The following is a 56746-nucleotide window of genomic DNA, read 5'->3' as shown; positions in this document are numbered from 1 at the left end:
AGAGCTGCGTTCGCATTTCCGGTCGTTTCTTTCGCGCGAGGTCGCACCGCACCTCGGCGAATGGGAACGGCAGCGCCGCACGCCGCGTTCGTTCTGGCAGGCGATGGGCCGCTCCGGGTTTCTGTGCCCGTGGCTGCCCGAAGCGTTCGGCGGCAGCGCGGCAGGATTCGGCATCTCGGCGGTCATCTGCGAGGAGCTCGGCCGCACCGGCTTCATGGGGCTGCAGACCGGCGTCTCCGTACATGCCGACATCGTCGTGCCGTATCTCGAACAGCTTGCGGGAGAGGAACAGAAGCGGCGTTGGCTGCCGGGGTGCGCAAGCGGCGAGATCCTGACGGCGATCGGAATGACCGAGCCGTCGGTCGGCTCGGACCTCGCCAATCTCAAGATGACGGCGGTGCGCGACGGCGACAGCTGGGTCATCAACGGCCAGAAGACGTTCATCTCGAACGGCGTCGACTGCGACCTGATCATCCTTGCATGCCGCACCGATCCGGCGGCGCCGGCTTCGCAGGGCGTCAGCCTGATCGTCGTCGAGACCGGGACGCCCGGATTCCTCAAGGCCCGGCCGCTCGAAAAGATGGGCCAGCACATCCAGGACACCGCCGAGCTGTTCTTCGAGGACTGCCGCGTGCCGGTTGCGAACCTGCTCGGGGCCGAAGGTCACGGTTTTCGCTATCTGATGGAAAACCTCCAGAGGGAGCGCCTGATGATCTCGATCGCCGCGCAGGTGGCTGCCGAGCAGATCCTGGCGAAGACGCTTCCGTATGTGAAAGAGCGCAAAGCCTTCGGAACGCCGATCGGCTCCTTCCAGCACAATGCATTCAAGCTCGTCGAGCTGGCGACTGAGGTCGAGATCGGACGCACGTTCCTCGATGCCGTCATCGACGAGTTCGAGGAGGGCACCGACATCACCCGGCGCGTATCGATGGCCAAATGGTGGATGAGCGACCTTGCCAACCGTGTCGCTTACGAAGCGGTCCAGCTCCACGGCGGCTACGGCTACATGGCCGAGTATCCGGTCGCGCGCGATTTCGTCGATGTGCGCGCGATGCCGATCTACGCCGGTTCCAACGAGGTCATGAAGCTGATCCTCGCGCGCATGATGGGCCTCGACTCGCGGATGCCCGATTGACTCAGCTTGAGGCTGCTTGTTAGCTTCCCGGTCCATCCACCACTTGTTGCCCGGACTGGCTCTCCTCGGCCGGTTTCGGGTCGCGATCCCTGGGGACGGGGTGCGTTTTGCGGCCGGGAGAAGGCGAAAGGCGGGATATTGACCGGGACGAGCGCAGGGCCGTCGAACGGGCTCTGCGTGCGACAGGCGACGTGCGCTCGATTCTCGACGTGGGCTGCGGCAACGGACGCTGGATGACGACGCTGGCGGCCAAAAAGCCCGCCTTCCTCGTCGCTCTCGACTGCTCGCAAGCCGAACTCGTCACCGCGAGGGCTTCCGGCGGAGGGCCGGATGCGCCCGGGTTTTCGGTCCTTTGTGCAGATGCCGGCGCGCTGCCGCTGCGGCCGCAGTCTTTCGACCTGGTGCTGTGTCTCGGAGTCATGCCGCACGTCCGGCGGACGGGCAGGCTGCGGGCCCTGCGCGAGATGCGCCGGGTAACTACCCGCTGGGTCATCGTCGAGTACTGCCACACCGAGGGCATGAGCTTCCTGTGGCAAAGGCTCCGGCAGCGGCTCGGTCTTCCGGCGCGGTTTCCGCGCAATCACCTGTCGAGCCGGGAAATCGAAGGCGAATTCCGGCGCGCCGGGCTCGGCATTCGCGGGTTTGCCCGCGTCGGCGGAATGTTCAGCCGCACCTGGGTCGTGCTGGCCGAAGCGCCTTCGCCGGACTGGATGAAGCACTGACGGTCAGCCGGCCGGCGGCGAGGTGATCTCGGCTATCCTTCGCTGGAGAAACGCACCGATGTCTTCGAGTGCGGGCGCCACCAGAAAACCGATCCGGTCCGAGAGCGCCGCAAGGATGTTCGTGTGCGTGACGAAGTCGTAGAAGATCACGCGAGCCTCGCCGCCGTTCTCGCGAATTGCGCTGGCGAGCATCGCGCTGCTGCGCGGGCGAACGGTGCGATCGCGGCGTCCGTGCAGGAGCAGCATCGGCGGCAGCCCGCGCCGTACGAAGCGCAGCGGTTGCGTCTCGGCATGGTTTTCAGCGGGGCCGAAGATGTCGCGAAGCTCTTCGCCCTTGATCGGAAAGAAATCGAACGGCCCCGACATCAGCACGAGGCCGGCCACGTCATCGGGCTCGATTCCGTGCACCGCGCTGTAGCGCCGGTCCATCGTCGCCAGGGCTGCGATATGGGCGCCCGCCGAATGCCCCATCAGGAAGATCAGCCTCGGGTCGACGCCGTGACCGGAGCGGCCGGGACCATCCGCGGGACCATTCGGAAGATGACGCATCGCCCACGCAATTGCCGCCGCGCCATCCTCGACAAAGGACGGAAACCGTACCGCGGGATACTTTCGGTAGTCGCAGACCGCCACGGCGTGGCCGCGGGCGACGAGCGCATGGGCGACGAAGCGGTATTCGTCCTTGCGGCCGTAACTCCAGCGCCCCCCATGAAAGAAGACCACTGCGGAAGCGGGCGAGGGACCGTTCCTGGGAAAGTACAGGTCCAGTCGCTGTCCACCGTGCTGTCCGTATTCGATGTCGGCGATGCAGCGGACGCCATCGGATGGAGTCAGCACGTCGAGCGCGCCCAGAGGATCGCGCCTGACGACCGGCCAGTGCCGGGCAATTTCGCCGATTGCCTTCAGTACGCGGGAAGCCATGGCCCATGATGTCGGATTCCGTTGCGAAACGTCACACGGCGGGTACACTCGGTCGCTGTGAAGGCGGGGCCAGCCGGGGTGGTCTCGGGGGTAGTAGAGGGATGAACGCAAAATCGAGCATGATCGCGGCGGCTCTGGTACTGGCGATGAGCCCGGCCGCACCTGCACTGGCCGACGCCAAGCGGCCGCTCCCTGCAGGCCAGGGCGAGCAACTCGCAAGCAGGCAGTCGAGCGCCGGCCCGCTGGCACTCGAATCCGCCCGACCGCGCGAAGCAGAAACCAAGAAGGAACAGCTCGCCCGCATCTTCACGCACGACGTCGTCGAGCGCCTGTGGATGGAAGACTACGATGCGCTCGATGCGGCCTGCGCGCGCGGCTGGCTGGTCGACGTGCCCGACGATCCGATCGGTCTCGGCATCTCGATCCGCAAGGAAGGAAACTCGCCGGTCGGCGAGAAGGAGCACGACCTTACCCGTCGCGCGAAGCTCTACCGGCTTGCCAAGCCGGCAGCCGGGCTCCTCTACAGGATCGCGGCACACCTGCGCGACACCGAAGGCAACGCGTTCACGCCGCTGCAGGTGACCAGCCTGGTGCGTCCGTGGACGTACCAGAAGAAGCTGATGGCGAGCAACGCCAACGCGAACACGATTCGTGCGGGCGTTCCGCCTACGCACGTATTCGGACTCGCCTTCGACATCCCGCGCGCCGACATGCCGAACGAACGCGAACGCCGGCTCCAGCGCTATCTCGACACGCTCGCCGACGACGGCACGATCGTCTACTTCAAGGAAGGCAAGGCCCAGGCCACGTATCACGTGATCGCCATGCCGGCCGCGCAGGACGAGCTCGAAGCGGATTTCTACGAGCTCACCGCGCGTGCGAGCAAGACCTCGCAGACGAGCGCCGACGGCACGATGCTGACGTGCATCGGCAGCACGAATCCCGATTTCGTTCGCGACGAAGTCTGGTGGTAGTCCGCTTCGGCATCCAGACTGCTCAACAGAACATGACGTGGAGAGAGCTCCACGACACCTGGGTCGCTGCGGATTCGTGGGGCTACGATTCGCTGTGGCTCTTCGATCACTTTTATCCGATTTTCTCCGATCCGGACGGGCCCTGTCATGAAGGCTGGACGTTGCTCGCTGCGCTCGCACACGCGACGCGGCTCGCGCGCATCGGGCATCTCGTCACCGGCAACACGTACCGTAACCCGTGCGTGCTCGCGAAGATGGCGGTTTCGGTCGATCACATCTCCGCAGGCCGTTTGAACCTCGGCCTGGGAGCGGGCTGGTACGAGCTCGAGCACGACAGTTTCGGTATCGAATATCCGCCGATCCCGCGGCGGCTCGGCGCGCTCGACGAATCGTGCAGGATTCTCAAAGGCATGCTGCGCGGCGAGAGGATTTCGCTCGACGGCAATCATTATCGGGTTCGCGACGCGCACGCGGAGCCGGGTCCGGTACAGGCCGGCGGTCCGCCGCTGATGATCGGCGGCGCCGGCCGCAAAGTGCTGCTCCGCATCGTCGCCGAGCATGCGGACATGTGGAATTCCTTCGGAACGCCGGCGCAGATGAAGGAGCTCATCGACGTGATCCGAGATCACGGCGACAGGCTGGGGCGCGATACGGACGCCATCGAGAAGAGCGTTGCGCTGCCGCTCTGCTACAGCACCAACTCCGACCGTCAGACCTCGGCGTGCAGCACGCTCGCACGCGCCTACGGGCTTTCACCCGAACAGGCACGCGAGCGCATCATGATCGGAAGCAAGGACGAGTGTCTCGAACAGGTACGCAGCTACCTTGCGGTCGGAGTTACGCATTTCATTTTCCTCAGCTTCGGTCCGGTTCTTCTCGATGAGCTGCAGGCCTTCTCGGAAGAAGTGGCACCTGCGGCGCGTCGCCTCTGAGGACCCTCGCGGAATTCGCATCGCCTTTCGGGGGTGTTCCGACCGCCATTTCATTGCGCGCTTTTTCAGCGGTGAATATAGTGCGTCGAGCGGGCCAGGCGGCTTGCGACTGCGGCGGATGCAGGGCGTGTTTCGCGAACCAGTCTCCGATCCGGACCGAAAACGACCACTGGAGGAATCGCACATGTCGTGGACCCGTATTGCAGCACTCTTATCGGCCGTCGCACTTGTGGCTTCAGCCACTACGGCCCGCGCGGCGGATCAGGAGTATGGACGCTCCGGACCGTTCGTCGGGGCCGGCGGCGCCTATGCTTTCGAGAATTTCGACGTAAGCGGCGTCAAATTCGACGACAGCTGGGGCTACTACGTCAAGGGCGGTTACCGCTTCAACGAATGGTTCGCGCTCGAGCTGGACTGGGAACACTATCTCGCCTTCGACGATAACGCCGGGTCCGGCGACACCAACATCTGGATGATCGGCCTGAACGGCAAATTCTATCCGTTTCACGGGATCGTCCAGCCGTACGCCCTGTTTGGCGCGGATTACGCCAAGGTCGATCCGTCGAACGCCGCCAGGGACAACGGCGGCGACAAGGGCGATTCGAACGTCGCATTCCGTTTTGCCGGCGGACTCGAGGTCTACGCGACCCGCAACTGGGCGTTTTCGGCCGACGTCGGCTACTTTCTGCCGACCGGGAAAAGCTCGGACTACGGCATCGTCCCGATCACGTTCGGTGTGCTCTACCGGTTCTACTAATCGAGGGCTGCACATTTTTGTTCAGAAGACCTCGCCCCCCATTGCGTCGTACGGGCGCGGTGACCGAGGTCTCACCACCGTGAACATGGTTTCATGCAATTCTCTGCCCGGGATGCGGTGGTGTTCGCATAAAACTGCTACCATCGTCTGACGAACGAAGGGGAGCTCGAGGGGTCAGTTGACTGTCGCGGCCGGAATGCGAAATTCGGCACAATCAAAAACGGGAAGCTCTCAGGAGGCATTTCGATGAAGAAAGGACTTTTTTCTGTGGTGTTCGCGTCCGCAATGCTGGGCGCAACGACGTTCGCATTCGCAGGCGCATACGGTGAAGCCGAGCAGGCCGAAGAAATCCCGGCCCCGTTGCCGGCAGCCGTACCGACACCGGAGCCACCCACTCCGCGCGCGATGCACAAGTTCGCGGGCTTCCTGACAGACGCCGAGACGACGCATGGCCTGTGGGTCGAGCTCGATTCGATGTACGGGATTCATTACTACGACCATTCCGGAGACTTCGAGGCGGTCAATACCGATCTCCATATCTCGTACGGAAAGGACCTGTTCGAGGTCGGCGCGCTGATGCCGTACCTCTACGTTCAGCAGGACCACGTCTCGGGCGATGGTGCCAGTGCATTCGGCGACCTTCGGCTGTGGGGCAAGGTCATGCCGGTCCGTACCGACATCTTTACGTTCGGTGCGGGACTGGTCGCGACGTTCCCGACTGCCGGGCATGACAACGGAACGCACTTCGGTACCAATGCGTATGGCTTCGAGCCTTTCCTGACCGTCGGCGTGATGGCCGGTCCGGCCAGCATCCGTTACCACGCCGGCTACTACGTGACGACGGATCCCGACACGCATCGGTTCGACAATCTGCCGAACAGCGACGCCGATGACGTGTTCGACCGCTTCGACAACAACCTGGGCGTGCTCGTCCCAATCGGCGACATGGTGGTCGCACGGGCTGAAATCCAGCATGAGCACTTCACCAGCGAAGCGGTAGGCAGCGGCGACAACGATCCGGTCAGCATCATTCCCGGCGCGGACATCTACATCGGGGTTGGCGGCGACAACGAGCTCGTCATCCGCCCGACGGTCGGTGTCGGCCTGTGCGACAACGCGCCGAACTGGCAGGCAGGACTCGGCATCGCGTTCAGCGCGAACGGGATCTGACGAGCGAACCGTTCCGTCGAGGAACGAAAAAGAGGGCTGGATCGTCATGATCCAGCCCTCTTTCTTTTTGAACCGCGGAACGGCCCGGAACCGTTCTGCTGCTGCGGACGAACGCGTCAGATGTTCGGATCGTAGTCCACGCGGATCACCTTGAGGCCGCCGCTGTAGCGGTTACGCGTCAGCGTGATGCGGCCGAGACCCTTGTAGATGTATTCGGTGCGCCCGGTATCCGGACCGTAGTAGTACGGAATGAACTGCTTGCCGGTCATGTAGCTCTTCGAGCTGTCCGGTTCGCCGAGGATTCGCCGCACGTCGGTATCGGCCATTCCGTCCTGGATCTTGGCCAGCGGTGAGCCTGCCGGAGCGGGCCGGCCGGGATTGCCCTTCTCCTTGGCGGGCGCCTCGGCTTTCGCGGTCTCGTGCGAGCCTTCGGCGTGCGACGCCGACTGTTTGTTGGCCGAGCATGCAGCCAGCAGCATGACGCCAAGCGATGTTGCAACGATGTAACGTGACTTCATACCAGTAGAGCTCCCCATGGATTCAAGGGCCGGTCCGCGCGTGCGCGCCGGCGAATTGTTTCGGCCAGGCGCAGATTAGGTCCGACGCGGGCGGTGACGTCAACTCTCGCTGCGCGCACGTGATGTGCGCCAACAGAGGGTGCTGCCGACAAAAGAAAAGGCCGCGGAAACGTCGCTCCGCGGCCTTTGCCTTGTGCGGCGAACCGCTGCCGACGATGTGCAGCCGTCCCCGCAGATCGCTGATGTCCAGCTACTCGACGACCACGCCACCCAGGTCGTCGCTGCCGCCCGCTCTGCCCTGGCCGAACACATCCCAGAACCCGAAGACCACGCTTGCCGTGACCATGTCGACGCCCTGGTCGAGCACCGAGAAGAAGTGCTGATACTCCGTGCGGAGCAGAATGTTGTCGGTCACGCGGAACTGAAGCCCGGCGCTGATCGTGAGTGCCTGGCCGCTGTCCTCCTTCGGATCGAGCGCCTTCGGCGCCTGGTCGAAGTGGCCCACACCCTTGTTGCACGGGTCGGAAACTCCGGCGACACGGCCGCTGCACTGCTTGTTACCGTGCGACTGGAATACGAAGACGCCGATTCCGCCGATGCCGGCGACGCGGTCGGTTCCGAGCGGGACCCAGGCCCGCAGGCGTGCTTCCAGTCCGTTGACCGACGGGCTGATCTTGGTGTCGCGGTCGTTCGTGTAGGCCGGGTTCGCGTCGTGCGACGCCTTGAATCCGCCGATATCGGTCCAGCCGACCTCGACGCCGAGCCAGTCGGCCATCCGGTAGCCGAAGAACGCGGTCCACATGAAGTTGTTCTCGTTGCTGATGTGGTCGGCGTCGAACGCATCGGGCACGCCGTCCCCGTTGTCGTCGTCGCTGCTGCGGTTGTAGATCCGCGAGTGCCTCCCGCCGCCCTCGAAGAAGCTTCCTCCGATCGAGCCGCCTCCATAGAAGCCGCGCAGCTTGACGGTCTCGTCCTTCGGCGCGGCAGCTGCGGCGTCTGACGCCGCGATGGCTGCCGAGTTGCTGGCCGGAGCTTCGACGACCACGTCATCGGCGGCCTCGGCAATGGCGGCGGCCGTCAGCGCGGCGGCGCACAACGAGCCCACAAGGAACATCCTCTTCATCTTCATCGATCCCTCCATGGAACGTGCTGGTCAGACATCAGGGCCGGACTTGGCAGCTGCGCGCGGTGCGGCCATCCGCTCCCACTCCTCCGTCGGTCTTAGCATTCAGTCCACCTGTCGGCAATTCGGCGGGCTTGAACGCCCGCACATCCCTCACATCCCGATCGTGCGGATCAGGCCCGGTTGGACTTCGGCCGTGCGATCGAGATCATGGCCCGGACAAGCTGCTCGCGAAGGATTTCATCCGACCTCGCGTTCCAGCCTCGCGTCTGCACGAGCAGCGGCCGCAGCAGGTTGAATCCGAGCACCGCGCTGGTCAGCAGCGTCGTCAGTGCAGCCGCGTCGATGCGGCTTGCCCCGGGCATCCCTTCGCGAAGTCGATCGACCATCATGTCGAGGGCCTCACGGTCGCGCTGGACCTCGAGCGAGACTTCCTCGGCGACGAGCAGATCCTTGAGCAGGCCCCACGCCATCAGCCGGGCAAAGCCGGGTTTGCGAAGGTAGGTGTCGAACACGACGACCACGGCAGGCGCCTTGGTGTCCCAGAACGCTCCGGTCTCCTGGATACGACGGATCTCTCGTCCCATCTGCCGCAGCGTGCGCCGCAGGACTTCGCGCAGCAGTCCTTCCTTGCCGCCGAAGTAATGATGGATCAGGCCGAACGAAACTCCGGCGGCGCGGCCGAGCTCGGCCAGGCCGAAACCGTCGGGACCCTTCTGATCGAGAAGCCGCTCGGCCGCATCGAGGATGTCGTTGATGGTCTGCTCTCTGTTGCGGCGACGCGCCGGACGCGCGTCGTCGGCCGCCACGTCGGCGATTCGTTTTCGGACCGGCCGCGGCGAAGTCTTGGCGGCCGGCGCCGGGCGCGGCTTCGCCGCCGGGGCCTTCGAGCTCGTCGAAAGTCCGGCGGCCGAACGCTTGCGAGCCGGACCGGGCGGCTTGCGTGATGCGACCTTCGGCACGCGCCTGCGGCTCCGTCAGCGAAGCGTGACCCGCGCGTTCTTGACGACCGCGAGCTGCCGCTCCTTGACCGACGCCTCGCACAGGATGTCGGTCGCGGATTCCTTCCACATCTTCACGACGATGGTCTCGCCGGGCATCACAGGGGCCGAGAAACGCACCTTGATCGAGCGGAATTTCGTGGGGTCGCCGTCGGTGTATTCGTCGATCACGGCGCGCGCGACGTTGCCGTACGTGCACAGGCCGTGAAGGATCGGCCGGTCGAATCCGCCGAACGCGGCGAACTGCGGATCGATGTGCAGCGGATTGTAGTCGCCGGACAGGCGGTAGAGCACGGCCTGGTGCGGCATCGTCGGATACTCGCGGACGGCGTCCGGTTCACGGGCGGGCGCTTCGTTGCCGGGCGCCGGACCCGAGGGCCCGCCGAATCCGCCTTCGCCGCGCACGAAGATTCCGAACTCGTTGCGGAACAGGTCTTCGCCGCCCTTCACCTTCGTGATTGCTTCGAGCGTAACGAGCGCGCCCTTGCCCTTGTCGAAGATGCCGGTGACTTTCGCGCTGGTCAGCGTGTCGGCGCGGGTCGGAACTTCCTTGCACAGCACTTCGGTCGTCTGCTCGCCGTGCAGGATCATCATCGGATTGATCTCGAAACCCGGAACCGACAGCACGCCGGTCAGCGCGGGGAACGCCGGCACGACGCCATACGTGGGAATGGCCTTGAGCTGGTTCTCGTACGTGTAGCGCAGCACGTTCTCGCTGGTCGGGACTTCACCGACGCCGACTCCGAGACCGAGCGCATACAGAATGATGTCGCGCTCCTTCCACTCGAAAGGCATCTCCGCGAGCTCCTGCCCGAGGACTTTCTGAACGTCGATCGACATGGGCTTCTCTCCTGTAATTCCGGTGCGTGGCGTTGGCGTCGCCGGGGCGGGGGCATGCGCGTACGCTTCGATTCGCTGCGCTCATAGGCGCGTCCGCGCACGCCCCCGCCCCGGCAACGCCGCGCAGCGTGGTCTGTTCTCTCCGATCAGCTCATGCAGTGGGCGAGCGTGGTCTGGGTCGATTCTCCGATCGATCGGAGGATCTGCGCGTCGGTCATGTCGTTGATCTTCGTCCAGGCTTCGGCGACGGCTTCGACGGTGATTTCGTCGGGGTTCATCGCGAGGCCTTTGCTGCGAAGGGTTTCGATGCGCGCTACGGCACCGGCGCCGACTTCGTAGAGCTCGCCGTTGACGTCGACGTTCTCCGAGCAGAGGTAGACGACGAGCGGCGAGACGCACTCGGGCTTGAGCTTTTCGAGCACGAACGGAGGCATCAGCGACTCGGTCATGCGGCTCGCGGCGACCGGAGCGATCATGTTGACGCGGATGTTGTACTTCTCGCCTTCGAGCGCGAGCGTCTGGCCGAGACCGACGAGGCCCATCTTGGCGGCGGCGTAGTTGGTCTGGCCGAAGTTGCCGTAGATGCCCGAAGCCGACGACGTCAGGATGACGCGTCCGTACTTCTGGTCGCGCATGTGGCCCCACGCCGCTTTGGTGCAGTAGTAGGCGCCCTTCATGTGCACCGCGAACACGAGATCCCAGTCGGCATCGGTCATCTTGACGAACGACGTGTCGCGAAGGATGCCGGCGTTGTTGACGAGGATGTCGATCTTGCCGAACGTGTCGACGGCCGTCTTGATGATGCCGTTGGCGCCCGCTTCGGTGGAAACCGAATCGTAGTTGGCGACCGCATTGCCGCCGGCAGCTTTGATCTCGTCGACGACCTTGTCGGCCATCTCCGATCCCTTGCCTTCGCCCTTGAAGGAACCGCCCAGATCGTTGACGACCACATTGGCTCCGTACTTTGCAAAAAGGAGCGCATGGGTACGTCCGAGTCCGCCGCCGGCGCCAGTAATGACCGCGGTGCGGCCCTTCAGTCCGAAATCTGCCATCTCAAAAACCTCCGGTGAAAATAGGGCGCGCCCAGAGCGCGCCGGCAAGCGCGCGCTGCGCGCGCCAGATGCGCGGGGCTTATATGCAGGGTCTTGCAAATAGTAAAGATCGGTGGAAGGAACGCGGCCATGGAATTCGGATTCAGCTCGGATCAGGAACAGCTCAAGGCCCAGGTGCGGCGCTTCCTCGACTCGGAGTGTCCGCTCGAGCGCGTGCGCACGATCATGGCGTCGAAAGAGCCGCACGACACCGGTCTGTGGAAGAAGATGGCCGAGCTCGGCTGGCCCGCGCTGACGATTCCGGAAGAATTCGGCGGCCTCGGTCGCTCATGGGAAGACCTCGTGATCCTGGCCGAAGAAGCGGGACGCTCGCTCTGTCCGTCGCCGATCCTCGCGAATGCGGCCGCGGCGCGCGCCATCGCCGCGCTTGGCTCCGTCGAGCAGCAGGAGAAGTGGCTGCCGCAGATCGCTTCGGGCGAGCTCATCGCATCGCTCGCCGTGCTCGAAGAGAGCGACGACCTGACGCAGGCAGGTGTCGAGGCGACGGCGATCGATTCGGTCCTCACAGGGAGGAAGATGTTCGTTCCGTGGGGACAGGCGGTCGATCTGCTGCTGATCGCCGTGCGTGAGGAAGAAGGCATCAGCCTTTACGCGGTACCGAGCGATGCCGAGGGCATCACGGTTACGCCGCTTCGCATGATCGATGCGACATCGCGGGCGGCCGAGGTCGTGCTCGACGGCGTTCGCGTAAGCGATTCTCAGCGGCTCGGCGGCGCGGGCACGGTCTGGCGCGAGCTCGAGAAGGTGCTCGACGCCGCAACCGTTGCGCTCGCGGCCGAAATGGTCGGCGCCGCGGATGCGGCGCTGCGGCTTGCGACCGAGTACGCCAAGGTGCGCAAGCAGTTCGGCCAGTACATCGGGAAATTTCAGGGCGTCAAGCACCGGCTCGCCGAGATCTTCGTCGACGTCGAATCGGCAAGATCGCTCGTCTATTTTGCATCCTGGGCCGTCGACAACGTTCCCGATGCGCGCGCGCACGTCTCGATGGCCAAGGCGTACGCTTCGATCGCGCTCGATCGCGCGGGCGAAGACGGAATCCAGATCCACGGCGCGGTTGGTTTTACGTGGGAATGCGACGCGCACCTCTACTACAAGCGCGGCAGGTACTGCCGCAGCGTCGACGGCAGCGTCGAATACCATCACGAACGGCTGCTTACGGTGCAGGGGCTCTGACATGGACTTCACGTTCTCCGAACAGGAAGAAGCGTTCCGCCGCGAAGTGCGCGAGTTCCTCGCCAAGCAGAATCCGAGCGGCGACAAAGGCGCGGGTGGTGACGACATCGAGTCGGCGATGGATCGCCTGCCGAAGCTGCTCGCCTGGAACCAGGCGCTTCACGAGAAGGGCTGGGTCGGATTTTCGTGGCCGAAGGAAGTCGGTGGCGGAGGCGGCGGCCTCGTCGAGCAGATGATCCTCAAGCAGGAGTGCGGGAACGCTCGCGCACCGATGCTCGGGCTTTCGTACATGGGTCTTGCGTGGGTAGGGCCCGGCATCATCAAGTATGGCACCGAAGAACAGAAGCAGCGCTACATCCCTCCGATTCTGAGGGCCGAGGAACACTGGTGCACGGGCTACTCGGAGCCCGGCTCCGGAAGCGATCTTGCGTCGCTTCAGTGCAAGGCCGTACGCGACGGCGACCACTACGTGATCACCGGCCAGAAGATCTGGACGTCGCTCGCGATGTGGGCGCAGTGGATGATCCTGCTGGTTCGCACCGATTCGAGCGGATCCAAGCACCAGGGCATCACGTGCGTGCTGGTGCCGATGAATTCTCCCGGCATCGAAGTAAAGCCGATCAAGACGATGAACGGAGAGACACCGTTTGCCGAGGTGTTCTTCAACGACGTGCGCGTGCCGGTCGCGAACCGGCTCGGCGCCGAAGGCCAGGGCTGGGACGTCACCAAGCACGCGCTCGCCAACGAGCGCAGCTCGATCGCCGAAGTCACGGCGATGGTGCATGCGCTCGAGGACCTGAAAGATCTCGCGAAGCGCTGCCGGCGCAGCGGCCGCGCGGCGATCGAGGATCCGTTCGTGCGCCAGCGGCTCGCGCGCATGGAGACGATGATCGAGGCGATGCGTCTTACTGGCCTTCGGTTTCTCACGCGGCAGCTTCGCGGCGAGGAAGTCGGTGCGGAGACGTCCGTCAACAAGCTGCTTCGCGCGGAGCTCGAGGTCGAGATCGGGCGGCTTGCGCTCGAGATCGAAGGCCGCTTCGGCGGGCTCGCAAAGAATTCACCCCGCGTCGTCGACAAGGGGCGCTGGCAGCACCAGATGCTGTCGTGGCCTGCCTACGTGATCGGCGGCGGGACGCCGAATATCCAGAAGAACGTGATCGCCGAGAGGCTTCTTGGATTGCCGCACGATGTCTGAGCTCGCGAGGTCGTCGCGGATGTCCGTATCGCGCGCCGGGGCGGGGGCGTGCGCGTACGCTTCGATTCGCTTCGCTCATAGGCGCGTCCGCGCACGCCCCCGCCCCGGCGCGCTCCAAAACGGCGTCAGTTGGATTTGGCGGAGGCTTTCATGACTGGGGCTCAGAAATTCTGGAAGTACGTTGGCGAGAGCAACTTCTACAAGAACATGGGCAAGGTCCATACGCGGCTTTACCGGCTTTCCGGTGGGCGCATCGGACACAAGACCGGCCCCGTCAAGAATCTTCTGCTGACTTCGAAGGGTCGCAAGACCGGTGAGATGCGCACGTGCCCGCTTACGTACTTCGAAGATCGCGGACGCTTCGTGCTGATTGCTTCCAACGGAGGCAATGAGAAGCATCCGGTCTGGTATCTGAATCTGAAGGCGGATCCGCGCGCAACGATCGAGGTCGGGCCGCGCAAGCTCGAGGCCACGGCATCGACTGCCGCCGGCGAAGAGCGCGCGCGACTGTGGAGCGCGGCGGTCCGGATGAATCCGCAGTACGCGGTTTACGAAAGCATCACGTCGCGCGAGATTCCGGTGGTCGTGCTGACGCCGACAGTTTGACCCGGCACGTTCAACTTACGTTTTTTTTCCAACAGGAGATCATCGATGGGCACTGCATACATCATCGACGCCGTTCGTACCCCGCGCGGCAAAGGCAAGGCGACCGGCTCGCTCGCCGGGCTTCATCCGCACCAGCTTCTCGGCACGTGCCTGAAGGCGCTCGTCGATCGCAACGGATTCGATCCGAAAGACGTCGAAGACGTCGTTGCCGGATGCGTCACGCCGGTCGGCGAGCAGGGCGGCGTCGTTTCGCGGTTTGCCGTCCTCGACGCCGGCTGGCCGAACGAAGTGACGGGCGTGCAGCTCAACCGCTATTGCGGATCCGGACAGCAGGCCGTCAACTTCGCGCTGATGGGCGCCGCTTCCGGTATGCAGGATCTGGTCGTCGGCGGCGGAGTAGAGCAGATGTCGCGGCTTCCGATGGGTGCCGACAAGTCGGGTCTCGACGCGCACAACCGTCATCTGCGCGAACAGCATCCGCTTGTTCCGCAGGGCATCTCGGCCGATCTGATCGCCGCGCGCGAAGGCTTCACGCGCGAAGACTGCGACCGGTTCGGGGTGCGCAGCCAGCAGAACGCGAAGCGCGCGCAGGACGAGAACCGCTTCTCGAAAAGCCTGCTCCCGGTTCGCGACTACGAAGGCAACCTCGTGTGCGACCGCGACGAGTTCCCGCGCCCGGAGACCACGCTCGAAGGCCTCGGAAAGCTGCCGCCGTCGTTCGCCGACATGGGCGGCTATGTGCAGAAGGGCGACACGCTGTCGTTCGACGACAAGGCCAGGCACGTCTACCCGAACGTGAAGTCGATCCCGCACGTCCACACCGCCGGCAACTCGAGCGGCATCGTCGACGGCGCGTCGGCGATCCTCGTCGCGTCGGAGAAGTACGTGAAGGACCACGCTCTCACGCCGCGCGCCAGAGTCATCTCGATGGCCACGATCGGCGACGAGCCGGTCATTATGCTGACTGCCCCCGCGCCCGCATCCGAGCGAGCGCTGAAGAAGGCCGGCATGACGTGGAAGGACATCGACCTGTTCGAGGTCAACGAAGCGTTCGCCGCCGTCGTCCTCAAGTTCATCAAGGAGAGCGGAGTCGATCCCGACAAGATCAATGTCAACGGCGGCGCGATCGCCCTCGGTCATCCCCTCGGAGCCACCGGCGGCATGCTGATCGGCACCGCCCTCGACGAGCTCGAGCGCACCGACAAGCAAACCGCCCTGATCACGATGTGCATCGGCGGCGGCATGGGCATCGCCACCATCATCGAGCGCTGCTGAAAAAAGGGGACAGGTACATTTAAAAAAACCCAGGAAAGTCGCGGACTGTCTGGCGGCGACTTTCCCGGGGTTGGATGAACGGGGCAGGTACATTTTTCTGTACCTGTCCCCTTCGTCGTTCAGACCGCCCGCACCTGGTAGCCGGCGCGCGGGAAGTGCACTGCGACGCGGCCCACGGCCGGGTCCTCGCGCTCGATCACCATCTCGTGCGCGCGCAGGCAGATGAGCTTGCCGACGAACACGTCGGTCGGAAGATCGTCCGAGCAGATGCCGACGCGCATTCCCTTCCGGAGTCCCGACGGGTCATCGTCGAGCGAGCTGTCGATGTCCTCCGGTTCTCCGCTGCGTGCGATTTCCATCGCTTCGTCGCCGGACATCGAAACCGGCGTCCCGCTGCCCATCGCTTCGACACGGCCGAACCAGTCGGCGAGGCTCGGCTTCGAGTAGATGATGCCCGCCGACGCCTGGTCGCTGCGCACGAACCACAGCGTGTGAAACACCGCCGCGTCCGCAACGCTGAACGCATCGCCGAGAACGAACGCGTTCTTCGACAGCGATGCGTCGAGCATCGCACACGCCGAGGCGAGCGCACCGCGCGATCCCGGTACCGCCGACTTCAGCACTTCCATGCTGAGCTGCGGCGACATCTTGCGCCGGTCGTCGAACAGCTCCTTGGGGATCACCTCGGCCATCGCCGTGAACACCAGCGGCACAGTCGAGAAGAACAGCGTCTTGTCGGCCCACATCGCCATGCCTTCGGCGGCGGCGGCCTTGCCGTCCGGGTAGATCGACGGCTCGGGACTCAGCTGGTCGATCTTTCGCGCGATCAGCGCGCTGTCACAGTAAATGTCCGCGCCGATCTGCAGCACGGGGATGCGGCGGTAGCCGCCGGTCATCGGCGTAAGATGCGGCTTCGGCATCCACGCCGGCTGGTCGACCTCGCGGTATTCGAGGTTTTTCAGCGCGAAGATCTTGCGGATCTTCTCGGAGAACGGGGACATCGCGTACTGGTGGAAGATGATTTCGGGCATGGGCGGGTTGTAGCGAGGGGGCAGGGGTCAGCCAAGGGAGACGTCGGGAATGAATCGACGGCTGAAAACAGAACGTGTATGCAGAAGAAGCATCAGCGAAAGACGACGGGACCCAACCGAAGAGACCTCACATGGACGGAATCCACGACCTCGGCGGAATGAACGGCTTCGGCCCGGTAGAAATCGAACGCGACGAGCCCGTCTTCCACGAACCCTGGGAAGCTCTGGCCTTCGCGCTGAACATCTTCAGCATCGCCGAGCTGCGCGCGTACAACCCTGACGAGTACCGCCACGCGGTCGAGCGCATGGATCCCGCGCACTACCTCCAGGCAACCTACTATGAGCGCGTGCTGACGGCGGTCGCGACGATCCTCGTCGAGAAAGGCGTGCTCACGCACGCCGACCTCGAAGCGCGCGCAGGAAAGCCATTTCCTCTGTCACGCCCCGTAGCCGACAAGCCGACTGCAGAGCTCGATGCGCAGTCGCAGGCCCGCTTTCACGTCGGCGACGACGTCGTCGTCCGTAACGTGCATCCGGCCGGTCACACCCGCGCACCGCGCTACGTTCGCGGAAAGCGCGGCACCGTCGTCCACGTCGCACCGGCATTCTCGTTTCCGGATGCCTCCGCTCATGGGCAGCCGCGCCGAAAAGAGCACACGTACCACGTCGAATTCGCGGCGCACGAGCTCTGGACCGACGCGGGCGGCAGCAATCAAACCGTCGTCGTCGACCTGTGGGACGCGTATCTGGAGCGTGCATGAGCAATCGCAACCGCCAGGAACCGGCGCCCCCGGCCGCAAGAGCCCAAGCGGTCGTCGAAGCGCTTACCGAAAAGAAACTCATCCCCAATGGCTTCCTCGATGCGGTTACAATGACCGCTACGGAGATGTGGAGCCCGCGAAACGGCGCGCGCGTCGTTGCGAAGGCGTGGGTCGACGCCGAGTACCGAAAGCGCCTGCTCACCGACGGCACCGCGGCGTGCGCCGAGCTCGGCTATTCAGGTCCCGAAGGCGAGTACATCGTCGTCCTCGAGGACACGCCGAAACTCCACAACGTCATCGTCTGCACGCAATGCTCGTGCACCGCGTGGCCGGTGCTCGGGCTTCCTCCCGACTGGTACAAAAGCCCCGAGTATCGTGCGCGCGTCGTGCGCGAGCCGCGGCCGCTGCTCCGCGAGATGGGCCTCGATCTTCCCGAGAGCGTCGCGATCCGTGTCTGGGACACCACCGCGGAGACCCGCTATATGGTGCTTCCGCTTCGGCCGCCGGGCACCGACGGGTGGAGCGAGGAGAGACTGGCCGAGCTCGTTACGCGTGAAGCAATGATTGGCGTCGCCCTCGTAGAGCGCGGATAGCGAACCGACGAACGCGGCTCAATCAGCACCGATCTGACGCCCCGCCGATGCGCGTCTCAGCTCGGCGCCTCGATCGTTCCGCGAAAGCCGCCCGTCGCAGCACCGCTGTCTTCGATGAAAATCTTGAAGCGCTCCAGATCACCGACGACTCTCTGGCGCACGATCCCGAGCATATCGCCGATATTCTCGATCATGCCTTCCGGGACGTAGGAGAGCTGAAGAGTCACCCGGCAGCGTTCGTCGGCGAGGCGGTGAAACGTGACGACACCGGCGTTGGCCGAACCGCTCGTGCTCGTCCATGCGATGCGCTTGTCGGGTGTCTGCTCGGTGATCCTGGCGGTCCACTCTCTGGTCTCCTCTCCGATGTCGATCTTCCATCGGAGATTGGAATCGTCGATCTGCTCAACCGACTTCACCCCAAGCATGAAGACGGGGAACTTCTCGAACTGGGTCCACTGGTTGTAGGCGGTGCGCACGGGCACCTCGACGTCGACTGCCTCGAGAATCTCGGAATTGGCACTGGTCATGGTCTGTCTCCCTCTTTGGGTTCGGCTCCATTTGGCCGACCACTGTCCGGAGCAGACACGAATTGACCGCTCGGTGGCACGAGCCTACTCCGGTGCAACCGTCCTGCGATAGACCGCACTACTACGCATGTCACCGGTTCTGGTTTACAGTGCGCGAGGACAAAGCCCATGCCCATCGACTACATCTCCCGCACGCGTGAGCTCTACAGCCCGCTCCCGCCCTACCGCTGGACCGACAACCGCGATGCGCCGGTGCCGTGGACCCCGCTGACGAAGCCGCTGAGTGACTGCCGCGTCGCGCTCGTCGCGAGCGGCGGCATCCACCTCGACACCCAGCCGCCGTTCCACTTCAAGGACGACACGTCCATCCGCATCATCCCGACGAGCGCCGAAACGTCGCGCGTGCGGATCGCGCACTTCGGCTATCCGACGTCCGATGCCGAGAAAGACCCGAACTGCGTGTTTCCTCTCGACGTGCTTCGGGAGATGGTGAAGGACGGTACGATCAAGGAGCTCGCGCCCGACGCCGTCACGTGCATGGGCGGCATCTACTCGCAGCGTCGCGTCGAAGAGGAGCTGATTCCGCCCGTCGTCGACAAGATCAAGCAGCAGAACGTCGACCTGTGTTACCTGGTGCCTGCTTGACCCGTCTGTCACCAGACCGTCGGTCTGGTCGCGCGCGCAATCGAAGAGGCAGGTGTTCCGACACTTACGATGAGCGTCGGAATGGACATCACTGCACAGGTGCGACCTCCGCGAACCGCGTTCCTCGACTATCCTATGGGCAATGAGATCGGGCGCCCGAACCGTCCGGATGAGCAGGGGCAGATCGTACGAAGCGCGTTTGCCGCGCTCGCGCAGATGACGGAGCCGGGCACGATCGTCGATCTAGGGTTCCGACTCGACGCGGAGTCGCCGGAAGGAAAGCCATGGCGGGACTGGGTCTACACGAAAGAATTCCGGCGCTATCATATGAAGACGCGCGACGGGGAACGGCCGGCGTAGCACCTCGAAGCGCGAAGGCGCTTCGATGAACCGCAATCTCCTGCGCGCCTTCGCCGTCCTGTTCGCGCTCCTCGCCCTCTCGAACTTCACGAAAGTCCTCGAGCTCAAGCCCGAGCACGGCTTCGTGTTTCTCGGCCGCCGTCTTCGCGGCACGCCCGATCTTCTGGTCGCACCGCTGTTCGGCACATACCTCGCGACCTACGCGTACGGCTTGTGGAACGCGCGGCGCTTCGCGCTGCCGATGGGGATTCTCTACGCGGGCTGGGTGCCGCTGAATATGTACCTGTTCACGATCCGGTCGCCGGAAGAGCTCGGCAGGAACTCGCTGTTCGGCGTCACGTACATGATCATTGCGACGGCGGTGAGCGTGGGCGCGATGGTGCTGCTGCTGAGGAGCGCGAACGAGCTGAAATAGGGACAGGTACAATTAAGATTTCGCAGCAAATTCACGCCAGCCTTTCTGCGCCGCGCGAATTCATTGACGATTTTTAAATGTACCTGTCCCTATTTTCAGACGCTCAGCAGCTCACGCACGACGATGAAGTAGCTGTTCATCTCTTTGCCGCCTTTCACGGCTGATCCGATGAAGACCTCGGACGCGACCCGGCGCATGTAATCGAGCATGTTGCCGTAGATGAACCGCGAGATGCCGCCTTCGTTTCCTCGCACCGGCGGCCAGGCGGGAAGCGTCGCGGACGGCACCTGCGTGTAGTCGAAGGCGGCGCCGCCGAGATGCGCGTCCGGCGTATCGTGAAGCACGTAGTAGCCGGGACCGATCCACGGGCGGATCTTGGTTTCGTTGTAGCCCCAGGCGACGTCGCCCGAGTCCTCGGGACGGAAGCAGATCTTCTGGAATTCGGTGAACGCCGGCAGCGAGTTCTTTCCGTGGAAGATGACCGGCCGGCGGGCCGGATAGTCGTGAGGGACCATCTCGTCGGTGCGGACTCGCGGCGCGCCGACGACGGCTCGCCACAGCTCACCCTGCAAGCTCCCGCCGTGCATGCCGCGGACTGCGCGGATTCTGTCTTCGAGGCTCAGGCCGTCCAGAAAAGAAGCAATTTCGCCCGGATCGGGCAGCGCTCGCGTAACGAGTTCCTTGAGAGTGGCCTCGGGCTGTGACATCAACGGCCTCCTGCGTGCGATCGCGGCTCGTGCGGAGCGCGGCCGGGATCATAGCAGCGGACGTGCCGGGGGCAACGACGCCGCGGCGCGCAAAATGAAGAGGACCGGACGTGCTCGGCAACACCTCGATGCGAATTCTCAAACACGCTGTAGCGGTCATGCGGCCGCGCGGCGGTGTATTCGACATCGACGTCGACGACGACGTGCTGCGCTCGATGGCCGGCTTCCTCGAATATCTTCCGACCACCACTCGCCTGGGTTTTCCACTCGGACTTCGCCTTCTCGAGTACGGTCCGTTCCTTTTCCGTGAGGGCTTCCGCACGTTCTCGTCGATGGACGAGGAGACGGCGGCTCGCTACATCCATCACTGGGAGCGCGCGGGCAGCGCGCTCTCGCTTCTTTATCAGGGCGTCCGCGCGCTGGTGTTCGTGTGCTTCTACCAGCACCCGAAAATCCTCGAAGCGATGGAAGTCGACTGGCAGGGCAGGGCGGACGAGCGCGTGAAGTTCCGTGCGCGCGTGATGCGCGAGAAGATCCTGCGCGAAGCGGCAGCGGCCGAAGCCGCGCGCACCAGCCAGCGCGCCGAACAGAACGAACAAAGCACGCCGGTTTCGGCAGGCGGCGTGTCGTGAACGCGATGCCGCTTCCCGCCGATCACGTCCACGACGAAACTCCGCCGGAGTTCCACCTCGAATACCCGAACGTCGAAGACGGCCGCTTCCTCGGCAGCGACCCGAAGCGGCGCCGTTATGTGACCGACGTCGTCGTGGTCGGAACCGGCGCCGGCGGTGCACCGGCTGCTGCGCAGCTTCGCGATGCCGGTTACGATGTGGTGCTGCTTGAGGAAGGCGGGCTCCACCGTACCGAGTCGTTCCGCACCGATCCGATCTCGTCGCTGCAGCGCCTCTACCGCGACGCCGGCACCAGCTCGATCATGGGCCGCCCACCGATCCTTTTCGCCGAAGGACGCTGCGTCGGCGGATCGACGACGATCAACGGCGGCATGTCGTGGCCCACTCCCGAGCATGTGCTCGCGCAGTGGAGCGAAGACTTCCGCATCGAAGCAACCGACGCGCGGTCCATGGCGCCGTACTTCGAGCGCGCGCAGCAGATCCTGCACGTCGAGTATCAGAACAAGGACACGCTCGGACGAAACGACGAGCTGTTCGTCGCCGGTGCAAAGAAGCTCGGCTGGCGCGTCGAGGACAACCCGCGCGACATGCATCGCTGCGTCGGCCTCAACAATTGCGGCTTCGGCTGTCCGACCGGCGCGAAGCGCTCGATGCTCGTCACCGAAATTCCGCGCACGCTCGCCAAAGGCACGCACCTGCTCACGTACGCAAAGGTCAAGCGCGTGCTGTTTCGCGGCAGCCAGGCGGTCGGCGTGCGCGGCCATTTCGTCGACGAGCGCGGCCGTCGCAAGAACGAAGCCGGCGTCAAGCTCGGCGAGTTCGAAATCTTCGCCGATCTCGTCGTGCTCGCCGCCGGTGCGCGCCAGACGCCGGCGATCCTGATGCGCAGCGGAGTCTTCGGCGGCCAGGTCGGACGCGGGCTGCACACGCATCCGAACGCAAAAGTCGTCGGCGTGTTCGAGGATCGCGTCAATCCGTGGGTCGGAGCGCATCAGGCGCACCAGATCCATCAGTTTCTCGACGACGGAATCCTGCTTGCCTATGCGGGCGTGCCGCCGGGAATCCTGGCGACCGGCATTCCGGGCTTCGGGCGCGAGCACGCCGAGCGCATGGCGCTGTACAACTACATGATGACGGCCGGCTGCCTGATCGAAGACACCGGCGTCGGCCGCGTCGGCCTCGGTCCCGACCTCGAGCCGTGGATGAGCTTCCGGCTCTCGCCGCGCGACGTCGAGACCATCCACCGCGGCGTGCGCATGTCGGCCGAGCAGATGTTTGCGGCCGGTGCCAAAGCGGTGCTGCTGCCGTTCGGCGACCTTGCCGAGCTGAAGAGCGCCGACGAGCTGCGCCGCATCGACTCGCGGCCGCGCAAGCGCCACAACATCGAGCTGATGACGGTGCACATCATGAGCAGCGCCCGCATGTCGCGCGACCGCAAGGGCGGCGTCGTCGATGCGTGGGGCCGCGTGCATGGCCTCGGCGGGCTCGTCATCGCCGACGCGAGCATCATCCCGTCTTCGATCGGCGTGAATCCGATGGAAACGATCGTCGCGCTGTCGCTGCGCTGCTCGGAGCGCTGGGCCGACGATCTCGCGCGTGCGCGCGGTTCGCTTGCCGCGGCCGCCGCCGGCGCCTGAACGACCCCCGGAGGTTCCGTGGCTCCACTTTCCAGGTCTGACGCCGATCTTGTTCCCGACGTGCATCCGGTGCGTCGCATCATGCCGTTCGTGATGCCGTCGCGAAATGAATCCTCGGTGTTCTTCGGCGACCAGGTGTTTGCCGCGCCGGCGATCGAGTTCCTCGCGCGTCTGAACGCCAAGCGGCCGCCGGAGCGGCCGGCATCCGTGTTTCACATGGTGCTGCGGTCGCTTGCGATGTGCATTCACGACCGGCCGCGCGTCAACCGTTTCGTTGCGGGCGGCCGCTACTGGCAGCGCCGCGGCGTGTGGCTGTCGTTCTCCGGCAAGCGCGGCATGAGCGACGACGCGCCCATCTACACCGCGAAGCGAAATTTTCCGAAGGACGAGACGTTCGAGGAGATGGTCGACTCGCTGTGGGATACGCAGCTCATGGGCCGCTCCGGCAAGGAATCCGACACCGATCGTGAGATCAGCCTTCTGCTGAAGATGCCGCCGTTCGTTCTCGCCCGCGTCGTCCGGATCGGCCGCTGGCTCAACGAACGCAATCTTTTTCCGAAGGCGATGATCGACAACGATCCGCTGTTCGCGACCGCGTTCGTCGCCAATCTGGGCAGCGTCGGCCTCGACGCGTGCTATCATCACAACTACGACTACGGGACGATTCCCGTGTTCCTGACGATCGGCCTTCTCAAGAAAGTGCCGGTCGTCAACGACGCCGGCGAGATCGTGGCGGCAGACGTGTTCGACCTGAAGTACACGTACGACGAGCGCACCGAGGACGGATTCTATGTCTCGCGCGGTCTGGCATTGATCCGGCACCGCCTCGAGCACCCCGAACAGCTGTAGCCTCGGATCGGGCAGGCTCAAATTTTCAGCGGAAAATTAAATGTACCTGTCCCCTTTTTCGTTTCTGGAGTGATCGATGGCCGGCATTGTCTCGTTCGGAACCTATGTCCCGTTTCACCGTATTGTGCGCAAGACCATCGGCGCGGCACTCGGCACCGCGGGCGGCAAGGGCGAGCGCGCGGTGGCGGCGTATGACGAGGACGCGGTCACGCTCGCGGTCGAAGCGGCACGCGACTGCATTCGCGGCCACGACGGGGCGAGCATCCGCAGCCTGACGCTGGCGACGACCGATCCGCCGTACATCGAGAAGCTCAACGCCGCGACCGTCCATGCGGCGCTCGACCTGCCGCCTTCGGTGCGAGCGCTCGACATCGCGTGCTCGCTGCGCGCCGGCCTCGGCTCGATGATCGGCGCGTACGAATCGGCCATGGCTTCGGCGCCGGCAGGAACGGCGCTCGCGACGATGGGCGATATTCGCATCGGAGCTCCCGAGGGTTCGGCCGAGCAGGGCGGTGGGGACGCGGGAGCAGCCTTCCTGTTCGGCTCGAGCGGTGTGATTGCCGAGGTCGTCGCGACGTACTCGGAGACGATGGAGTTCCTCAGCAGCTGGCGGCTTCCGGGCGAGCGGTTCTCCAAGTCGTGGGAAGAACGCTTCTCGCTGACGCAGGGATGGGGGCCGCTGCTCGCGAGTGCGGCGAAGAATCTGCTGAAGACGGCGGGCGTTGCTCCGGCCGACATCGCGCACGTCATCGTCGACGCGCCCAACGCGCGGGCGTCGGCCGCGTTCATCGCGCAGGCCGGACTGAAGCCCGAGCAGGTCGTCGACGCGCGACTCGATACGATCGGCCACGCCGGCGCGGCGCAGGTCGGGCTCATGCTCGCGACCGCGCTCGAGAACGCGAAGGCCGGCGAATGGATTGCCGTGTTCTCGGCGTCCGACGGCGTCGATGCGATGATGCTGCGCGTGACCGACGCGATCGCCAGCCGCAACGCCGCGCGCACAGTGGATCAGTGGGTCGCGTCGAAGCGCGCCGACCTTCCGTACACGCGTTTTCTCAAATGGCGCGGCACGCTCGAGACCGAGCCGCCGCGGCGCCCCGATCCGCAGCGCCCGGCCGGCCCGCCGTCGCTGCGGTCGCACCGCTGGAAATACGCGCTGGTCGGCAGTGAGTGCACGGCATGTGGGACGCGGCATCTCCCACCCCAGGAGGTGTGCGTCCAGTGCCGCGCGTCGCATCAGATGCGCGAGGTCGGGTTCTCGGACGGAACGGCGGTCATCAAGACGTTTGCGGTCGATCGACTCGCATTCACGCCGCAACCGCCGATGGTGGTCGCGGTGATCGACTTCGAAGGCGGAGGGCGCGTGCAGAGCGAGCTGACCGACGTCGAGCCGGAAAAGGTCGCGATCGGCGATCCGCTCGAGATGACGTTCCGCCGGTTGTTTACAGCCGACGGCATTCATAACTATTTCTGGAAAGCGCGCCCCGCGCGGTGATACGAGAAAAGCGACAGGTCGAATTTTCCAGCGAAAATTTAAATGTACCTGTCCCCTTTTTGAAAGGAGAGCGAAATGGCGAGCAATGGAATTCGCGACCGGGTGGCGATCGTCGGGATGGGATGCACGTCGTTCGGCGAGCACTGGACGCGCAGCCTCGATGATCTCCTGATCGAAGCGGCCGAATCCGCGTATGCGTCCGCCGGGATCGATGCGGACAAGGTCGATGCGTACTGGCTCGGGACCATGGGCAACCTGTCGGGCCTTACGCTCTCCGAGCCTCTCAAGATCCAGTACAAGCCGGTCACGCACGTCGAGAATTACTGTGCGACCGGAAGCGAGGCACTGCGCAACGCGTGCTATGCGGTGGCATCGGGCGCGTACGACTGCGTGATGGCGATCGGTGTCGAGAAGCTGAAAGACTCGGGCTTTTCCGGCCTCGTCGTGACTCCGCCGCCGAGCGACGGCACCTCTCCGGCGATGACGGCGCCTGCGTCGTTCTCGCTGCTCGCGCCCGCCTATTTCAAGAAGTACGGGCTCGACGAGGAGACCGGCAAGGAAGTTCTCTCGCGCATCGCGTTCAAGAACCACGCGAACGGCGCGAAAAACCCGAAGGCGCAGTTCCGCAAGGAGGTTCCGCTCGAGCAGATCCGCTCGTCGCCGCGCGTGGCCGATCCGCTCGGGATCATGGACTGCTCGGGCGTAAGCGACGGCTCGGCGGCAGCGATCGTCGTGCGCGCCGAAGACGCGCACAAGTACACGGACAAGCCGATTTTCATCAAGGCGCTGTCGTTCATCGCCGGGCCGGCGGCCGGGCCGCTGTCGCAGGACTACGATTTCACGACGTTCCCCGAGGTCGTCGCGTCGGCGCGCGACGCGTATGCGCAGGCCGGCGTGACGAGGCCGGCCGAGGAGATCTCGATGGCCGAGGTGCACGACTGCTTCACGCCGACCGAGCTCGTGCTCTACGAGGATCTCGGTTTCGCCGAGCGCGGCGGCGCGTGGCGCGACGTGCTTGCCGGTGCGTTCGATCTCGGCGGCCGCCTGCCGGTCAACCCGGACGGAGGTCTCAAGTCCTTCGGCCACCCGATCGGCGCCTCCGGACTCCGGATGATGTACGAAATGTGGCTGCAGCTTCGCGGTGAAGCGGGCCCGCGCCAGATCCCGAGCCCGAAACTCGGACTGACGCACAACCTCGGCGGCGCACCCGGACGCTGTGTCAGCTTTGTCTCGGTTGTCGGCCTTTAGACGTTCTCCCTGCCCTCCAGCCAGGGATCGCTGCACTCAAAACGCAAAGACCCCTTGTTCCCCTGTCCGGAGCGACCCTTAATGACGTGGGGGGTCGTGCCACGGGCGCGGCCTTTCGTGTTTTTGACGCTCTAATGGAGGTGCCGGTGGCGACCCGTGAGGATCCTGTAAGTCTGTTCGTCGACCTCGTGAGCCGCGCCGACGAGGACATCAGTCTTCCGGCCGCCGCGCTCGCGATCGCCCGCATCGCGTATCCAGGTCTCGACATGAATTACTGGCTCGAGGAGATCGCCGAGCTGCGCCAGGATGCCAGGCTTGCGGTCGAGCGTTTCCCGGGCACCGATCCGGTCGAATCGGTGCTCGACGTGATTTTCGAAGACCACGGCTTCGACGGCGATCGCGAGAACTATTACGACCCGCGCAACAGCTTCCTCAACGATGTCCTCGAGCGGCGGCGGGGAATTCCGATCACGCTCTCGCTCGTGGTGCTCGAAGCCGCGCAGGGTGCGGGTGTTCCGATGGTGGGGGTCGGCTTCCCGGGCCACTTCATCGTCTCTCATCCTCCGACCAAGCGGTATTTCGACGTCTTTCGTAAAGGACTGGTTCTCGATCGCAGCGGCCTGCTCGAGCTGCTTCGCCGGCAGGGCCTCGGCTCGGACGCGTGGCGCGACGAGTTTCTCGATCCGGTCAGCCGCGCGCAGATGCTCGCGCGCATGCTCAACAACCTTCGCCGCCATTACACGCAGACCGGAAACGAAACGGCGCTCAGCGCCGTGATCGCGATGTCGCACGGCCTCGAAGCCGCACGCGAGACGAGCTCGGCGTCGTTCGTGCAGTAGAGCGACGAGAGTCGTTCGACCAGTAGAACGACGAGAGTCGTTCGATCAGTAGAACGACGAGAGTCGTTCGTTCAGTAGAGCCGGGACGTCGTTCGGTCAGCGTATCACTGCTTTTCGCGCTACGCTAAGCACCGGAGGAAGCAGCAGTCCGGCGAACAGCCGGAACAGGCGTCGCTGTGAGTCCACCGCGAGGCCGGCGGCTTCGAGCATCGTGCGCATCTCCATCGCGGTCGGCCAGTAGAAGGGCTGCCCGGCCACACGCGACAGCAGTTGCGTCACAGTCCCTATCAGCTCGAAGTCCGGGTTTACGAGCGCGACCAGCAGTCGTCCACCCGGCGCCAGTACGCGACGGCACTCGCGCAGTGCCGCGGCCTGGTCGGGGAACCAGTGAAATGCTTCCGTGCTGGTGATCGCATCGAAGCTGGAGTCGGCGAAAGGAAGCGCAAGAGCACTGGCCCGAACCCAGTCTATGTCGTGACGGCGGCGCGCAGCCTGCTGCAGCATGCCCGCGGAGAAGTCGGCACCCGTCACGTGTGCGATTTCGAGCTCGCGCCGCAGGCGCTCCGTGAGCAGGCCGGTGCCGCAGCCGAGGTCGAGCACACGAGCCGGGCGCTCGCTGCGCAACTCGCTCAGCACGGCGTCGTGGACCGGACGGTAAACGAACCGCTGGATCACGGCTTCGTCATAGAAGCGCGACCATGTATCGAAGAACCAGTCCCTGGGCCCGTCCGTCCCGCTCATGTCTGCACCAGGTCATGGCAAGCCTGACGTTCGAGCTCGCGGCGGATCGAGCGCGTCATCAGGCGTTCGTACAGGTCCGGGAAAAGCCTGTTAAGAAGAGCCGACGTTTTCCCGACCGTTGTCAGAACGAGCAGTCGCTGGTTGCGTGTGGCGCCGCCGAACACCGCATCGGCCACGCTTTCGGGAGTCGCCATCTTTCCGACCGTCGATTGTGCATGCGACGCAGTCCCACCGGTTCCGTCGAGTGCTGCCCGGCTGATGCCCGTTTTCGTGAAGCCCGGGCAGACAATCATCACGTCGACACCGCTGCCGGAAAGCTCCGCCCGAAGCGAGGCGAAGAGCCCGTGCAGCGCGTGCTTGCTTGCCGCGTAGCCGCTGCGCTCATACAGCGGCGCCACGCCGGCAATCGAGCTCGTCACGATGATCATTCCGCGTCGCTCCGAAAGGCTTGCAAGTGCTGCCTTCGTGCAGTGGAGGGAGCCAAAGAAATTCACGTCCATGACTTTGCGGAAAACGCTCACGCTGGTGTCCGCGAAAAGGCTCCGCTGTGTGATGCCGGCATTGTTGATCAGGACGTCCACGCCGCCGTAATGCGCGATGACCGCGGCGATGGTGCGCGCAACGTCGAACTCGTCGGTGATGTCGCACGCAAGGGCCAGGCAGTCCGTACCGCTGCCGGCCAGCCGGCTCGCGAGTGCCGCGAGCGCTTCGGCATCCCTGTCGAGAAGCGCAAGCTGCGCGCCGGAGCGGGCGAAGCGCTCTGCGAGCGCGGCACCGATGCCGCCGGCCGCACCGGTCACCACTACGACCTTGCCGCGGAAGTCACGCTGCGCGCGCATCGTAGTCACCGGAGGAATGGTTCGATCGCGCGTTGACGAAAAACTCGAATGTCTCACGCGTGGTGCGGCGCGGAACGTAGCCGAACTCTTTCTTGAGACGGGAATTGTCGAGGACAGGCCGGTAGCGCAGGAAGCCGACCTGCTCGGGTCCATACTGGGAAAGGCCGAGCCGATGCAGCATCGCGAGCGCGTAACCGAGGAGGGCTGCCGGCAGCGCGACATACGGTTTGTTGAGCAGACGTGCGATCTCGGGCAGCGCGAGCGTGCCGTCACCGGCCAGGTTGTAGATCCCGCTTCCGCCCGCATGGATGGCGTGAAGGATCGCACCGACGACGTCCTGATCCCACACGAGCACGAACGGTGCGGTCGCGCCGCGCACTCCGAACACGACGGCGCGATCGAACATGTCGGTGATCTGGTTGTGCGCATCGGCGCCCAGGATCGTGCCGGACCGAAGGATGAGCTGAACCAGCTCGGGATGACTCTCGCGCCACCGTTCGAGCATCTCCTCGACGAGGCGTTTGTGGTCGGAGTACGCGAATTCGGGGTTTCCACGCAGCGGGTCGTCCTCGCGCAGCAGTCCGGGGTTGTCGGCGTGGTAGCCGTACGCGGCGCCGCTGCTCGTGTAGATGATCTTGCGCACGCCGGCACCGGTGCAGCCGGCCAGGACGTTGCCGGTTCCGGTCACGTCGACGGCGAACTCGAGCTCGCGGGTCATGCCGGCCGGCGGCGTGACGATCGCCGCGAGATGGACGACGAGCTCGATGCCGTGGCGGCGAAATATTTCGGTGAAGTCCGCGGAACGTACGTCGGCCTCCTCGTAAGCCACTCCGGCTCGGCGTTCGCTCTCTTCCGGCAGGCGAATGTCGAGCGCGAGGACCCTTGCGACCGAATGACCTTCCGCGAGCGCGGCAACGACCTGCCGGCCGACGTATCCGGAGGCTCCAGTCACCGCGATGCGGGAGTAGGGCAGTTTTTCCATCGCGGCTATTCTCCCGCCGGCTCCTGATGCATGTCCTTGAAGTACTGGAGTCCCGGTGCGAACAGGTGCGCGGTGGGCTCGACGTCCACGTGAATCACAGAGCAGCGATCCTCCGCGAGGCAGCGACGCAGCGCGGGCTCGAGATCGGCCGGATCGGATATGCGCTCGCCGTAGGCACCCATCGCCATCGCCAGGTGATCCCATTCGATTTCGCCGAGGTCGGTATTGATCGTGCGGCTGCCGTCGGGGCCGAGCGCGGTCGTGAACATTCCGCGTACCGACTGCAGCGCCATCATCTGGTTGATCTTGACCATTCCCCATTGGCGATCGCAGCAGACGAGAAAGACCGGCTTCAGGCCGCAGCGTATGGCCGTTTCGATCTCCTGCATGTGGAACGCCATCGCACCGTCGCCGATGATGCAGTACACCTGCCTATCCGGCCGGGCGACGGCTGCACCGAGCGCCTGACCGACACCCGCGCCGAGATGACTGAAATGGGCGGTCTGCAGCATCGTGTTCGGACTGCGCAGCTCGGTGAAAAAATGTCCCCACACGGCGGTATTGCCGCCATCGAAAACTACGACCGCGTCGTCGTCGAACACTTTGCGGCAAACCGCTGCAACGTGCCCGGTAATCATCGGGGCGGTTCGATTCTCGAGCACGGTATCGAGCGCTGCGCGATCGGCGCGCTTGCCCATGGCGAGCTGCTCGACTGCAACGCGACGCTTCTCGATGTCTCCGGCCGACGGCAACGCGCGAAGCCCGGCGGCAAGCTGCTCGAGGAAACGACGAACATCGGCAAGGATCAGCAGGTCGGCTGGCCGATTGCGGCCGAGGCTGGCATCGTCGATGTCCACCTGGATGAGCTTCTGTCGCGATGGCGGAGCCCAGTACGGCGCTTTTCCCCACCAGTCGGTTTCGCCCAGCTCGGAGCCCAGCACGAGCGCGACGTCGGCGGCGTTGCGCAGCTTGCTCGCCGCCTCGATGTGCGGCATCGGCCAGACGAGCGGCGAAGTTTCCGCCATCACGCCGCGTGCGCTCCAGGATGTCGTCACGGGCGAATGCAGCAGCTCTGCGACCTCGGCCAGCTCGCGGAAGGCCTGCGCGTGGATTACTCCGCCGCCGGCGTGGATCATCGGCAGGCTGGCGGTGGCGAGCATCTGCACGGCGCGCTCGACTTGCGGCTCTGACGCACAGATGGGCTCGGTGCGCCGGTATCCGGCTGTCGCGAGCAGCGGCGTATCGGGCCCCGTCCCGTTGAGAAGGTTTTCCGGAATATCCAGGTGCACGACGCCAGGCCGTCCGCTGTAACTTGCGCGCAGGGCCTGGCGCGTCAGCTCGGCGATGCGCGAAAACGAAGTGACCGTCTGCGACCATTTCGACATTCCGCGGATGACCGCCACGTGATCGAAGCACTGGTACGCACCGCCGCGGTCCGGGTACGTGATGCCGGTACGCCGGGAGCTGGTGAGCAGAAGAACGCGATTGCCTTCGCCGTTTTCCACTGCGACGCCGGAGAGCATGTTGGCCACCCCCGGCCCGTTGCTCGCAATGCAGACGCCGAGTTTTCCGGTGAGCCGGGCATAAGCTCCGGCCATGTGCGCGGCCACCGCTTCGTGGCGCGGAGAGACCATCTCGATCCCGAGCTCCACGCAGTGCGCGAACAGCTGCATGTACGTGCCGTCGATGATGCCGAAGAACTTCTCGACGCCCTCCTGCTTGAGCATCCTGGCGATGATCGCGCCGCCGGTGGTCTCTGGCATTGCCGGATCCTCCTCGCCGCCCGTCGGGTGGCCCGGCCGGACGCGGCGACCTATGCGTCCGCGGCCTGCGTACGCGCAGATGGTCGCCGTAGGAGAAGCATTCGCCGTGCCACCCGGCGCTTCGTCCGGCCGCGGACTGCAGTCGCCGCGCCGGATACCGGTTCCTGCCCGTTCGGACAGACGAATCCGCGGATTCGGCCTGTTGTGCGTTAACGTCGTCGAGGCGAAGTGAGCCGGTCATTCGCACGCACGGGAACATGGGCGTGCGGTTTTCCATTCAGCGGAAACGCATCGCTATGCAAGGGGCCGGCCTGTTGACTCTCCGCACCAATTCCGCGACCAGTTGCGCGACCGCGCGCGGAGTGCGGCAATCCGTTCCGGAGGATCGCCAGTGATCGAATTCGAAGTTCGCGGCAACGTTGCCGTCATCTCCATCAACCGTCCCGAGGCGCGCAATGCCGTCAACGGCGCCGTCGCGAGCGGCATCGAGGCCGCCATCGATCGGCTCGAAGCTGACGAGAGCCTGTGGGTCGGAGTGCTCGCCGGCAAGGGCCCGGTCTTCTGCGCGGGCGCGGACCTGAAGGCGATCAATTCCGGAGATGCGGCCAATCTCGCAACGGCCAAAGGCGGCTTCGCCGGATTCGTCGGGCGCCACCGCGACAAGCCGATCATCGCCGCGGTCGACGGTCCTGCGCTGGCCGGCGGCTGCGAGCTGTGCCTGGCGTGCGACATGATCGTCGCGAGCCGTGAAGCGCGCTTCGGTGTGCCGGAAGTGAAACGCTCGCTCGCGGCCGCCGCCGGCGCGCTGTTCCGGTTGCCGAAAGTGCTGCCGCGCAACGTCGCGAACTGGATGGTCGCGACCGGCGAGCCCATCTCGGCCGTGGACGCCGAGCGTCACGGCATGGTCAACGTGCTTTGCGATCCCGGAAAGGCGGTCGACACGGCGGTCGAGCTTGCCGGACTCATCTGCCAGAACGCGCCGCTCGCCGTGCGCGAGAGCATGCGCGTGATGCGCGAGATGGCGCTCGCCGATGACCAGACCGCATTCCGCCGCTCGAACGAAGCGATGATGAACCTCGCGCAGACCGAGGACTTCTGGGAAGGACCGAAGGCGTTCATCGAAAAGCGTCCTCCGGTCTGGAAAGGCAAGTAGCGGTCAGGTCGCCGCGAGCGCGAGATCGATCAGCCGGAAATCGGGGACAGACACTGATTTTTTACAAATCGGTGTCTGACGCCGATTTCGTCTCGACCCGTTCCCAGTGCAGACATTCGTCGATGCTGCGGCGGACCGGCCGTTTGTACGGCTGCATCGGCCAGCCGATCGGGATCAATGCCGCTGACGGCTGCGACGCAGACAAACCGAGCCATTCGTCAAGCTCGCGATGAAACGCGAGCTGCATGGTCGTAAGACACGCGCCGAGACCGACGGCGCGGCACGCGAGCAGAATGTTCTGGATGGCCGGAAACAGCGCCTGCGTCTGCGGCGCTCCGCGCCTCGTCCACCCCGCGACCACGAGATGCACCGGCACTTCGGCAAAATGCTCGGCCAGCCAGATCGCCGACTCCATGTTGCGCCGTTTGGCCGGCGGATAGTCCGGTGCGCGCGCGGCTTGGATCGCCGGCGCGATGTAGGCCGCGAACGCGTTGCGGTAGCGCTCGGCAATCCATGCACGACGGCCGGCTTCGGTCACGGCGATGAAAATCCACGGCTGCCGGTTGCCGCCGCTCGGCGCGAACGTGCCGGCTTCGCAGACTTTGCGGATGAGCGCAGGCGCGACCGGATCGGGCCGCAGCCGACGGATCGCGCGCGTGGTGCGGATGCCTTCGAGAAGAGGGAGGTCTTCGCCGATCGTATCGATGTCGACGGGCTCGGCCGCCGTCACTGGCAGCTCTCGCGCACCGGTTTTTCGCGATGACAGGCCATCCCGTCGGTCACGCCGCCGGCGATGTACGCGCACGCGTTCTGAATCGCACCGTCGCGCGCGAGGTCGACGGTGGCGGCAGCGACGGTACGGCACTGCGAGCGGCCGTGATACTCCATGCAGACCTCGCACGTGTGCGCGCCGGTCGAAAGGCTGGTCGAGACGACGTAACCGACAACGGCAAGCACGAGAAGCAGACCGACGATTCCTGCGCGGCTCATGGCGGCGCACCATAGCGGCGCGTGCTCTGCGCAGCAACGCCGAGGTTGTCTCCGCTCAACGTCTCGTGCTCGAGCACGAAATCATGGAAGAGCCTGGAGCGTGTTTCGAGCTCGCGTGCCTTTGCAAAAACCACTTCTGCACGCACGGTGTCTCCAGCGTCGCGCATGTCGCTGCCCATTTGCTGCAGCAACATCGCTCCTTCCTCGAGGCTGCGCATGACCTGCCAGAGCATTTCACCAGTGGAGCCCACCACGCCTTCGAGCAGGGCGCTGTCGCTGTAAGCGTGCCCGGTATGGCACCGATACCGGACCATTTTGTCCTCTCTGAGTTTCACCAGAGCGCCATGACAGTCGGGACAGGTGAAAGGCGTCAGCTCGCCGTACGACATGATCCCCTTCTGAAAGGCGCCACCTTCGACTGCGATCGCGAGCTCGGTACCGATGCGTTCGCGCAGTTTGGACCCGGTTGCTGTCGTTGCGGTCTTCGTCGCGACGGCAAGACGGGCGAGCAGAGGACCGATCTCGCTCGCCGGCAGCGAGTGGTCGATCTTTACCTGGGCGAGCGCGCTGAGAGGCATCGACTCGAAACGAGCATCATTGGGTTTCTGGACGACCGTGCAGCCGCCCATCTGCTTGATGCTCCACAAGCCGGACGTTCCATCATCGAGTGCGCCCGACAGGACGACGCCTGTTACCTGCGACCGATAGCCATAGGCCGCGGAACGGAACAGCGCGTCGATCGAAGGACGGAAGCGGTTCTCCTTGGGACCCTTCTTGATGGCAACGGTGCCGGCGTCGAGGAGCAGATGATGATCCGGCGGTGCAACATAGATGCGACCTGCGGCGATGGGTTCGCCGTCTTCGGGATGGCGGGCCGTAAGTGGTCCGGAACGCGAAAGGATCTCGGGCAGAGAGCTGGCCTGGTATGGCGGGATGTGCAGCACGACGAAGACGGCGCCGGGCAGATCCACCGGGAGACCTTTCACGACTTCGCGCAGACTTTCCACGCCGCCGGCCGAAGCACCGATTACTATGATCGCCTGCTGAAACATCATGCCAACCTCCGCGCGATGACATTCATCGGTCTGCGCAAGAGTCTCACGATTTTTCGGGCGAGAGCGAATGCGGACAGTGGAGTCGTCGCGAAAGGGCTGTATCAAGCTCCCCGTGCTCGGCGTTCGACCGTTGCGGCTTGGCCAAGGCGTCGTGCCGCGTTAAGACCCTCGCGATGACCGACCTCCATGCGGATCCGCCGCAGCCGAAGTGCGATGACGCCGAGGCAGTCCTGGCAACGCTCGACCGTGTCGAAGCCGCCGGTGAGTGCACAGAGGACGAAGCCCGGCAACTTGTTGGCTGGTTCAGCCATCCGCGCAAAGGTATACGCCGGCGCGCCGCGACCGTGATTGCTGCGCAGATCGATCACGGCCGCATTTCTTCCGCCGATTGCGAGCGCCAGCTCGACAGCTACGATCCGGCGGTACGCTGGGCTGCAGCCTTTGCGCTTGCGCGCGCGGGCCGCACGACACCGCGCGTGATCGAAGTTGCCCTCGAGCAGTTCGACGCGCCCGACGGCGACGTGCGCTGGGCGGCAGCTGCAATCCTGACGCCCGTTGCGCGCGTGATCGAAGACCTGCGCCTGCGGCTTCGCGATCTCGCGGCCAGCGGCGCGACGACCACACGCAAGATGGCGCTTCTCGTGCTGGCCGATGCCGGCGAGCGCGACCTCGATCTGTATATCCGCGGGCTGCGTGACGACGACGGCTACGTGCGGCTCGCGGCGCTCAGGGCGCTCGGCCGGATCGGCAACGGCTCGCCGTCGGTCGTCGAAGCCCTCGCGCAAGCGGCCGCGAGCGATTCGGACGAGCGCATCCGCCGCGCAGCCGCCGTGATCGCCGCGCGACTTGCAACGATTGCAGCAAAGGAATGACGCCGATGTCGAATCCGCAGATGCCCGGTCCGCAATCTCCTCGTCCGCAGTTGCTGAATCCGATGGAGCTGTTCGATCTCTCCGGAAAAATCGCGCTCGTCACCGGCGGCAGCCGCGGGCTCGGCCGCGAGATGGTCCTCGCCTTCGCTCGCGCCGGCGCCGATGTCGTCGTCGCGAGCCGCAAGCTCGATACCTGCGTGCAGACCGCGGCCGAGGTCGAAGCGCTCGGGCGCCGCGCTCTCGCGCATGCGTGCCACGTCGGAAGCTGGAGCGACGTCGATGCGCTCGTCGACGCCGCGTATGCGCACTTCGGCCGCATCGACATCCTCGTCAACAACGCCGGCATGTCTCCGCTGTATCCTTCGCTCGACGCGGTCAGCGAAGCGCTGTGGGACAAGGTTTTCGCGGTCAATCTCAAGGGGCCGTTCCGGCTGAGCGCGCTGGTCGGCAGCCGCATGCAGGCCGGGCGCGGAGGCTCGATCATCAACGTGAGCAGCATCGCGGCGGAAAGGCCCGGACCGAGCGAAACGCCGTATGCTGCCGCGAAAGCAGGGCTCAACGCGATCACCATGGCGTTCTCGCAGGCCTACGGACCGAGCGTGCGCGTCAACGCCATCCAGGCCGGTCCTTTCCTGACGGACATCTCGAAGGCGTGGCCCGAGGGAATCGAGCAGTACCTGGCCGCACGAGCGTCGCTCGGTCGCGCCGGACGCCCCGACGAAATCGTCGGCACCGCGCTTTACCTTGCATCCGATGCTTCGAGCTTCACGACCGGCGCAATCATCCGGGTAGACGGCGGACAAAAATAAAACGCCGGGGCTGGCCTGGAGCGAGCAAGCCCCACGAACAGCCCTCGGCGTTTGCGACCACTGACTGCTTCGCGCAGGAAAGGCAGCCATGAGCCTTGCCGAAAAGCACTGCGTTCCCTGTCGTGAAGGCGCGCCTGCGCTCGCCGCAGACGAGGCGAAGAAAATGCTTGCCGAGCTCGACGGCTGGACCATCGAAGGCGGCCAGCGCCTCGTGCGCGAGTGGAAGCTGGCCGACTTCCGCACGGCGCTCGCGCTGGTCAACCGCATCGGTGAGATCGCGGAGGCCGAAGATCATCATCCCGACATCGAGCTGGGATGGGGACGCGTTGCCGTACGGCTCTGGACGCACACGGCCGGCGGCCTGACCGAGAACGATTTCATCGTGGCCGCCAGGATCGACGCCGCTCGCCGTTGAGCACGAACGCTTCGCCGCCTGCAGCGATGCTGCTTGCAGCTGCGCCGGAACTTTTCACAAGGAGACGATCGACATGGCCTGGATTCAACTGCTGATCACCGCCTTTCTCGCCGTGCTGTTCCTGCAGTCGGGGCTCGACAAGCTCGTCGATCGCGACGGCAACACGGCTTTTCTGCGGGATCATTTCCAGACGTCGCCTCTGGCAGGCCAGGTCGAGCTGCTGCTGACGATCGTCACGGTGTTCGAGCTGCTGACGGGAGCACTTGCGGGTCTTGGCGTGCTCGCGTTTCTGTTCTGGGGCGGGACGTCGTTCGCGTATGCCGGAGCAGTGCTCGGCTCGATCACGATCGTGATGCTGTTTGCCGGCCAGCGTCTTGCGAAGGACTACGCAGGCGCCGCGGTACTGGTGCCGTACTTCCTGCTGACGCTGGCCGCGATCTACGTGCTGCGATAGTCCGGACAGGCGGTAACAGTCACGCGCGCAGACGACGGGCGCGCCTCTTCCCGAGCCCCTTGTGCCTGGCGCCCGGCTGCGACGGCGCTTCGTCAACGTCGGCCGCGTCGGCATGAAGCTCGCGGCGCACGTAGATGTGCATGCTTTCGGCGACGTGCGGGGCGGGGACCTCGACGTAAGCTTCGAGCAGTTTTTCGGAACCCGGGATCCTGCGGCAGCGCACGATCATGTCGGGAAGCGCTCCCTGCACGACCGGTTCGAACGTGTCTTCGTCGACGTAGCGGCGAAGGTCGTCCCAGAAATGATCCACCGGATGAAAATTCGAGATGTGTGCGAGGCCCATCAGCTGTATGCATCCGTACGCCCAGACGGTTCCATACGCTTCCGACATCATCGCGATGATTTTTCCCGCGTCGGCCTGGCCGGCCAGGTCGGTCTCGGGCCTTCTCCGGGCGGAGTCGCTGCGCGGAATCGACAGCAGCAGCACGGCCGCGAGCGCCCCCTGGAGCTGAAACGCCGAGCGCTCGTTGACGCGTTCACGCAGCAGCCGCAGGGCGCGGTCCGCGACGACTCCGATGGCGATCGCATAGTAAGCGCAAAGCAGGAAGCGGTCCGGCTCGGCCTGATGCTCGTACATCGTGAACGCGACCATCAATGATCCGCCGACTGCGAGAAGTGCGATTGCCGGCGCCGGCGCCGGCGTACGACCCGACGGCGGAATGCGCAGCCCGAGCAGCGCAGCAGCTGCGCCGAGCGTCAACGCGAAGAAGCTCAGTCCCGGCAGCGCGAACCGATCGATGCCGTGGCGCGACCCGGTCAGCACGAAGCGAAGCCCCGACAGCCAGTCGACTTCTTCGTGCACGCTGCCGAGCGGTAGCCCGTAGCTCTGGAAAAGCTGCGCCAGCATCACGCCGTGCCACGCGAAGTACGCCTCGTAGAGCGCAAAGACCGCGACGCCGCCGGCGATCACGCGGATCAGCGCGCGCAGCGCACGCCGGTCCGTGAGCGCGCCGAGCGCCGCTCCGAGACACGCCGCCGCGGCCGGCTGCCAGCTCATCATCGCTGCTGCAGCGAATGCGCCGCCCCATCCGAATCGTCCGCGCGCAACGAACCACGGGCCCCACGCGAGAAGCGTGAACAGCAGGATCTTCGGATTGAAGCCGACGGCCGTATGTCCGCTCAGATTGCTGAACGCGAACACGGACAGTGCGCCCAGTGTTGCCGCGGACCGTGTTGCGCCGACCGCGTACACGGAACATCCGACGCCCCAGACCCCGAGGATCAGGATCACGAGCATGCCGAGGCGACCTGCGCGCACGTCGTCCGCGCCGGCGATCCTGCCGGCGCGGATCGATAGCGAGTCGGCAAGCGTCGAAAGCTGGTTCTTCACGTCGGGAGTCGACACGTGCGGCGAAACGCCCGATGCCGCGCGTTCGGCAATGTAGAAGTACAGCCGGTTATCCATGCTGAGGGGCTTGCTCCACAGGCCAGCCGACAGGCAGATCCATGCGGCGATGGCGGCCAGGGCGGCGGCGGCGAACAACGTCGTGCGGCTGTGCGCGTCTCGCGTGCTCACTCCTGCGCTGCCTTCGCCGAGCATCGGCGCGCCGCCCTGTTCAGCATCGCGGCTACACTGGTGTTGCCATAGGCATGAGCAAGCTCCGCCGCCGTGAGCCCGCTGCCGTCCGCGCGACACGGGTCTGCGTGACTTCGCAGCAGCCGGCGAATCAGCTCCTGGTCCGTGCCGATCGCGGCAAACATCAGCGCATCGTGTCCTTCGATCGTGGCGAGCCCGGCGTGCGCGCGAGCGTCGAGCAGCGTATTCGCGGCCGCCGTGTCGCCGCGCATCAGCGCGGCGAGAAGCGGCGAGCGTGACCAGCGGCCCGCACGGCTCGCGAGGTCCGGCCTCGCACCGCGTTCGAGCAGGGCACGCATGGCGTCCTGGTGACCTGCCGCGGCTGCTGCGACCAGCGCGGTCCACCCGCACGAATCGCGGCTGTTCGGATTGGCTCCGTCTGCGACGAGGCGCCGCACGGCGTCGGCATCGTTGCACAGCGCCGCAGCCGTCAGCCGGTCAACGGGCGGCGACGCCGGCTCGTCCGAAGCGAGCACGCTGCGGGCCTCCGGCGTGCACGACAACGAGGCCAGCGCGGCGTCGAGCCACGCGGGGACCGCTCCGGCATCACGTGTGGGAACGCACCGCTTCTCGCCGCCATCGCGCGGCTGCCAGATCGCCGGAAACAACAGGCGGCTGGTTTTTTCGGCCGTAAGCTCGAAGGCGGGCGGCGCCGGCTCCTGCTTCTGCTTGTCGTGATGATGCCGCGGCCTCATGCCGTCGCAGCCCGCGAGCAGCGGCGCGAGACAAAGCAGGACCGCCAGGGGCCAAAGAAGGCGAGAGGTGTTCAAACGAGCGTGAACATTCTCACGCAATCCGCAGCGAGACAACAGGCGCGATCTGGCTCAGCGCCGTCGTCGCGGAGTCGGCTCGGCGAAGCGGCCGCCGAAACCCTGAAGCCGGCTTCGCACTTCGCCGAGCTCGCCGACCTCGATCACGTTGCCGTCGCGGTACGCGATGACGCTGGTGCTGAACGGCGAGATGCGCGGGCCGGGCAGCAGCACGCCGACGAGGTTCAGCGGGTCGGCGGCCGCGACGATCGCGATCTGGTCGGAAGCACTGTCGCGGCGCACGGCGCGCAGCGCATCGACCGCGTGCGGCAGCGCGAACTGCTCTCCGACGAAGCCCGATACGAAGCGCCCGCCGCGAACGACGCCGCGTGCTTCCATTCGCCGCAGAGCCCACAGGATGCGGCGCCACGGCGGAAGCCCGCGCTCGCGCGTGACGACGTCGCGGAACACGACGCCGTAGCGGTGCAGCAGCCTCGTCGCGGTGCGCGCGTCGGCCTCGTCGTCGGCGACCGGCTCGGCGAAATCGGCGCGCAGCAGCGACCACCGTCCGACCGGAAGCGAGCGCCTCGTCGACTGCCCGCCGACTGCACGCAGCCGGGCGCCGCGAAGGCCGAGCGCTGCGGCGGCGCCGTCGCGACCATGCTCCGCACGCGGCTCGCGCCGGCCGCGCTTTTTGTCGTCCGGAAGCAGCAGCGCACGAAGCCCCGCCAGGCCGTCGCCGGTGACGAGGCCGCACGCGACCAGCTCCCACAGCGCGTCCTCGACCTCGCCGGCGAGCTTGCCGGTCGAGCGCGCGATGTCGGACAGAAATGATGCGCCGCGTGTCTCCAGAACCTCGAGCACGGCCGCGGCCGGTGATGACAGCGAATCCTGCGGGCGCATCATCGCAGGAATCGGCGCGAGCAACTCCGGAAGGTCCGCGCGCAGGCAGAACGCGATCGGCGCCGAGCGCGTGGGTCCGCGCGACCGTCGCCTGCGCACCGGCGCGTGCAGCGTATCGTCGTCCTCGGTCAGCGTTGGCACGAGGCGTCCCCACGCGACTTCGCCGGCGAGGCAAAGCTGCTCGAGGTCGTTGCCGTCGTACTTTTCGATGCGCGCCGGCAGCACGTCGCGCTCCCACGACGTTGCCGGCAGCTCGAGGCCGCCAAGCTGCGCGACGATGCTGCGCACGCCCTCGCGGCCGTGCAGCCGTGTGCCTTCCTGCACGTGCTGCCAGCGAAGCAGGAAGCGCATGAAATCGGCCGCGCTGACCGGTTCGATCTCGCGCCGCAGCCGTCCGACGGTGAGACGGTGGATCCGGGCGAGCAGCCCGCGCTCGCACCATTCTGTCTCGCCCGGCGCTTCGTCGGTGAAGCTTCCCTGCAGCACGCATCCCTGGGATTCGAGGCGGGCGAGAGCGGCCATGATGCGCGTTTCATTGATGCCGATGCGCGCAGCCAGCGCGCGCGCCGTGACCGGTCCGACGCTGTGCATCCACCCGCGAACGATTTCGAGCGCCGCGCTCTCGTCGTCCGGCTCGCCGCCGGGAAGGGACGGGATCGAAATATCGGGAACGGCCGGCTCGAAGACCGCATCCGGGAACAGCAGGCGCACGAGGCGCACGCGCTCGGTCGCGACGAACGCCGCGGCGCGTCCGCCGAGCACAATCCGCGTCGCCCGGCTCGACGACAAGAGCTCTTCGAGTCTCGCCTGCCACGCCGATGCGTCGCGCAGCGGCAGCACGCCGAGCGTGAGCAGCGTATCGTGCACTTCCTCGGTGGTCGCGGCTTCGGGCCAGGCCTGGCGGCGGACCTCGTCGATGGCGGCCTTGTCGAGCGCACCGATCTCGCCGCCCGAGACGCCGTCGGTGCGGCGCAGCGAAACGGCCCGAGCGCGGCGTTCCTCGAGCGGAGCATCGTCGAGGTACGCGTACGGGCCCGCGCCGAGAATCTCGTGCGCGAACGGCGACGGCGCCGGTGTCTCGACGGCGATCGTACGGATGCGGCCGCTCTCGATCGCCTCGAGCACCAGTGCCAGTCCGTCGGCATCCATCGCCTCGTTCAGGCAATCGTCGATGGTTTCCGCGACGAGCGGATGATCGGGCACGTCGATGTGCCCGTTCATGCGGTTGTCCTGGCAGCCGGTCGATTCGGGGAACACGGCGGCCAGCAGGTCTTCCGACTGCATGCGCTGGATCGCGAGCGGCACCTTCTTGCCGGCGCGGAAGCGCATCAGCACGAGCGCGCGGCTCGCGTTCCACCGCCAGCGGTTCATGAACATCGGCGACTGCAGCGCGGCCTGCACGAGATCGTCGCGGAACGTGCTGGAGCGCACGAACGAGAACACCGAATCGAGCGGGAAGCTGTGCTGCTCGCCGAGCGAAAGCAGCACGCCGTCGTCGGTTGCAGCCGCCTGCAGCTCGAAATCGAACGAGACGCAGAACCGCTTGCGCAGCGCGAGCCCGAGCGCGCGGTTGACGCGCGCGCCGAACGGCGCGTGGATCACGAGCTGCATGCCGCCGGCTTCGTCGAAGAACCGTTCGGCGATGACGGTGTCGAGCGTCGGAACCGCGCCGAGCATCGCGATGCCTTCGCTGACGTACGCGATCATCTGCATGGCGGCTTCGCGCGAGACGCGGGTCTCGGCAACCAGCCAGCGCGTCGCTTCCTCGATGTCGCTGCGACGGGCTGCAATCTCGACGCGCAGGTCGGCGACGGCGGCCGACAGCTCACGGGTTCTGCCCGGACCTTCGCCGAGCCAGAACGGGATCGTCGGCGGCAGCACGCCGGCGTCGTCGACGCGGATGCGGCCGAACTCGACGCGCTTTACGCGCCACGAATGATTGCCGAGCTGGAAGATGTCGCCGGCAAGGCTCTCGACCGCGAAGTCTTCGTTGACCTTGCCGAGGAACGTTCCTTCCGGCTCGAGCACGACGTCGTAGTCGGCGGTGTCGGGAATCGCGCCGCCCGACGTGATCGCGGCAAGCCGTGCGCCGCGGCGCGGCCGCAGCACGCCGTTGACCCGATCGAAGTGCAGATGCGCGCCGCGGCGGCCGCGCCGGCTGGAGACGCCTTCGGACAGCATCTCGACGATCGCGTCGAACTCGGCCCGCGTAATCTCGCGATACGGAAATGCGCGCCGGACGAGATCGAACATGCGGTCCACGTCCATCTCGCTCGCAGCCACGCTTGCAACGATCTGCTGCGCGAGCACGTCGCGCGCCGGCGGCGGGATCTTCAGCGCATCGAGCTCTCCGGCGTAGACCGCGCGCACGATCGCGCCGGCCTGCAGCAGCTCGTCGCGCGTGACCGGAAAAACGATTCCGCGCGGCACGGCGCCGAGCCAGTGACCGGAACGGCCGACGCGCTGGAGAAACGTCGAAATCGCGCGCGGCACGCCGATCTGGCAGACGAGGTCGACGTGACCGACGTCGATGCCGAGCTCGAGCGACGCGGTCGCGACCACGACCGGAACCTCGCCGGACTTGAGCTTCTGCTCGGCGTCGAGACGCGCTTCGCGCGAAAGGCTGCCGTGGTGTGCGGCGACCTTGTCCTTGCCGAGGCGCTCGCCGAGCGCATGCGCGACGCGCTCGACGAGACGCCTGGTGTTGACGAAGACGATCGTCGAGCGGTGCTCGCCGGCGAGCGTGGCGATGCGGTCGTGGATCGCCGCGTGCAGCTCGTGGCTCGCGATCGGGCCGATTTCGAAGTCGGGAATCTCGATGCGCAGGTCGAGCGGCCTGCGGTGACCACTGTCGACGATCGCACAGCGCGCGTTTCCGGCGTCGTCGAGACGCGCGCTGCCGACCAGCAGGCGGGCGACTTCGTCGATCGGTTTCTGCGTAGCCGAAAGGCCGATGCGCGGCAGCGGACGGCCGGCATTCTCGTCGAGGCGCTCGAGCGACAGCGCGAGGTGCAGGCCGCGCTTGTCCTGGGCGATGGCGTGAATCTCGTCGACGATCACGCGGCGCGCTCCGGCCAGCAGCCTGCGGCTGCCGGCGGCGGTCAGCAGGATGTAGAGCGACTCGGGCGTGGTGATCAGCACGTGCGGCGGGCGGCGCAGCTGGACCTGGCGCTCGCGCTGCGACGTATCGCCGGTACGCACCGCCACGCGGATCTCGGAGAGCGCGACGCCGGCCTCGTCGGCCAGGGTCCGGATTCCGGCCAGCGGCAGCGCCAGGTTCTTCTCGATATCGTTTCCGAGGGCTTTCAGCGGAGAGACGTAGACGGTGTGGATCGCGTCCTCGAGAGTGCCGGAGGCCGCCTCCCGGACCAGCTCGTCGAGCGACCACAGGAACGCGGCCAGAGTCTTTCCGGAGCCGGTCGGAGCGGCAATGAGCGTATCGCGGCCGCTCGAGATGCTGCGCCAGCCTTCGCGCTGGATGGCTGTGGGCGCTCGGAACGATGATTCGAACCAGCGCCGCACCAGAGGATGGAATCCGAGCGTCTCCACTTGCGACCCTGGCTTCTAGCCCTTTCATGCTCCGATTGGCATCGGGGTCGTGTCCCGATCGGCCGGATGGGCACCATGCTGCGGCGCTATGTGAGGGTACGGTCCAGGCGCCCGCACTGCGAAATGCCGTGCTGCTTTACTCGCCCCCCTCCGGACGGGCACAATGCTTCGCGACGGGCGCGGCCCGTAATCCCCGACACTCTGCGGAACACGCTTCCGAAAAGGACGAGCCAATGGCAGCCAAACCTGTAGACCGACTCCGCTCCATGATCACAGATCTCGAACGAGGTGCGCGCACCCTCGGTGACGACATCCGCAAGAGGGCAGGCGGTACCAAGGTCTCTTCGGACATCGAGTCGGCCCTGCGCCAGCTGCTCATGGGATTGACCAATATCGCCGCTCAGCTCGAGAAGGCTGCCGGCGAGCTTCGTCGCTATCTGGAAGCCGGCGCGAAGGGCGGCAAGCGCAAGACGAAGGCGCGCAAAGCCACCGCCGGTCGCGCCGCGGCCAAGCCCGCGCGGAAGGTGAAAAAGGCCGCTTCGGCCAAGGCGGCCGGCAGAGCCTCGGCGAAAGCCCCGGCGGCGGCGTCCAAGGCACCGTCGAGGACATCCGCGAAGTCTTCGTCGAAAAAAGCATCCGCGAAGAAGTGACCCGGCCTGACCAGTAACGGCGCGCTGCGAGCGGAGGGGCCGCAGCGCTGCAAACCGGGATCGTGTGCAACGCCGCGCAGTGCGCGCAGCGCAGGGATTGTGAAGCCTGCGGGCTTCTCTTACAGTCCCGCGCCCGTCGCCGAACGGCGCCAGAAGGCCCACTACGAGGACCAGGTACGAAGGGCGCGTACCGAAGAAGGAGGCTGACAGATATGAAAAGGATTGCGGGATTCCGGGTGATGGCTGTGACCGCCGGACTGGTCGTGGCCAGCACGTTCGCGACGGCCGGTATCGCGTTCGCGGGGGCTCCGGGGGAAGTCGAAGTGCACGAGGGACCGGCGGCAGCGCCGGTGACGGCCTCGACCACGGTCGTCGAAGAGAAGAAAGAAAAGGTATTCAAGCCTTCGATCAACGTCGGGCCCGGCGTCGGCTACGCCGATCAGTCCGACCGGGGCGGCGACTTCGGATGGAGCGCTTACGTGCTTGCCCGACTGTTCAAGTACGGCGGCATCCAGCTCGAATACTGGAGCCTCGGCAACGCGACCCAGGCGGCCGGCGGCGGGCATTTCGACGGTCTGTACGTCGGCATCATGCCGATGTTCCCGATAGCCGACACCGGCCTCAACATCTTCGGCCAGTTCGGCGCCGCGTTCTCCGATGAAGGCAACGACGTGGCCGGCGGCGGCGGACTGCTCTACGACCTTCCGATCGACTGGCTCAACACGCACAACGTCGATCTGCTGCTGAGGCTCGATTACAAGTACTTCAACATCACCGACGGCCACAGCCCCGGCCCGAACGATACGAGCGTCGAGGATCCCCATGACTACAAGACCGGCCAGCATCTGCTGACGTTCGGCTTCATGATGGGCTTCCACAAGTAGCACGCGTCGGGCTGCGGCGCGTCCGGCTCGCCGCGGGACGGAAGCCGAATGGATCGAGAACGGGGGGAGCGTTTACGCTCCCCCCGTTTCATTTTCCGGGATAGACGGCCGCAGACGAGACGATGGCATATCACCATGGAGATCTGCGCCGCGCGCTGCTCGAAGGCGCGCTCGAGCTGCTGGCCGAAGGCGGCCCGTCGCATCTGACGCTGCGCGGGGCGGCCCGGCGCGCCGGCGTTTCGGTGGCCGCACCGTACCGGCACTTTGCCGACAAACGTGCGCTGCTTGCCGCCGTAGCCGCCGACGGCTTCGCGGCGCTGCAGCGGGCCAGTGAGGAAGCGGTCGACCGGGCAGGCGACGATCCGATTCAGCGCTTTGTCGCGCACGGCCTCGCCTACGTTCGCTTCGCCGTCGACAATCCCGCGCAGTATCGCGTGATGTTCGGCCCCGAGCTCGCGGACAAGCGGATTCACGAAGATCTGTATCGCACGGCACGCGGCGCATATGACGGCCTTCGTGCCACGCTGACGTACTGTGCCGATGCGGGAGTGTTCCGCAGCGAGGACATCGAGCTGCGTGCAATGCGGGCCTGGGCGCTCGTGCACGGGCTCGCATCGCTGTTCCTCGATGGCCAGCTCAACGTCGAGGATGTGGTTTCCAAGGACGTCTTCCTCGCACGGGTGGGAGAAGTGTTCGGGCTTGAACAGGCTGTTTTCGAATCTGCACCGGACGGTCTTCCTCGCCGCCGGAAGCCGGCGTTATAATCACCGGCGTTCCCTCCCATTTTTTCCGTAGAGGTTGCGATGCCCCTGATCCTGCGACGCCATCGTCTCTGTTTTCTGCTGGTGACCGTTGCGGTCGCGCTTCTTTGCGTTTCACGGTCGCGGGCCGCAACACCGCGCGACGAGCTCGACGATCGCGTACGGCGCGCCGGTGTCGCATTCCGCGAGCTGCGCGAGATGCCCGACAAGAGAATTCCCGCCGAGCTGTTCGCGCGCAGCCGGTGCGTCGCGGTCATTCCGAATGTGCTCAAAGCCGCGTGGTTCTTCGGCGGACGCTACGGCAAGGGCGTCCTCAGCTGCCGCTCGAAGACAGGAGAATGGAGCCCGCCGGTCATCGTGATGATGACCGGAGGAAGCTTCGGCCTGCAGTTCGGTGCGAGCTCGACCGACGTCGTGCTGTTCTTCATGACGACCGGCAGCGTGCGCTCGCTGCTGTCGAACAAGGTCAAGCTCTCGGGCGATGCGGGGATCGCCGCCGGACCGGTCGGCCGAGAGACCGAAGCGGCAACCGACGCACAGTTTACAGCCGAGATTTATTCGTACGCGCGCTCGCGCGGACTGTTCGCCGGCATCTCGCTGGCCGGCAGCTACATCGGCGTTCATCGCGAGGACACCGACGCGTACTACGGCCAGGCGTATTCGCCGGCGGGCGTGCTGTTCGACCACAAGGTGACCAGCGTTCCGAAGTCGGCGTGGTCGTTCCTGAACTCGCTTCCGCGACCGCGCACCGCTGCTGTGGCCGCTGCAAAGCCGGTCGAAGAGCCCGTGACAGCACCGCCTCCGAAGCTCGAACGAATTCCTGCACCGGAGAAGCCCCGTCCGGTACCGCAGGCAGAAGCGAGGCCCGAGCCGCGACTCGTACCGCGAGTCGAACCAGCACCGGCACCGCGAGTGGAATTACGGCCCGCGCCGCCGGTTTCAGACGGAGTGGGCGAGCCGCGAACCGACGAGCTCATTCCGCTGAGACCGCCTGCGCCGCAAGGTCCGGCCAACCGGCAGCTCGCACCGATCGTGCCGCCATCGAAAGCGAAGTCGACGACGTCTGCGCCTCTCAAGCCTCCCGGTTCTGCGCCCGCTGTGAAGCCGGTTGTGCCGGCCGCAAAGCCGGTCGCTCCCGCGGTCAAACCGGCCGCTCCGACGGCAAAGCCGCTGAAGCCGCCGCCGGCAACTCCGCCCGTGCAGCACGAGCCGCAGTTCGAGGGGCCGCCGCTGCCGCCCGTCGACGTGCCTCCGACGTTACCGCCGGTCAGGTTGATGCCGCCGCCCTAGAAAGCGGTCTTACGGCAGCCAGCGACAGTGGCTGCGTTCGGTGATTCCGGCCGGAATGAACAGTGTGCGGTATGCGTAGAGCGAATCGAGATGCTCGCGGATCTCCACGATGTGCCCGTCCCGGATGCGGAACAGGAAATGATACCAGTTCTCGTAGTCGCGTCCGTCGGCCGCTGCCTTTCCGCGAATGATGAGCTCGGCCGCAACGCGGTCTTCTTCTGCGGTCAGTAACTGGATCTCGACGCGAAGACCCGCGTCCGGATCGTAAAGACCGACCGATTGCGTGAACAGCTTGAGCACCATCGCCTTGCCGCGGAACTCGACGCCGTCGGGAAGCGACGGCGGCACCCAGAACGACGCATCGTCGTCGAGCAGCGCCGTGATCGTCGCCATGTCGCCCCCGTTCACCGCGTCGAAATAGCTTCGTACGACCTGTTTGTTCTCGACGATTCCCATCTTCGCTTCCTGCTGTTGCCGGCGTTCTGCGCGCCGTTTCAGATGCGGCCGTGCTCGCGCAGAAACGCGAGCGTCTGGGCGACCCCCTGTTCGAACGATCGCGGTTTCCAGTCGAGCTCGCGCATCGCTTTCGCACCCGACGGCATCGCGCCGTATTGAAGAAACTCGAGCTGCCCTTTGGGGAGCAGCGGCGGCTTTTTGGTGAATCCGGAGACGAATTCGCCGACCGACGCAACGACTTTCGCGATCGCGATCGGCATGACCGGCGGAACCTTGCTTGGCTTTCCGTTCGCGCTCGTCGCGGCGCGCACGGCTTCGGCAATCGCCGTCAGCGAATGCGTCGATTCGCTGAGGATGTAGCGTGCACCGACGGCAGCTTTCGTTTCCGCAAGCACGTGGCCGAGCGCGACGTCGTCGGAATAGACGACCGGGATCGCGCCTGGAAGCAGCATCGGAACTTTCCCGCGCACCAGGTCGGCGATCAGATGATTCGTTCCCGGCGACGTCAGCGGGCCGGGACCGTAAATTCCCGACGGATGAAGGAAGACGGCCGGCAGACCCGTGGCAACCGCTGCAGCGACGAGCCTGTCGGCAGCCTGCTTGGAACGCTCGTACGCTGTCGCCTTCGGAACGGGATCGAGCTCGCTTTCGTCGAACGGAATTCCGGGCGGCGAGAAACGGAACACGTCGATCGTGCTTGCGTAGACGAACCGCGTTGCTCCGATGGTCTCGGCAGCGGAAACGACGTTGCGGGTTCCGTCGACATTGACGCGATCGAAATCGCGCACGTCGGCAAGCCACTGCTCGGGCAGGCCGGCCGCGTGATAGACGACGCTCGTGCCACGCGCACCGGCGACGACCGACGCCGCATCGGTGATGTCGCCGGCGACCAGCTCGCATGCCGCAGGGACGATGTCTTTCGCTTTATGCGTGTTACGGACGAGCGCACGGACCTTTCGTCCCTGCGAGACGAGCACTCGCGCGATCGCGTTTCCCAGAAGACCGGTTGCGCCGGTCAGAAAGACGTCATCGGGCATGCGATTTCTGAATTCCTCCGCAGTCCTGTCGGACTCCCTGGCATTTTCCTCGGAGCCCGCCTCGACTCCTTAGCATACGATCGAGTCGAAGCGAGGAATCGTCTGGCTGAGGCCGTGCGTGGTGCCTATCATGTCGAGATCGGGCTCAGGTACCGTCCTCGTTGGCGACGATACTTTCCGGCAGATCGCGAGCGAGGACCATGATGGGAATAGATCGGGGGGACATCGAATGAAGCGCACTGTGATTGCGACGGCTGTTTTTTCCGCGGCGCTGCTGGCCTCGACGTCTGTGCGCGCCGACGAGGCTGCCGATCGCTGCGGCGCAGCCAAGATGAAAGCTGCGGGCCGCTACGGGCAGGCCCTGCTTTTCTGCAATGCCGCTGCGACACGGCGCGACGAGGCTGTCGATCCGCTGTGCACGGCGAAAGCGGCCGACAAGCTGGACGGCGCAATCCAGAAAGCCGACGACGCCGGAGGCTGTGTGACGGGCATGGATGCCGGCGCAATCGAAGGCGCAGTATCCGGCGACGTCGACGCGGTGCTTGCCGCGCTCGCCCCCGATCCGAATGACGACGCACGCCAGTGTGCCGCCTCCAAGATGAAATCCGCCGGCAAGCACTACGCCGCGCTGCTCGCGTGCTACTCGAAAGGTGCAAACGGCAGTGAAGGCCCCGACCCGGATTGCATCGTGCATTCCGAAGACAAGCTGTTCGCAAAGTACACCAAGGCGGACGACGCCGGCGGCTGCACGGCAACCGGCGACGCCGGCGCGATCGACGATCTGGCGACCAGCGGTGCGCACGCGCGCGTGGCGGAGCTGTCGCCGGTCTGCGGCGACGCAATCACCGGTCCGACCCAGCAGTGCGAACCGGAGGACGACGGCGCGTGCCCGGGGCAATGTTCGGTGCAGTGCATCTGCGTGGTTCCGCCGGCCTGCGGAAACGGAACGGCCGAATATCCCGAGGAGTGCGACGACGGCGGAGCCGCGGACGGCGACGGATGCTCGGCGTCGTGCCTGCTCGAAGACGCGTCCGCGCTGTGCGACGGCGTGCCGAGCACATCCGGCACCGCGCTCGATGCCGTACTCGTCAGCGCGGATTTCAACGAACCGATCTATGCCACCGCGGCGCCGCTCGATCCGCTGCGGCTTTTCGTCGTCGAGCGCGCTGGCCGGATCCGCATCGTGAACCTTGCCGACGATACGATCCTTTCGACACCGTTCCTCGACATCCAGGACCTGACCACGACCGACGGCGAGCGCGGGCTGCTCAGCATGGCGTTCGACCCGGCCTACGACACCAACCGGCGTTTCTACGTGAACTACACGAACAACGCCGGCGACACGACGATTGCGCGCTACGAAGCGAGCATCGGCGACCACAACGTGGCCGACGAATCGACGGCGAAGATCCTGCTCGTGATCACGCAGCCGGCGAGCAATCACAACGGCGGACAGATCGCATTCGGCGCGGACGGCTATCTTTATATTGGAATGGGTGACGGCGGCGGCGGCGGCGATCCGTGGGAAAACGCGCAGGACGACGGCGAGCTGCTCGGAAAGATCCTGCGCATGGACGTCGACGTGTCGACTGCACCCTATTACGCGGTGCCGACGACCAATCCCCACTATTCCGTCGGTGCGCCGATCGAGCTCGTCTGGGCAAAAGGGACGCGCAATCCGTGGCGCTTCTCGTTCGACCGCGCAACCGGCGATCTCGTGATCGGCGACGTCGGACAGGACACGCGCGAAGAGATCGATTTCCAGAGCGCCAGCAGCACCGGTGGCGAGAACTACGGCTGGGACATCTTCGAAGGCACGATGTGCTACGAGCCCGATCCGGCCCCGATGTGTCCGTCGCCGCCGACGGGCTTCACGATGCCGGTGCTCGAGTACACGCACGCCGCGGGCTGTTCGATCACCGGAGGGTTCGTCTATCGCGGCTGCGCGCTTCCGGATCTTGCCGGAACGTATTTCTACGGCGATTACTGCGGCAATTTCATCCGCACGATTGAGCTGCCCGGCGGCGTTGCGACTAATGCACAGAACCGCACGTCGGACATCGAATCGGCGGGTGCAAGCATTTCCAGCGTGATCTCATTCGGCCAGGATGCGCGCGGCGAGCTCTACATCCTGGAGGACAACGGCAGGGTGTACCGGATCGTACCGGAGTAGGATCCGACGTGGCGGGCGCGGCCGCCCAGAGCCGCGCCCGCCGGTCGAAACGCTGCGGCGAGGAGGAGGCCACGCCGCAACGTTCCGGGAGACGCTCAGCCGCCGAAGAGCGCTTTCTCTTCGGTGATCAGATTCGCGAACGACGGGCGCGACATCATGCGGTCGACATACGCGGCCAGGTTCGGCCAGCGATCTTTGTCTACCGTGAAATTCGCATGCGCGAGGTTCACGAACTGACTCGCCACGGCGATATCGGCAACGGTCATTTCTCCGTTGACGAGGTACTGCTTGCCGCCGGCGAGCTGACCTTCGAGGTAGTCGAACACAACCGGAACATCTTCGTCGATGGCCTTTTGTATGGCCGCCTCGTCGGTCGGCTGGCCGAGGAACCGCGGTCCGACGATCCTCTGGAAGAAAATCACGCCGGTCAGCTTGCCCGAGATTCCGCCATCGGCGTATTCCTCGAGAAAAACCGCCTTGCCGCGCTCTTTGGCATCCTTCGGGTAGAGGGATTTCGAGGGGTAGGCGACGTCGAGGTAGTCGAGGATCGCCGACGAGTCCGGCAGGTAGTAGTCGTCCTCCTGCAGCACGGGGATCTTTCCTAGCGGGCTGATCTTCTTGAAGTCGGCGCTCACGCCGAACGGGAAGACCGGCTCGAGCTCGTAGTCGAGGCCTTTTTCGGCGAGTGCGACGCGCACTTTGCGGACGAACGGGGATGCTCCTACTCCGTGAACTTTTCTCATGGTCGTGTTGCTCCTTGGCGGCTGCGTCTGGCAGTCGGTGTTCTGCCGCTCCTCGCGGCATTCTTGCGGCGGGCTTCGCCGGTTGCGGGTGAAACGATGACGTCGGGCGTCGGACTCGTTGCGTCCTCGTGAACGGCCGGCGTCGGGCTGAAATCGAACAGGGCGGGAATTCTGCGGACGACGTCGATGTCGCCCTCGAAACGAAACGTCTGCGGCGTACCGGGCTCGCCGGGCATCAAGAGGCCGCTCGCAAACATCAGCATGTCCATCGGCGGCGCGCTGATGCGCACGTCGCACGATAGAGGTGTACGCGACACCACCGTCCCGCCCGGTCCCGCGGTAACAAAGATGTCGACCGAGTCGACCCCGCCTTCGATGTGAAGATGCGCGCGCAGCGCATCGGTCGGAAGATGCGCGCGCAGCGCATCGGTCGGAAGCTGCGCGCGAAGCGCATCGGTCGGAGGCTGCGCGCGAAGCGCATCGGTCGGAACCCGCGCGTTCGCAGGGTCGATCGAACGCGTGCGCGCAAACACCTGAAGACCGAGCAGCAGCCACTCGGGACGGAACGAATCGGCGGGATCCGGTGCGCCCATGAAGCGAACGCCCCAGCGCGTCATCTCGGCGAGCAGGGGGCGCAGCGCGCGGCCCGCTTCGTCGAGCTCGTAGACGATCGATGCGGCCGGCGGCGGCAGCTCGCGCCTGGATACGATGTTCCTCTCTTCGAGGCGGGCGAGGCGGTCGGCAAGCACGCTCGGGCTGACGCCGTTCAAGGCCGATTTGAGGTCGCTGAAGCGCTTGGGACCGAGGAACAGCTCGCGCAGGATCAGGATCGTCCAGCGTTCGCCGAGAATTTCGACTGCGCGAGTCAGCGGGCAGAACTGCGCATAGCGAAAATCGACCACGCCGGCTTGTACGCCCCCGGTGGTTCGGAAGTCAAAGTATGCGGTACGAAAAACGAAGTTTTTTTGGGGCCGTCGTTGCCGCCGGCACTAACGTCCGGCTAGAGCGTTGATTTCGCGGCGTTCGCTGCCGAGAGCGGGATTTGGCGCGCCGCTGCGACCAGGATGCGGATCGACTGCGTAGATCCAGAAATGCTCGTCCGGCTGGATAGCGCGCTCGAAGCTTGTGAGGAACAGCGCCCGCGATCCGAATCCGGCATTCTTCTCGAGCGGACGAGACAGCACCAGCACGGCCGGCTTGTGGAGCGTTTCCATGAGCTCGAAGACCTCGTTTCCAACCTGGTCCGCGTGGTGATGAAGGCGCCGCGTGTCGTAGATGATGTACGAACCGAACTCGGACCGGTCCGGGTAGTACATGCGATCGAGCTCGAGGTATCCGACGACCGTTGACGCCACCGGCGAGCGCAGGCCGACGAACACGACGGCGTCCTTGTCGGGAATGTTCCGGTCGATCCACTGAGCAGCCGCACGACCCTGCGAGAACGGCCGCGTCCAGTCGATGCGGATCGCGATCGTGGTCGCCCAGACATGGATCGCGAGAAGCACGGCGAACGCTTTCATTCGATGGCGATCGACGAACGAGATCGTCTTTCCGGACCAGCCACCGCCCGCCGTGTTCATTTCTGCCGGCGCGTGTGCGAACGACATCCACAGCGCCGCGACGAGGATCAGGAACAGAAACCCGTGATGCCGCACGCTGCCGAAGAAATAGAGATGCGTGAGCGCAAGCTGCGCGGCGGTCGCAAGCGCGAACGGGATCAGCATCCATGGCCGTGTCGCGAGCAGCAGCGCTCCGAAGGCGATCAGCGTCACTGCAACCGGAATGCGGTAGCGCTCATCGATCCGCGCCGGAAGCAGCGTCGGCGCGCGCTGGCCGAGAAAACGGTTCGTATTCCAGAACGTCAGCCGGTCGATCGGTACCGGCAGATAGCCGTCGATGACGGCGCCGGACAGCTTCACGGCGTCCTCGGCGTGGAAGTACAGGTGCGCAGGGTGCGCAAATGCCGCATCGGGCGGTGGCGAAGCCTGCCGGACTGCCGCCAGCATTCCGAGAAGCGCCAGGGCCATTGCAGCGGCGAAGCGGCCGAGACGGATCTCGGCGCCTGCCCGGCGCACAAACGAAACGGCAACCTCGAGCGAGAGCGTGGCCGCGATCGCGATTGCAATGATCAGGCCCGACGCGTGCGTCAGCGCGAGCAGAGTGAGCAGCAGGCCGATGGCGACGGGACGCTCGCGACGTTGCTCGTAGAGCACGCAGATGCCGAACACGAGAACCGCCGCGATCGCATAATTTCGCGAGATCGCCGCCCATTCGTACGAAAAGAAGTATCCGGCCATCAGCAGCAGCCGCACCGGCCACGAAAACGGTGAGAAGCGGAAGACGAGAAGCCCCGATCCCGCAGCGAGCGCGACATGGAGCACCTGCATCGCCACCGGATTCTTCGTCACATGCGCGAGCGGCCACAGCAGCAGGTGCCAGAGCGGCGGGTGGCCCTCGTGACGCATGGCCGCGAGCATCTGCAGCGGCGTTGCCGAGTCGCGCGCGAACAGCCACGCCTGGATCTCGTCGCGCCACATCTCGTGATGCGCGGTCACGGCGCACAGGAACGCGGCAAAAAGAGCCGCGATCAGCCAGGGGGCCAATCGGCGCAGCTTCGCGAGTGCCGCCGAGCGTGTGGAGGTCGCGGGATGCCGCAAGCGGCCTGCATACTATGCGCGCGAGCACCGAGCGAGACGTGTGGCGCGCATCGCTTGAAGCACCGGCCCGTCCGGAAGAATCTGCCGTCGAAACCCGCGGTCCGCGTCGCCAGCGGACCGGCGCGGGTGCGAGAAGGAGAACTGTGATGAAGCTCGACCTCGACCACATCGTTCTCGCCGTTCGCGACATGGATGCGATGCTCGGCTTTTATCTCGACGTGATCGGGCTCGCGCCGCACCGCGTGGACGAGTTCCGCTCCGGTGCCGCGCTTTTTCCGTGCGCCCGCATCAGCGAAAGCGCGCTGATCGACCTGCTGCCTCCTGCGCTGTGGGACAACGGTGACGCTGCCGCCCGCACGTACCCGAACCTGAACCATTTCTGCCTTGCGCTCGAGGAGGCCGACTGGGAGCCGCTGCTCGGCCGGCTCGATGCGGCAGGAGTGGCAATCGAAGCCGGCCCGATGACGCTTTCGGGCGCGCGCGGAGACGGCACATCGATCTACGTTCGCGATCCCGACGGCAACCGCGTGGAGCTGCGTTACTACTGAATCCGTGGATCTGAGCTGCTACTGACGAGGATCGGAAGATCCGTCACCTGCGGATCTTCCGATCGAGAAGGCTTGCCGCTGCAAGGTCAGGGATGCTCTTCGTCCGTACCGAGCCAGCCGAGGAAGCCGCTGACGATGAAGACTGCTCCGAGAAGCAGATGAAGCACGTGATCGCTCGCACCGAGCTCGAGCGTGCCCGGAATGATCCTGATCAGCTGCGTATCCATGATGTGCAGCGTCCCGCCGAGCGTGGGCTCGCCCGGCGCGCCGAATGCGAATCCTGCGAGCGCCAGCGCTCCGTAAATCGCGCCCATCGTCACGCAGAACAGGCTGGCTCCCGACGTCGTACCGAAAAGCCCGAAGTACATCGCCGCTGCGCCCGAGACGAGGTGAATCAGCGAATGCGTCGTGTTCAGGTGCATTCCGAGATAATCGGGATAGACGAAGCCGCCGAACGCGAGGAACACGAAGAATATTCCAACGACGGTCGCCATCGTGTGCACCAGTGTCCGCTCCACGAGATGGGCCGTCGCGTGGTCATCGTGATGCTGCATTCCGATGTTGGAAGAAGACATTGTCGCTCTCATAGTGACCTCCATGCTGATTCGATGGTGCGCGCGCAGCACCCGCCAGATCAATGGCTTGACCGCACCGTGACGGAAATTTCCGTTCGGAGATGACCCGACTGCGTCAATCTACTGGACTTGGACCAGGCCGACCGCTAACTCGCGCGGATGGAATTCAATCTTGCCGAGGTTCACGAAGCCGTCGCCGGCGTCATCCCGGACCATGAATGCATCGTCTGGCGCGATCGAAGACTGACCTACACCGAAGTCACCGAGCGCACGCGACGCCTTGCCAATTATCTGATCGGCCGCGACCTCGGCATCCGGAAGGAGCGCTCCGCGCTGGCGGGTTGGGAGTCCGGCCAGTCGCATGTCGCGCTCTATCTGTTCAACTGCAACGAGTACCTCGAAGGGATGCTCGGATCCTTCAAGGCACGCGTTGCTCCGCTCAACGTCAACTACCGCTACGTCGCCGAAGAGCTGCTCTACCTGCTGCGCGATGCGAGGGCGGAAGCGATCATCTACCACGCCGCGATGGCGCCGACGCTCGCCGCCGTGCTGCCGGAGCTTCCCGGCCTGACGACGCTGATCCAGGTGGCCGACGAAAGCGGCAACGCGCTTCTTCCGGGCGCCGTCGATTACGAAGCAGCTCTGCAGTCTGCATCGGCCGACAAACCGGCGGTCACTCCGTCGCCCGACGACCTGTACGTGCTCTACACAGGCGGCACGACCGGAATGCCGAAAGGCGTCCTGTGGCGGCAGTCGGACATCTACTTTGCCGCGCTCGGCGGATCGGTTCCCGGCTATGGCGAGCACGAGTCGTGGGAGTCGATTCTCTCGATGGCCGGCGCAGGGCAGCGCGTGCTTCCGGCGCCTCC

General features: G+C 65.4%; 58 protein-coding genes (1 of these 58 cut by a window edge). 33 read left to right on the top strand and 25 right to left on the bottom strand.

The genetic code is table 11. The features are described 5' to 3' along the window. Together VN634_20195 and VN634_20190 are read left to right on the top strand one after the other, a co-directional pair. Window positions 1-1135: the 3' portion of an acyl-CoA dehydrogenase family protein gene (locus VN634_20195; GenBank protein ID HXC53220.1), read on the top strand. The gene continues 35 nt to the left of window position 1, outside the view; only the last 1135 of its 1170 coding nucleotides appear in the window; its start codon lies off the left edge, out of view; its stop codon occupies window positions 1133-1135. A gap of 107 nt (window positions 1136-1242) precedes the next feature. Then, window positions 1243-1857: a class I SAM-dependent methyltransferase gene (locus VN634_20190; GenBank protein ID HXC53219.1), complete on the top strand. Its 615-nt coding sequence runs from the start codon at window positions 1243-1245 to the stop codon at window positions 1855-1857. A 3-nt stretch (window positions 1858-1860) separates the two neighbouring features. Here the strand turns inward: VN634_20190 and VN634_20185 are convergent, their stop codons facing one another. Then, complete coding sequence (locus VN634_20185) at window positions 1861-2778, bottom strand: alpha/beta hydrolase (GenBank protein HXC53218.1); 918 nt, start codon at window positions 2776-2778, stop codon at window positions 1861-1863. Between the two features lie 101 nt (window positions 2779-2879). Here VN634_20185 and VN634_20180 point away from each other — a divergent pair, with 101 nt between their 5' ends. From VN634_20180 to VN634_20165, 4 genes are all read left to right on the top strand, one after another. Further along, on the top strand, window positions 2880-3752 hold the full coding sequence (locus VN634_20180) for a DUF5715 family protein (GenBank protein HXC53217.1): 873 nt from the start codon (window positions 2880-2882) through the stop codon (window positions 3750-3752). Beyond that, window positions 3746-4684, top strand: coding sequence for a TIGR03560 family F420-dependent LLM class oxidoreductase (locus tag VN634_20175; protein ID HXC53216.1), 939 nt, complete (start codon window positions 3746-3748; stop codon window positions 4682-4684). The genes VN634_20180 and VN634_20175 overlap by 7 nt, the downstream gene beginning before the upstream one ends. Before the next feature lie 184 nt (window positions 4685-4868). Then, window positions 4869-5441, top strand: a complete 573-nt coding sequence (locus VN634_20170; GenBank protein ID HXC53215.1) for a porin family protein — start codon at window positions 4869-4871, stop codon at window positions 5439-5441. Window positions 5442-5687: 246 nt separating this feature from the next. Continuing rightward, entirely contained in the window at window positions 5688-6611 is a 924-nt protein-coding gene (locus VN634_20165; GenBank protein ID HXC53214.1) for a hypothetical protein, read from the top strand. A 116-nt stretch (window positions 6612-6727) separates the two neighbouring features. Here VN634_20165 and VN634_20160 read toward each other — a convergent pair whose 3' ends face one another. The 5 genes from VN634_20160 to VN634_20140 form a co-directional block, all read right to left on the bottom strand. Continuing rightward, window positions 6728-7129, bottom strand: coding sequence for a hypothetical protein (locus VN634_20160; protein ID HXC53213.1), 402 nt, complete (start codon window positions 7127-7129; stop codon window positions 6728-6730). Between the two features lie 250 nt (window positions 7130-7379). Continuing rightward, on the bottom strand, window positions 7380-8258 hold the full coding sequence (locus VN634_20155) for an outer membrane beta-barrel protein (GenBank protein ID HXC53212.1): 879 nt from the start codon (window positions 8256-8258) through the stop codon (window positions 7380-7382). 167 nt (window positions 8259-8425) lie between these two features. Continuing rightward, a complete protein-coding gene (locus VN634_20150; protein HXC53211.1) occupies window positions 8426-9214 on the bottom strand; it encodes a helix-turn-helix domain-containing protein in 789 nt (262 codons plus the stop codon). Between the two features lie 15 nt (window positions 9215-9229). Further along, window positions 9230-10093 carry a MaoC/PaaZ C-terminal domain-containing protein gene (locus VN634_20145; protein HXC53210.1) on the bottom strand — a complete coding sequence of 288 codons (864 nt, stop codon included), beginning with the start codon at window positions 10091-10093 and terminating at the stop codon, window positions 9230-9232. 146 nt (window positions 10094-10239) lie between these two features. Further along, a complete protein-coding gene (locus VN634_20140; GenBank protein HXC53209.1) occupies window positions 10240-11145 on the bottom strand; it encodes an SDR family oxidoreductase in 906 nt (301 codons plus the stop codon). Window positions 11146-11274: 129 nt separating this feature from the next. Between VN634_20140 and VN634_20135 the strand changes: the two genes are divergently transcribed. The 4 genes from VN634_20135 to VN634_20120 all read left to right on the top strand — a co-directional run bounded on the left by VN634_20135 (window position 11275) and on the right by VN634_20120 (window position 15454). Next, complete coding sequence (locus tag VN634_20135; GenBank protein HXC53208.1) at window positions 11275-12378, top strand: acyl-CoA dehydrogenase family protein; 1104 nt, start codon at window positions 11275-11277, stop codon at window positions 12376-12378. 1 nt (window position 12379) lies between these two features. Then, window positions 12380-13573: an acyl-CoA dehydrogenase family protein gene (locus tag VN634_20130; protein ID HXC53207.1), complete on the top strand. Its 1194-nt coding sequence runs from the start codon at window positions 12380-12382 to the stop codon at window positions 13571-13573. Between the two features lie 150 nt (window positions 13574-13723). Beyond that, on the top strand, window positions 13724-14179 hold the full coding sequence (locus VN634_20125; protein HXC53206.1) for a nitroreductase family deazaflavin-dependent oxidoreductase: 456 nt from the start codon (window positions 13724-13726) through the stop codon (window positions 14177-14179). Window positions 14180-14224: 45 nt separating this feature from the next. After that, window positions 14225-15454 carry an acetyl-CoA C-acetyltransferase gene (locus VN634_20120; protein HXC53205.1) on the top strand — a complete coding sequence of 410 codons (1230 nt, stop codon included), beginning with the start codon at window positions 14225-14227 and terminating at the stop codon, window positions 15452-15454. 119 nt (window positions 15455-15573) lie between these two features. Here VN634_20120 and VN634_20115 read toward each other — a convergent pair whose 3' ends face one another. Further along, complete coding sequence (locus tag VN634_20115) at window positions 15574-16485, bottom strand: glutathione S-transferase family protein (GenBank protein HXC53204.1); 912 nt, start codon at window positions 16483-16485, stop codon at window positions 15574-15576. A gap of 131 nt (window positions 16486-16616) precedes the next feature. Here VN634_20115 and nthB point away from each other — a divergent pair, with 131 nt between their 5' ends. Together nthB and nthA are read left to right on the top strand one after the other, a co-directional pair. Next, on the top strand, window positions 16617-17246 hold the full coding sequence (gene nthB, locus VN634_20110) for a nitrile hydratase subunit beta (protein HXC53203.1): 630 nt from the start codon (window positions 16617-16619) through the stop codon (window positions 17244-17246). Continuing rightward, on the top strand, window positions 17243-17839 hold the full coding sequence (gene nthA, locus VN634_20105; protein HXC53202.1) for a nitrile hydratase subunit alpha: 597 nt from the start codon (window positions 17243-17245) through the stop codon (window positions 17837-17839). Before nthB ends, nthA begins: the two co-directional genes overlap by 4 nt. A gap of 56 nt (window positions 17840-17895) precedes the next feature. On the opposite strand, the gene VN634_20100 is transcribed toward nthA, so the two are convergent. Further along, on the bottom strand, window positions 17896-18366 hold the full coding sequence (locus VN634_20100) for an SRPBCC family protein (protein ID HXC53201.1): 471 nt from the start codon (window positions 18364-18366) through the stop codon (window positions 17896-17898). A 168-nt stretch (window positions 18367-18534) separates the two neighbouring features. Between VN634_20100 and VN634_20095 the strand changes: the two genes are divergently transcribed. The 3 genes from VN634_20095 to VN634_20085 all read left to right on the top strand — a co-directional run bounded on the left by VN634_20095 (window position 18535) and on the right by VN634_20085 (window position 19786). Beyond that, window positions 18535-19011 (top strand): glycine/sarcosine/betaine reductase selenoprotein B family protein, encoded by a 477-nt coding sequence (locus VN634_20095; protein ID HXC53200.1) that lies wholly within the window; start codon window positions 18535-18537, stop codon window positions 19009-19011. A gap of 81 nt (window positions 19012-19092) precedes the next feature. Beyond that, a complete protein-coding gene (locus VN634_20090) occupies window positions 19093-19371 on the top strand; it encodes a hypothetical protein (GenBank protein ID HXC53199.1) in 279 nt (92 codons plus the stop codon). Window positions 19372-19396: 25 nt separating this feature from the next. Further along, a complete protein-coding gene (locus VN634_20085) occupies window positions 19397-19786 on the top strand; it encodes a hypothetical protein (GenBank protein HXC53198.1) in 390 nt (129 codons plus the stop codon). A 95-nt stretch (window positions 19787-19881) separates the two neighbouring features. Here VN634_20085 and VN634_20080 read toward each other — a convergent pair whose 3' ends face one another. Then, complete coding sequence (locus VN634_20080) at window positions 19882-20493, bottom strand: hypothetical protein (protein HXC53197.1); 612 nt, start codon at window positions 20491-20493, stop codon at window positions 19882-19884. Window positions 20494-20603: 110 nt separating this feature from the next. Between VN634_20080 and VN634_20075 the strand changes: the two genes are divergently transcribed. The 6 genes from VN634_20075 (at window position 20604) to VN634_20050 (ending at window position 27193) form a co-directional block, all read left to right on the top strand. Then, window positions 20604-21125 (top strand): hypothetical protein, encoded by a 522-nt coding sequence (locus tag VN634_20075; protein ID HXC53196.1) that lies wholly within the window; start codon window positions 20604-20606, stop codon window positions 21123-21125. Window positions 21126-21130: 5 nt separating this feature from the next. Further along, window positions 21131-22762 (top strand): GMC family oxidoreductase, encoded by a 1632-nt coding sequence (locus VN634_20070; protein HXC53195.1) that lies wholly within the window; start codon window positions 21131-21133, stop codon window positions 22760-22762. Between the two features lie 18 nt (window positions 22763-22780). Next, window positions 22781-23611 carry a hypothetical protein gene (locus tag VN634_20065; protein ID HXC53194.1) on the top strand — a complete coding sequence of 277 codons (831 nt, stop codon included), beginning with the start codon at window positions 22781-22783 and terminating at the stop codon, window positions 23609-23611. 76 nt (window positions 23612-23687) lie between these two features. Next, window positions 23688-25106, top strand: coding sequence for an OB-fold domain-containing protein (locus tag VN634_20060; GenBank protein ID HXC53193.1), 1419 nt, complete (start codon window positions 23688-23690; stop codon window positions 25104-25106). Between the two features lie 75 nt (window positions 25107-25181). Beyond that, window positions 25182-26354: an acetyl-CoA acetyltransferase gene (locus VN634_20055; GenBank protein HXC53192.1), complete on the top strand. Its 1173-nt coding sequence runs from the start codon at window positions 25182-25184 to the stop codon at window positions 26352-26354. Between the two features lie 146 nt (window positions 26355-26500). Next, window positions 26501-27193: a transglutaminase-like domain-containing protein gene (locus tag VN634_20050; protein ID HXC53191.1), complete on the top strand. Its 693-nt coding sequence runs from the start codon at window positions 26501-26503 to the stop codon at window positions 27191-27193. Between the two features lie 96 nt (window positions 27194-27289). On the opposite strand, the gene VN634_20045 is transcribed toward VN634_20050, so the two are convergent. The 4 genes from VN634_20045 to VN634_20030 are packed head-to-tail and all read right to left on the bottom strand — an operon-like array spanning window position 27290 to window position 31518. Continuing rightward, window positions 27290-27934, bottom strand: a complete 645-nt coding sequence (locus VN634_20045; GenBank protein ID HXC53190.1) for a methyltransferase domain-containing protein — start codon at window positions 27932-27934, stop codon at window positions 27290-27292. Then, the gene (locus tag VN634_20040; GenBank protein ID HXC53189.1) at window positions 27931-28773 is read right to left on the bottom strand and encodes an SDR family oxidoreductase; all 843 of its coding nucleotides are present in this window, start codon (window positions 28771-28773) and stop codon (window positions 27931-27933) included. Before VN634_20040 ends, VN634_20045 begins: the two co-directional genes overlap by 4 nt. Next, window positions 28757-29755, bottom strand: coding sequence for an SDR family oxidoreductase (locus VN634_20035; GenBank protein ID HXC53188.1), 999 nt, complete (start codon window positions 29753-29755; stop codon window positions 28757-28759). Before VN634_20035 ends, VN634_20040 begins: the two co-directional genes overlap by 17 nt. A gap of 5 nt (window positions 29756-29760) precedes the next feature. After that, complete coding sequence (locus VN634_20030) at window positions 29761-31518, bottom strand: thiamine pyrophosphate-binding protein (GenBank protein HXC53187.1); 1758 nt, start codon at window positions 31516-31518, stop codon at window positions 29761-29763. A 391-nt stretch (window positions 31519-31909) separates the two neighbouring features. Here VN634_20030 and VN634_20025 point away from each other — a divergent pair, with 391 nt between their 5' ends. Continuing rightward, entirely contained in the window at window positions 31910-32671 is a 762-nt protein-coding gene (locus tag VN634_20025; GenBank protein HXC53186.1) for a crotonase/enoyl-CoA hydratase family protein, read from the top strand. Window positions 32672-32732: 61 nt separating this feature from the next. On the opposite strand, the gene VN634_20020 is transcribed toward VN634_20025, so the two are convergent. The 3 genes from VN634_20020 to VN634_20010 are packed head-to-tail and all read right to left on the bottom strand — an operon-like array spanning window position 32733 to window position 34713. Further along, a complete protein-coding gene (locus VN634_20020) occupies window positions 32733-33401 on the bottom strand; it encodes a nitroreductase family protein (GenBank protein HXC53185.1) in 669 nt (222 codons plus the stop codon). After that, entirely contained in the window at window positions 33398-33661 is a 264-nt protein-coding gene (locus VN634_20015) for a hypothetical protein (protein ID HXC53184.1), read from the bottom strand. The genes VN634_20020 and VN634_20015 overlap by 4 nt, the downstream gene beginning before the upstream one ends. Further along, a complete protein-coding gene (locus tag VN634_20010; protein ID HXC53183.1) occupies window positions 33658-34713 on the bottom strand; it encodes a chemotaxis protein CheB in 1056 nt (351 codons plus the stop codon). Before VN634_20010 ends, VN634_20015 begins: the two co-directional genes overlap by 4 nt. 176 nt (window positions 34714-34889) lie before the next feature. On the opposite strand from VN634_20010, the gene VN634_20005 reads away from it, so the two are divergent. The 4 genes from VN634_20005 (at window position 34890) to VN634_19990 (ending at window position 37266) form a co-directional block, all read left to right on the top strand. Then, window positions 34890-35588, top strand: coding sequence for a HEAT repeat domain-containing protein (locus tag VN634_20005; GenBank protein ID HXC53182.1), 699 nt, complete (start codon window positions 34890-34892; stop codon window positions 35586-35588). Window positions 35589-35593: 5 nt separating this feature from the next. Further along, window positions 35594-36397: an SDR family oxidoreductase gene (locus tag VN634_20000; protein HXC53181.1), complete on the top strand. Its 804-nt coding sequence runs from the start codon at window positions 35594-35596 to the stop codon at window positions 36395-36397. Window positions 36398-36485: 88 nt separating this feature from the next. Further along, the gene (locus tag VN634_19995; GenBank protein HXC53180.1) at window positions 36486-36812 is read left to right on the top strand and encodes a 4a-hydroxytetrahydrobiopterin dehydratase; all 327 of its coding nucleotides are present in this window, start codon (window positions 36486-36488) and stop codon (window positions 36810-36812) included. A 73-nt stretch (window positions 36813-36885) separates the two neighbouring features. Next, a complete protein-coding gene (locus VN634_19990) occupies window positions 36886-37266 on the top strand; it encodes a hypothetical protein (GenBank protein ID HXC53179.1) in 381 nt (126 codons plus the stop codon). A 19-nt stretch (window positions 37267-37285) separates the two neighbouring features. Here the strand turns inward: VN634_19990 and VN634_19985 are convergent, their stop codons facing one another. The 3 genes from VN634_19985 to VN634_19975 all read right to left on the bottom strand — a co-directional run bounded on the left by VN634_19985 (window position 37286) and on the right by VN634_19975 (window position 44103). After that, entirely contained in the window at window positions 37286-38842 is a 1557-nt protein-coding gene (locus VN634_19985; GenBank protein HXC53178.1) for a hypothetical protein, read from the bottom strand. Further along, entirely contained in the window at window positions 38839-39597 is a 759-nt protein-coding gene (locus VN634_19980; GenBank protein ID HXC53177.1) for an ankyrin repeat domain-containing protein, read from the bottom strand. Before VN634_19980 ends, VN634_19985 begins: the two co-directional genes overlap by 4 nt. Window positions 39598-39726: 129 nt before the next feature. After that, complete coding sequence (locus VN634_19975; protein ID HXC53176.1) at window positions 39727-44103, bottom strand: DEAD/DEAH box helicase; 4377 nt, start codon at window positions 44101-44103, stop codon at window positions 39727-39729. Between the two features lie 128 nt (window positions 44104-44231). Here VN634_19975 and VN634_19970 point away from each other — a divergent pair, with 128 nt between their 5' ends. From VN634_19970 to VN634_19955, 4 genes are all read left to right on the top strand, one after another. Continuing rightward, complete coding sequence (locus tag VN634_19970) at window positions 44232-44753, top strand: hypothetical protein (GenBank protein ID HXC53175.1); 522 nt, start codon at window positions 44232-44234, stop codon at window positions 44751-44753. 212 nt (window positions 44754-44965) lie between these two features. Then, complete coding sequence (locus VN634_19965) at window positions 44966-45637, top strand: hypothetical protein (protein HXC53174.1); 672 nt, start codon at window positions 44966-44968, stop codon at window positions 45635-45637. Between the two features lie 122 nt (window positions 45638-45759). Next, on the top strand, window positions 45760-46401 hold the full coding sequence (locus VN634_19960; protein HXC53173.1) for a WHG domain-containing protein: 642 nt from the start codon (window positions 45760-45762) through the stop codon (window positions 46399-46401). A gap of 39 nt (window positions 46402-46440) precedes the next feature. Further along, window positions 46441-47688 carry a YSC84-related protein gene (locus VN634_19955; GenBank protein HXC53172.1) on the top strand — a complete coding sequence of 416 codons (1248 nt, stop codon included), beginning with the start codon at window positions 46441-46443 and terminating at the stop codon, window positions 47686-47688. Window positions 47689-47697: 9 nt separating this feature from the next. On the opposite strand, the gene VN634_19950 is transcribed toward VN634_19955, so the two are convergent. Next, on the bottom strand, window positions 47698-48144 hold the full coding sequence (locus VN634_19950) for a nuclear transport factor 2 family protein (GenBank protein HXC53171.1): 447 nt from the start codon (window positions 48142-48144) through the stop codon (window positions 47698-47700). Window positions 48145-48182: 38 nt separating this feature from the next. Further along, complete coding sequence (locus tag VN634_19945; protein ID HXC53170.1) at window positions 48183-49181, bottom strand: NAD-dependent epimerase/dehydratase family protein; 999 nt, start codon at window positions 49179-49181, stop codon at window positions 48183-48185. Between the two features lie 229 nt (window positions 49182-49410). Here VN634_19945 and VN634_19940 point away from each other — a divergent pair, with 229 nt between their 5' ends. Next, on the top strand, window positions 49411-51354 hold the full coding sequence (locus VN634_19940; protein HXC53169.1) for a PQQ-dependent sugar dehydrogenase: 1944 nt from the start codon (window positions 49411-49413) through the stop codon (window positions 51352-51354). Window positions 51355-51449: 95 nt separating this feature from the next. Here the strand turns inward: VN634_19940 and VN634_19935 are convergent, their stop codons facing one another. From VN634_19935 to VN634_19925, 3 genes are all read right to left on the bottom strand, one after another. Then, complete coding sequence (locus VN634_19935) at window positions 51450-52097, bottom strand: glutathione S-transferase family protein (GenBank protein ID HXC53168.1); 648 nt, start codon at window positions 52095-52097, stop codon at window positions 51450-51452. Continuing rightward, window positions 52094-52999: a helix-turn-helix domain-containing protein gene (locus VN634_19930; protein HXC53167.1), complete on the bottom strand. Its 906-nt coding sequence runs from the start codon at window positions 52997-52999 to the stop codon at window positions 52094-52096. Before VN634_19930 ends, VN634_19935 begins: the two co-directional genes overlap by 4 nt. 87 nt (window positions 53000-53086) lie before the next feature. Then, on the bottom strand, window positions 53087-54700 hold the full coding sequence (locus VN634_19925) for a hypothetical protein (protein HXC53166.1): 1614 nt from the start codon (window positions 54698-54700) through the stop codon (window positions 53087-53089). A 200-nt stretch (window positions 54701-54900) separates the two neighbouring features. On the opposite strand from VN634_19925, the gene VN634_19920 reads away from it, so the two are divergent. Further along, window positions 54901-55302, top strand: a complete 402-nt coding sequence (locus VN634_19920) for a VOC family protein (protein ID HXC53165.1) — start codon at window positions 54901-54903, stop codon at window positions 55300-55302. Window positions 55303-55388: 86 nt separating this feature from the next. Here the strand turns inward: VN634_19920 and VN634_19915 are convergent, their stop codons facing one another. Continuing rightward, window positions 55389-55877: a hypothetical protein gene (locus tag VN634_19915; protein ID HXC53164.1), complete on the bottom strand. Its 489-nt coding sequence runs from the start codon at window positions 55875-55877 to the stop codon at window positions 55389-55391. 159 nt (window positions 55878-56036) lie between these two features. On the opposite strand from VN634_19915, the gene VN634_19910 reads away from it, so the two are divergent. Then, a partial coding sequence (locus VN634_19910) for an AMP-binding protein (protein HXC53163.1) occupies window positions 56037-56746 on the top strand: 710 nt, incomplete at its 3' end.

It is taken from the genome of Candidatus Limnocylindrales bacterium (genome assembly GCA_035571835.1).
Taxonomy (GTDB): Bacteria; Desulfobacterota; Binatia; order UBA1149; family CAITLU01; genus DATNBU01.
Note: the sequence above shows the minus strand (reverse complement) of the source record. Positions and strands in the feature narration are given on the sequence as shown.

Coding starts and splice junctions, on each gene's coding strand:
- VN634_20185 (HXC53218.1), bottom strand. CDS start 2,778: ATGGCTTCCCGCGTACTGAAGGCAATCGGCGAAATTGCCCGGCACTGG.
- VN634_20180 (HXC53217.1), top strand. CDS start 2,880: ATGAACGCAAAATCGAGCATGATCGCGGCGGCTCTGGTACTGGCGATG.
- VN634_20170 (HXC53215.1), top strand. CDS start 4,869: ATGTCGTGGACCCGTATTGCAGCACTCTTATCGGCCGTCGCACTTGTG.
- VN634_20165 (HXC53214.1), top strand. CDS start 5,688: ATGAAGAAAGGACTTTTTTCTGTGGTGTTCGCGTCCGCAATGCTGGGC.
- VN634_20160 (HXC53213.1), bottom strand. CDS start 7,129: ATGAAGTCACGTTACATCGTTGCAACATCGCTTGGCGTCATGCTGCTG.
- VN634_20155 (HXC53212.1), bottom strand. CDS start 8,258: ATGAAGATGAAGAGGATGTTCCTTGTGGGCTCGTTGTGCGCCGCCGCG.
- VN634_20145 (HXC53210.1), bottom strand. CDS start 10,093: ATGTCGATCGACGTTCAGAAAGTCCTCGGGCAGGAGCTCGCGGAGATG.
- VN634_20140 (HXC53209.1), bottom strand. CDS start 11,145: ATGGCAGATTTCGGACTGAAGGGCCGCACCGCGGTCATTACTGGCGCC.
- VN634_20135 (HXC53208.1), top strand. CDS start 11,275: ATGGAATTCGGATTCAGCTCGGATCAGGAACAGCTCAAGGCCCAGGTG.
- VN634_20130 (HXC53207.1), top strand. CDS start 12,380: ATGGACTTCACGTTCTCCGAACAGGAAGAAGCGTTCCGCCGCGAAGTG.
- VN634_20125 (HXC53206.1), top strand. CDS start 13,724: ATGACTGGGGCTCAGAAATTCTGGAAGTACGTTGGCGAGAGCAACTTC.
- VN634_20120 (HXC53205.1), top strand. CDS start 14,225: ATGGGCACTGCATACATCATCGACGCCGTTCGTACCCCGCGCGGCAAA.
- VN634_20115 (HXC53204.1), bottom strand. CDS start 16,485: ATGCCCGAAATCATCTTCCACCAGTACGCGATGTCCCCGTTCTCCGAG.
- nthB (HXC53203.1), top strand. CDS start 16,617: ATGGACGGAATCCACGACCTCGGCGGAATGAACGGCTTCGGCCCGGTA.
- nthA (HXC53202.1), top strand. CDS start 17,243: ATGAGCAATCGCAACCGCCAGGAACCGGCGCCCCCGGCCGCAAGAGCC.
- VN634_20100 (HXC53201.1), bottom strand. CDS start 18,366: ATGACCAGTGCCAATTCCGAGATTCTCGAGGCAGTCGACGTCGAGGTG.
- VN634_20095 (HXC53200.1), top strand. CDS start 18,535: ATGCCCATCGACTACATCTCCCGCACGCGTGAGCTCTACAGCCCGCTC.
- VN634_20090 (HXC53199.1), top strand. CDS start 19,093: ATGGACATCACTGCACAGGTGCGACCTCCGCGAACCGCGTTCCTCGAC.
- VN634_20085 (HXC53198.1), top strand. CDS start 19,397: ATGAACCGCAATCTCCTGCGCGCCTTCGCCGTCCTGTTCGCGCTCCTC.
- VN634_20080 (HXC53197.1), bottom strand. CDS start 20,493: ATGTCACAGCCCGAGGCCACTCTCAAGGAACTCGTTACGCGAGCGCTG.
- VN634_20070 (HXC53195.1), top strand. CDS start 21,131: ATGCCGCTTCCCGCCGATCACGTCCACGACGAAACTCCGCCGGAGTTC.
- VN634_20060 (HXC53193.1), top strand. CDS start 23,688: ATGGCCGGCATTGTCTCGTTCGGAACCTATGTCCCGTTTCACCGTATT.
- VN634_20055 (HXC53192.1), top strand. CDS start 25,182: ATGGCGAGCAATGGAATTCGCGACCGGGTGGCGATCGTCGGGATGGGA.
- VN634_20045 (HXC53190.1), bottom strand. CDS start 27,934: ATGAGCGGGACGGACGGGCCCAGGGACTGGTTCTTCGATACATGGTCG.
- VN634_20040 (HXC53189.1), bottom strand. CDS start 28,773: ATGCGCGCGCAGCGTGACTTCCGCGGCAAGGTCGTAGTGGTGACCGGT.
- VN634_20035 (HXC53188.1), bottom strand. CDS start 29,755: ATGGAAAAACTGCCCTACTCCCGCATCGCGGTGACTGGAGCCTCCGGA.
- VN634_20030 (HXC53187.1), bottom strand. CDS start 31,518: ATGCCAGAGACCACCGGCGGCGCGATCATCGCCAGGATGCTCAAGCAG.
- VN634_20015 (HXC53184.1), bottom strand. CDS start 33,661: ATGAGCCGCGCAGGAATCGTCGGTCTGCTTCTCGTGCTTGCCGTTGTC.
- VN634_20010 (HXC53183.1), bottom strand. CDS start 34,713: ATGTTTCAGCAGGCGATCATAGTAATCGGTGCTTCGGCCGGCGGCGTG.
- VN634_20005 (HXC53182.1), top strand. CDS start 34,890: ATGACCGACCTCCATGCGGATCCGCCGCAGCCGAAGTGCGATGACGCC.
- VN634_20000 (HXC53181.1), top strand. CDS start 35,594: ATGTCGAATCCGCAGATGCCCGGTCCGCAATCTCCTCGTCCGCAGTTG.
- VN634_19995 (HXC53180.1), top strand. CDS start 36,486: ATGAGCCTTGCCGAAAAGCACTGCGTTCCCTGTCGTGAAGGCGCGCCT.
- VN634_19990 (HXC53179.1), top strand. CDS start 36,886: ATGGCCTGGATTCAACTGCTGATCACCGCCTTTCTCGCCGTGCTGTTC.
- VN634_19980 (HXC53177.1), bottom strand. CDS start 39,597: ATGAGGCCGCGGCATCATCACGACAAGCAGAAGCAGGAGCCGGCGCCG.
- VN634_19965 (HXC53174.1), top strand. CDS start 44,966: ATGAAAAGGATTGCGGGATTCCGGGTGATGGCTGTGACCGCCGGACTG.
- VN634_19960 (HXC53173.1), top strand. CDS start 45,760: ATGGCATATCACCATGGAGATCTGCGCCGCGCGCTGCTCGAAGGCGCG.
- VN634_19955 (HXC53172.1), top strand. CDS start 46,441: ATGCCCCTGATCCTGCGACGCCATCGTCTCTGTTTTCTGCTGGTGACC.
- VN634_19950 (HXC53171.1), bottom strand. CDS start 48,144: ATGGGAATCGTCGAGAACAAACAGGTCGTACGAAGCTATTTCGACGCG.
- VN634_19945 (HXC53170.1), bottom strand. CDS start 49,181: ATGCCCGATGACGTCTTTCTGACCGGCGCAACCGGTCTTCTGGGAAAC.
- VN634_19940 (HXC53169.1), top strand. CDS start 49,411: ATGAAGCGCACTGTGATTGCGACGGCTGTTTTTTCCGCGGCGCTGCTG.
- VN634_19935 (HXC53168.1), bottom strand. CDS start 52,097: ATGAGAAAAGTTCACGGAGTAGGAGCATCCCCGTTCGTCCGCAAAGTG.
- VN634_19920 (HXC53165.1), top strand. CDS start 54,901: ATGAAGCTCGACCTCGACCACATCGTTCTCGCCGTTCGCGACATGGAT.
- VN634_19915 (HXC53164.1), bottom strand. CDS start 55,877: ATGTCTTCTTCCAACATCGGAATGCAGCATCACGATGACCACGCGACG.